Raw genomic sequence first — 55,343 nt, 5'->3', positions numbered from 1 at the left:
CCTACAACGGATTTGCTTAGGCGGGGATTTCAGCGTCAGGCACAAAACCTGTGGGAGCCGGCTTGCTGGCGAATACGGTGTGTCGGGCGCCATCGTTGGCTCAGGCAGATCGCATTCGCGGGCAAGCGCGCTCCTACAGCGGATTTGCTTAGGCGGGGATCTCAGCGTCAGGCACAAAACCTGTGGGAGCCGGCTTGCTGGCGAATGCGGTGTGTCAGGCGCCATTGTTGGCTCAGGCATACCCCATTCGCGGGCAAGCGCGCTCCTACACTGTAAGTGGCGTTCACGCGGTCAGCTTGTCATCTCGAAAATCCCGCAGGGCTTGTTCGATCTCTTCACGGCTGTTCATCACGAACGGGCCGTACTGCACGATCGGTTCGCCCAAGGGTTTGCCAGCGATCAGCAGCACGCGGGCGCCTGCCTGGGTGCTCAGCTTAATCTCACCGCTTTCCGACAACCGCGCGAGACGGCTCGTACCCAGTTTCTGTGGCTGTCCTGCCATCTCGACTTCACCTTCATACACGTACAGCAGCACGCGATGGCCCTCGGCGACGCGCGGGTTGATGTGGCTGCCGGCGGGCATGTGGAAATCGAAATACTGCGGCTCGGTGTCCGGGCGCTGCACGGCGCCTGCCTGGGACGTTTGGCCGTCGTCGAACTGTCCGGCGATTACCACAACCTCGACGCCGTTTTGCGTAGTGATGCGCGGAATGCGTTCGGGCTGAATATCGTCGTAACCGGCGTCGCCCATCTTTGATTTGGCCGGCAGGTTGAGCCACAGCTGGAAGCCGCGCATGGCGCCTTCTTCCTGCTCGGGCATTTCGCTGTGAATGACCCCGCGCGCAGCGGTCATCCATTGCACGCCGCCGCCTTGCAGCAAGCCGACGTTGCCCATGTGGTCTTCATGGCGCATGCGGCCTTCGAGCATGTAGGTCACGGTCTCGAACCCGCGATGGGGGTGGGGCGGAAAGCCGGCGATGTACTCGTCGGGGTTCTCCGAGCCGAACTCATCAAGCATCAGGAACGGGTCGAAGGATTCAATGCCTGGCCCGCCGAACACACGGGTCAGCTTGACGCCAGCGCCGTCCGACGTCGGTTGCCCGGCCTGGATCGACAGCACTTTACGAAATTGGGTCATGGGGCTCACTCCGGCAGAAGGGGAATGGCGCCTATGGTAGGCCTGTTGAGGCGATGGATGGGTGACGTTTTTGCGGGGGAATGATCGGGTTTGGCGATGGGTTGCGGGCTTTATTCCCAAGACTCCAGGAGACCCCCATCATCCGGAAGATGTGAGGTCGCGCAGCAGACACTGTGTGTGTGGAAGCGAGCTTGCTCGCGAAGAGGTAACGGCCGCCGCTAGATCTCTAGCAGCGATATACCGTTTTCGCGAGCAAGCTCACTCCTACAATGAGGCGATTACTCGGACACCTGCAGCTTGCGGGCTTCGGTGTACACGTAACGCACTTTCTCGTACTCGAACGGCGAGTCCATCTGACCATAGCGGAAGCTGGTCGTGTAGCGACGGTCGATGGCGCGCAGCAGGTATAGCTCGGGATGGTCTTCGCTGACCTGGGCGACGTTGAGGAAGTTGATCTGCGATTCAGCCGTGAAGTCGAAGACCAGACCGCCAGTGTCACGCAGGTTCGACGGGCCGAGGATCGGCAGCACCAGGTACGGGCCGGCCGGTACGCCATAGAAGCCCAGGGTCTGACCGAAGTCTTCGCTCTGTTTCTTCAGGCCCATCATGGTCGCCGGGTCCCACAGCCCGGCAATGCCGAGTGTGGTGTTGACGATCAGGCGGCCGGTGGTTTCCATCGAACGCTTGCCCTTGAACTGCAGCAGACTGTTCAGCAGGTTCGGCACATCGCCCAGGTTGCTGAAGAAGTTGCTGACGCCCGTGCGCACGAAGCTCGGCGTGACGTATTTGTAGCCGTTGACCACCGGCAGGAATACCCACTCATCGAAGCGATAGTTGAAGTGGTAAACCCGACGGTTCCAGGACTCGAGCGGATCGTAGACGTTCAGCGCGTTGAGCGACGAACGCTCGAACTCCTGAGCGTCCAGACCCGGGTTGAATTTCAGCGACTTCAACGGCTCGGTGAACCCGTCCGGGTTGTCGATCCGCTGAACCGGGGCTGCCTGGGAAACGATCGGCGCGTCGGCCGCGTGGACGGCGCCAGCGCAGAGGAGGGCGGCGATAAGCAATAGACGTTTAGCCACGGAAAAACTCCAGCATGGCGTCGCTGTTGACGCGATAGTTCATGTTGCCGCAGTGACCGCCGTAAGGGTAAACGGTCAGGCGATCGCCAAAAGTCTTGCGCAGGAAACCGAGGTCGCCCGGGCCGAGGATCACGTCGTCGGCGTTGTGCATCACAGCGATCTTCTTGCTGCTCGCCAGGTAATCCTTCAGCGCGTACAGGCTGACCTGATCAACCAGCTGCAGCAGGCTGCCGCCGTCGGTGCGGGCACGCCACATCGGGATGACTTGCTCGGTTACGTAGCAATCGAAATCGCACTGCAGCGCGCGCTTGAGGAACGGCGTCAGGCTGGTGCCTTCGCTGATCGGGGTCTTCGGCGGGGTAATCAGGCCGCGACGGTTGATCAGGTCGGAGGTGAACGCGATGTCGGCAGCAGAGAAACGGAACGAGGTGCCGATCAGCATGGCCATCTGTTCATTGGACAGGTGCTGCTTGGACTGCTGGAAGTCATACAGCAGGGCATCGTTCAGGTCGATGTAACCCTTTTCGCGGAAGTAGCGGGTCAGCTTCTGCAGCACCAGTTCATAGAAGGTGGTGCTGTTGGTGATGCCTTTGACGTCGGTTTGCACCATCTTGTCGAGGTTGGTGATCGACGTGTACAGGTTCACCGGCGGGTTGATCAGCAGCACTTTCTTGAAGTTGAAGCTGCGGCGGGTTTCGTCGAGTTTGCTGACGAACGCCGCATCCAGCGCGCCGAGGCTGTAACCGGTCAGGTAATACTCGGTGACCTGCAGCTTGGACTGCTGGGCGCGAACGGCCTGCATGACGCGGTATAAATCTTCGGCGTCTTCCTTGGTCACGCCTGGGGTGGCGAAACGTGAGGCGGCGCTCATGAAGTCGTAGCTGGTAGGCGACGAAAGCTGTACGACGTTGTAACCCGCGCCGTAGTAAAGCTTCTTCAGGTATTCGTTCAACGTGCTGTTATAAGGCGCGCCGGTGCCGGCAATCAGAAAGATCAGCGGTGCAGGGTGGTCTTGTTTGGCAAGGCGGTAACGCAGTTTCTTCACTGCCCAGAAGTTGTCCGGCAGTGTGAACTCACGCTCCGGACGCATGGTGAGGCTGTAATCGTCCTGATCGATGTCGGCGTCTTCAGGCACCTTGGCACGCAAATCCGGTGGAGTCGTGGCGATGGTCGCTTCGAACGGATTGGTCAAGGGGAAGCCATAGCTGGACGGATCGATATCGACCGCCATCACGGACGCACTCAAAAACAGGCCGCCTGATAAGGCGGCGAGGCGCAGAAAACGAAGCATGACTGAATCCCTTGGGAATGATGTGCTGTTGAAATACGCAGGCTATGACACGGGTGTAGTGCCAAAGTGCCGTGACGGCAAGTGACTCTCGCATGGCCCTCCGCGACGATACAGGTTATGGCACTTCTGGCCTGTCTGCTCGTGCTTTTTATCAGCCGTATGGTTTTGCCCGGGCGGCTGCGGCTATGCTGCGCGCCGTTGGTAATTTTCTGGAGTGTGTCGTGTCCCGTCGTCTGCCGTTGGTGGTGCTGTTTTTCATTCTGGCGCTGTGGCTCGCCGTCAGTTACGGCTTGCGTTACGGCCTGATGGAAGACGTGCAATGGGTAGGTATCTGCGCTGACGAGGCGTCGAAATGGCAGTGCCAGTTGCGCTCGAACCTGGGCCTGTGGATTCACTTCGGTGTGTTCGGATGGGGCGCGCTGATCACATCGCTGGTCGCGTTCTTTGTGCCACGTCAGGTCGGTCGAGCGCTCGCGGTCGTTGGCTTGCTGGTGGGGATACTCGCGCTGGTGCTGTACACGGCCAGTCTGGCGGTGTTCGCGGTGGTGATTGCCGGGTTGCGGCTGGTGCGTAGTCAACGTGCGTAATCAACAAGCCTGACGTCACAAAGAGCCTGACCGCAAACGCCAAACGCCAGACAGCATAAAGGGGAGCCGAAGCTCCCCTTTTAATCGTTGCACGTTCTCTTTCTTATTGTTGTAGGGCGGTCTGTTGTTGTTATTGGCAACCGGTCCCTCTACAGCGTCTTCGGTGATCCCCATACGGGATACAAGAGCAAACGTATTTTTTTGAGCGCTGACCTGCTTTGATTCCTCTTCTGCGAGAGGTGATCCAACCCGTTCTGGCCGCTACCTGGGGGTAGTTTTATTGTTCTCGGTCGGGCTGCGAGGCCGGGGCCTCGGTAAAGCATTTCTACTCCAAAAAAATCTGTTGGCTGCGTCTCTGTGCCGTTGTTCTTGTTATGTCAGAGCCGATTCATCTTATTTTTATTGGGTTTTCACATTTTGTTCTTGTTATGCAGCAGATATAGCAGGGTGCGTGCCAACTTTTGAAATCCCTTTTAAATCAAGGGATTGTGAAATCTGATCAGTTTGCACCCCTGCCGTGTAACGGAATTCTGTTTCCGTGTTACCCGCCTGCGAGCGTTTCAGGCTATCGGCGGTAACACAATGTATCCGTCGCCCTGCACACTCGGTTACATAGGATCAGCTACGCGGCATCAGCTACGCAGCATCGGTTACACAGCGTCCGCCATTGCCCTGACATCGCTCGGCGCCTTCATCCGAGCGCCGATACGCACGCTGCGCCACAGTGCCAGCGCCATCAACATGCTCACCACCGCCCACGCCCACGCCTGGGGATTGCTCAGGCCTTCGCGAAACAGCTGCGGCGCGATACCGGCGCCGACGATGAACATCAGCAGGCCGATCTCTCGGCGCGGTGCCGCCACCGGGCGGATCAGGTAGACCAGGGCGGGCACCCACAGCGTCGCGGTCGCGAAGCTGCGGTAGCGCGGATCAAACACCATCGCCAGCATCATCACCGCCGCCGCGAACCCGCTGGCGTACAACCACCATCCCGCCCGGGCGTCCAGCCAGGCGAACACGCGCTCGCGCCAGCCTGCGCGGGCGGACAACCCCAGTGCGGCGTGAGCAAGCACTACCAGATTCAGCGCCACCAGCGCCGCCGCCCACATGTATTCGCCGGCAAAGCGGCTGGTCACCCGGGCCAGTTCACCCCAGGTGCCGATGCAGCAACCGGCGAACGCCGCCATCAGCGGGAGCATCAGCGCGCCTGGGCGATTGACACGACCCGCCCACGCCAGCGTCAGCAGGGCGATCGCGCCACTGACCGTCAGCCAGAATGGCCACAACGGCAGGTTCGACACCGGTCCGGCCAGCACGCCTTTGTCCTGGCGGTCGGCATCGAACAGCCCCCAGTAACCGCCCACTGCGCCTTCGGACTGGCGCTTCCACGGCTGGTCGAAGGCCTCGATCAGGTTGTAGTGCCAGCCGTGCTGCTCGGCCATTGCGACAAAACTGCGAATGAATTTGGCCTCGTTGACCCGGCTGGGCAGCGCCGTTTCACGCTGGCGGCCTTCGCTGGGCCAGCCAGTCTCGCCGATGAGAATGTCCTTGGGCGCGAATTGCTTGCCGAACGTTTCACGGATCTGCGCGACATGGGCCAGGGCCTCGTCGATGCCGGTGGGGTCGTCTTCCCAATACGGCAGCAGGTGGATCGTCAGGAAATCCACAGCCGGCGCGACTTCCGGGTATTGCAGCCAGTATTCCCAGACGTCTGCATAAGTGACCGGCTGCTTGACCTGCGCTTTTACCTGACCAATCAGCGTCGCCAACTGAGCGCCGGTGACTTCCTTGCGCAACAGGCTTTCGTTACCGACGATCACCGCCGTCACCACATCCGGGTGCGTATTGGCTGCCGTGACCAGCGCCTTGATTTCCTTGGCCGTGTCCACCGGATTGCCGTTGACCCAGGCGCCGAGCATCAGCTTCAGGCCGTATTTGCGGGCGATGTCCGGAAGCGCTTCCATGCCGGTCATCGAGTAGGTGCGCACGCAGTCGAAGCGCGTGGCGAGGAGCGCCAGGTCAGCGTCCATCCGTGCGGGGCGCAGGGTGAACGGCTGATCGAACGGCGATTGATCTTTGTCGAACGGGGTGTAGGACGCACATTGCAGTTTGTGGGTCGGCGTGGCGGCGTCCGGCAGAATCACCGGCTTGCCCAGCCAGTACCAGTAGCCGCACAGGCCAAGCAGGGCAATCACACAGGAGAACAGGTAAAGGACGACAGGCGAGCGGGACGGTGCGGACATGATGGGGCCGAAGTGGGGCGAAGGGCGGCATATTAGCAAGATGATGCGGTTACATCTGTAGGAGCGTGGCTCGTCCCGCGATCGGCTGCGGAGCAGTCGTTAAACCTCGCGACGCCATTCTCGCTGACACACCGTATTCATTGCATTGCATTGCTGCCGCTGCGCGCCAGATCGCGGGACAAGCCACGCTCCTACACAACCCGTCCTCTCAGCGCTTTTGCAAACCATGCAATTTCCGGACGAATCGCTAGGCGCTTTACGACCTGTCTGTCGTTGATGGCGCGGTGATGTCGTTTACCGGGTGGCTGGGTGTCGCTGGCAGGAAAGGCACAAGGTGTGTGGGGGTTGATGATCAATCGTCCACGCAGCGATTGCGTCTGCGCAGGCACGTGGTGAAAGCGTGAAACGCGTTGCTTGCCCCGAACCAGGGCGCGAGTGCGACGTTATAAGAACGTTAACGACGCCCGACCGCTGTCGGGTTCTGGACTACCGGGGAAGTGAAAATGACGATGCGAAAAATCCTGGGTGTCGGTGCCGCGCTGGCACTGGCCATCAGTTCCACCCTGGCCCACGCCGACGCCAAACCCGAGCTGAGCATCGGTTACGTCGATGGCTGGTCCGACAGTGTTGCCACCACCAACGTCGCCGCCGAGGTGATCAAGCAGAAACTGGGTTACCCGGTGAAGCTGCAGGCCGTTGCGGCCGGGATCATGTGGCAGGGCGTCGCCACCGGCAAACTGGACATGATGCTGTCTGCCTGGCTGCCCGTGACCCACGGCGAGTACTGGACCAAGAACAAGGACAAGGTCACCGACTACGGCCCCAACTTCAAGGACGCGAAAATCGGCCTGATCGTGCCTGAGTACGTGAAAGCCAACTCGGTGGCGGACCTCAAGACCGACGAATCCTTCAAGAAGAAAATCGTCGGCATCGACGCCGGTTCAGGCGTGATGATCAAGACCGATCAGGCGATCAAGGATTACGGCCTGGACGGTTACAAGCTGCAGGCCAGTTCCGGCGCCGGCATGATCGCCGAGCTGACCCGCGCCGAAAACAAGAAGGAATCCATTGCTGTCACCGGCTGGGTGCCGCACTGGATGTTCGCGAAGTGGAAGCTGAAGTTCCTCGAAGACCCGAAGGGCGTTTACGGTGCGGCTGAAACCGTCGACAACATCGGCAGCCTGGACCTGGCGAAGAAGGCCCCGGACGTGGCGGATTTCCTGAAGAAATTCCAGTGGACCAACAAGGATGAAATCGGCGAAGTCATGCTCGCCATCCAGGACGGCGCCAAGCCTGAAGCGGCGGCCAAGGACTGGGTCGCCAAGCACCCGGATCGCGTCAAGGAGTGGACCGGCAAGTAATCGGTCACAAAGATTTAACATCGTACCTAACCGCCTGGCGAGCCATCGCCAGGCGGTTTTTTGTTGCCTTCACCCCACTGCGCAATCAACAGCGCGTAAAAGAGGCAATCCTTCGAACATCAACTAATGTCGTTCTAATACTAAGGTCGTCTGGAGTGCAACGCAGAGCGGACTAAAGTGCAAACCGTGACATCCATCTGTGCTGCGAGGACAAAAACAATGAACGACAGCATTTACCTCTCGATTCAGAACAGCCCGCGCTTCAAGGAGCTGGTCTCGAAAAGGGAACGATTCGCCTGGATTCTCTCGGCAATCATGCTTGGGCTTTACGCCGCATTCATCCTTTTGATTGCGTATGGGCCTCATATTCTCGGCGCTAAACTCAGCGCCACATCCACCATCACCTGGGGCATGCCGATCGGGGTCGGGCTGATTCTGTCCGCGTTTATTCTGACCGCCATCTATGTTCGCCGCGCAAACGGTGAATTCGATGACCTGAACAACGCGATCCTGAAGGAGGCACAGCAATGATCCGGCGCCTGCTTGCGGCCTTCGGCCTTGCGGCTTTCGCACCAACACTCTGGGCAGCCGAAGCGCTGACCGGTGCGGTGCAGAAGCAACCGTTGAACGTGTCGGCGATCATCATGTTTGTGGTCTTCGTCGGTTTCACCCTGTACATCACCTACTGGGCGTCGAAAAAGAACAAGACAGCGTCGGACTATTACTCGGCAGGCGGCAAGATCACCGGTTTCCAGAACGGTCTGGCCATCGCCGGTGACTACATGTCGGCGGCGTCCTTCCTGGGGATTTCCGCGCTGGTGTACACCTCCGGCTACGACGGTCTGATCTACTCCATCGGCTTCCTTGTGGGCTGGCCGATCATCCTGTTCCTGATCGCTGAGCGCCTGCGTAACCTGGGCAAGTACACCTTCGCTGACGTGGCGTCCTATCGCCTGAAGCAGAAGGAAATCCGTACCTTGTCCGCCTGCGGTTCGCTGGTGGTGGTGGCGTTCTACCTGATCGCGCAGATGGTCGGTGCCGGCAAGCTGATCCAGCTGCTGTTCGGTCTGGACTATGCGGTGGCGGTAGTACTCGTCGGTATCCTGATGTGCCTCTACGTGCTGTTCGGCGGCATGCTGGCGACCACGTGGGTACAAATCATCAAGGCGGTGATGCTGCTCTCCGGTGCGTCGTTCATGGCGTTGATGGTGATGAAGCACGTCAACTTCGACTTCAACGTGCTGTTCTCGGAAGCGGTGAAGGTTCACCCCAAAGGTGAGGCGATCATGAGCCCGGGCGGTCTGGTGAAAGACCCGATCTCGGCGTTCTCGCTGGGTCTGGCGCTGATGTTCGGCACCGCGGGCCTGCCACACATCCTGATGCGCTTCTTCACCGTGAGTGATGCGAAGGAAGCCCGTAAGTCGGTGCTCTACGCGACCGGGTTCATCGGCTACTTCTACATCCTGACCTTCATCATCGGTTTTGGCGCGATCCTGCTGGTCAGCACCAATCCGGCTTTCAAGGACGCGGCGGGCGCGTTGCTCGGCGGCAACAACATGGCAGCGGTTCACCTGGCCGATGCGGTCGGTGGCAGTCTGTTCCTGGGTTTTATCTCGGCGGTGGCATTCGCGACCATCCTTGCTGTGGTGGCGGGTCTGACGCTGGCCGGTGCATCGGCGGTGTCCCACGACTTGTATGCCAGTGTGATCAAGGCGGGCAAGGCCAACGAGAAAGACGAGATCCGTGTGTCGAAATACACCACGGTTGCGTTGGCGGTGGTGGCGATAGGGTTGGGTATCGCGTTCGAGAGTCAGAACATTGCGTTCATGGTGGGCCTGGCGTTCTCGATTGCGGCGAGCTGTAACTTCCCGGTGTTGTTGCTTTCGATGTACTGGAAGAACCTGACCACTCGCGGCGCGATGATCGGTGGCTGGATGGGGTTGATCAGTGCCGTGGTGCTGATGGTGCTCGGGCCGACCATCTGGGTGCAGATTCTGCATCATGAGAAGGCGATTTTCCCGTACGAGTATCCGGCGTTGTTTTCGATTGCGATTGCGTTTGTCGGGATCTGGTTTTTCTCGATTACGGATAAGTCGAAGGCGGCGGAAGGTGAGCGTGCGTTGTTCTTCCCGCAGTTTGTGCGTTCGCAGACGGGCCTGGGGGCCAGTGGTGCGGTGTCGCATTGATTTGAGGTAGTGCTTAGCGAAAACGCCCCGATTATTCGGGGCGTTTTTGTTTTAAAAGCGTTTAAGGTCAAGATCAAGAGCGTCTGCCTGGGGCAGACTGTTTCGCCTTCGGCGAGTTACTTGGAAAAGTCGAAAGTCGCACCATCCCCAAGTAACCAAGGGTGCTTGCTCCTGGCTAGGCCCGACTTCGTCGGGTTCCCTTACTTCGACGATGCTCCGTGGGCCCGCGCCGAACGGACATCCATGTCCTGACGGCGCTCTCGCCGCATCCCTGCGGCTCGACCCACTGCGCATCGTCTACGTTCGGCCTGCGCCCAAGTCGCGTTAGGCGGTGTCTGGGCTTTTTGTGTATGAAGATCAAAAGCGACGGCAATGGCAATGGCTGAAGCCGGTCCCAATGACTGCACGCGCACTCACTGTAGGAGCCGGCTTGCTGGCGAACCGGCGTTTCAGGCGAGGATGAATCTGAGGCAGATGTCATTTATGCGTTCGGGCCTTAAAAAGATTGAACCGCTTTTAAGCCGGTTCGCCTAATGATTAGCGTGTGGAGATTCCCACAGGCCTTGTGCTAATACCGGCACTCTTCGAGAGGTGGTTAACGTGGCTAAAGACGACAAGAAAACCAAAGGTGACGCTTCGAAAGCCAGCAAGGATTTGAAGGACAAAAAGTCCTCTCCAGAAAAGAAATCAGCGGCGGCCTCGACGCTTTCTAAGTCTTCTGAAAAGAAAGACGCCAAGAAAGACACCAAGAAAGCGGTTGAGCCCAAGAAAGCTGCAAAGAAAGCTGATAGCAAGCCAGAGAAGGCCAAGAAGTCAGACAAGGCAGAAAAAGCCGACAAGCCTGCAAAAAAGAAAAAGTGATAACTGCTATCTGCTAGGGCGTAACGCCCTAGCTTCCTCAGAACGTCCTGTTCGATTGCTGTAAGCCCTCACTCCCCTGAATTCCTTAATACCCAATGGTATCTTCGTGTCAGATACCCCTCGTTCGCCAGCAAGCCGGCTCCTACAGTCGAGGGGCGCGCAGTCAGTGGGACCGGCTTCAGCCGGGAAGCCGTTGCTTTTGTTGTTGCTTTTGATCTTCGTACGCGAAAAGTCCAAACACCGCCAATCGCGACTTGGGTGCAGGCCGAACGCAGACGACGCAGAGTGGGCCGAGCGGCATGGATGCCGCGAGAGCGCCGTGAGGACATGGATGTCCGTTCGGCGCGGGCCCACGGAGCGTCGTCGGAGTGAGGGAACCCGACGCAGTCGGGCCCAACCGAGAGCAGGGACTTTTGCTTACTTTTGGTGCTTTTCAAAAGTAAGTCGCCGAAGGCGAAACAATCTGCCCCCAGGCAGATCCACCCTTAAATAAACACAAAAAAAAACCGCGCCTAAGCACGGTTTTTTTTAATGCCTGCCTGGCAGTTAAATCCTGCCCAGCAACACCAATATCAGCAGGATCACCAGGATCGTACCGATGATGCCCGACGGACCGTAGCCCCAGCTGCGGGAGTGCGGAAATACCGGAAGTCCGCCGACCAACAGCAGGATAAGGATGATGATCAGAATTGTGCCGATGCCCATGACGAGTTCCTTCTAGTGTTCTTGGAAGATGGCTATGCAGTTCAAGAGGTTGCCTCTACGGCTAATCATTGTGCTGCTTGATGGATCCGACTGTCGGACTAATCAAAAGGTTCTGAACGGAAGAAATAAAAATTAACATCTCCAAGCAAAAACAAAAAAAACCATAGGCATACGCGTTTAGCAGAAAACTTGGGTGCTTCAAATTCTGATTAAAAAATGCGCAAAAAAGTACCCTGTCTGGTGTGGAACCAAGCTGTAACTAACGGGTCGCCAAGTTCGATATAACGCGCTGCCCATCAAACACCCAACTGGCTAAATACATCCAAAAGAGTGATAAGGCCTCCAAGGCATCGGTTTGCCTCCCATATTCAGCGACCTGATGAAGGGTTTGTCGGACAATCCTCCTGTTTACACTCTAGCGACTTATTCGTAACCGACAAGGCGTCTGCTATGCACAATCGCATCATGATCACCGGCGCAGGGTCCGGGCTGGGACGAGAGATCGCGCTGCGCTGGGCGCGCGAAGGTTGGCAGCTGGCGCTGTCGGATGTCAGTGACAGCGGCCTTCAGGAAACCCTGCGCCTGGTGCGCGAAGCAGGTGGGGACGGTTTCGTACAGCGCTGTGACGTTCGGGACTACAGCCAGCTCACCGCGTTCGCCCAGGCCTGCGAGCAGAAATTCGGCGGCATTGATGTGATCGTCAATAACGCCGGCGTCGCTTCTGGCGGGTTCTTTGGCGAATTGTCCCTTGAGGATTGGGACTGGCAAATCGCGATCAATTTGATGGGGGTCGTCAAAGGCTGCAAGGCGTTTTTGCCGCTGCTGGAGCAGAGCAAGGGCAAGATCATCAACATCGCCTCCATGGCGGCGTTGATGCAGGGGCCGGCGATGAGCAATTACAACGTCGCCAAGGCGGGCGTGGTCGCGCTGTCGGAGAGCCTGCTGATCGAGCTGCGCCAGCAGGAAATCGGCGTGCATGTGGTGTGTCCGTCGTTCTTCCAGACCAACTTGCTGGATTCCTTTCGCGGACCCACGCCGGCGATGAAAGCCCAGGTCGGCAAGCTGCTGGAAAGTTCGCCGATCAGCGCCACGGATATCGCCGATTACATCTACCAGCAGGTCGCCAGCGGCGAATTCATGATCCTGCCCCATGAGCAAGGGCGAATGGCCTGGCAACTCAAGCAGAAAAATCCCCAGTTGCTGTACGACGAGATGGCCAACATGGCGGAGAAAATGCGCGCCAAGGCGAAGTCCGGGAGCTGATCAAGGCGTTCGCCGCGGGATTTTCTGATAGGGTTGCCGGCACTTTCCGGCTCCCCTGGATGAGGCTCATCGTGCTCAATTACCTGTGGTTTTTCCTTGCTGCCTTGTTCGAGATCGCCGGGTGTTATGCCTTCTGGATGTGGCTGCGCCAAGGCAAGAGCGCGCTGTGGGTCATTCCCGCGCTGATCAGCCTGACACTGTTCGCCGTCCTGTTGACCAGGGTCGAAGCCACGTATGCCGGGCGCGCGTACGCGGCGTACGGTGGTATTTACGTCATTGCTTCCATTGCCTGGCTAGGCGTTATTGAACGTGTCCGCCCGCTGACATCGGACTGGATCGGCGTCGGCTTCTGCGTCATCGGTGCCACCATCATTCTGTTCGGCCCGCGTTGGTCTGCCGCCTGATCACACGTCGCTCTGGGCAAAACTGACGTCCAACACACCTTTCTCGGACGTCCAGGCCGGAAATGCCCGGGCGCGTAGGAAGCGTCTGTCAGCCATGTTCTTGAAGGGTTGAAGGGCGTTACTGATTTTGCGCTGGCGCATTGAAGCGCCGGGACCTGAGCGTCAACCTGCTTCCTCGGTTACAGCCAAGGAGCAGGACGTATGCTGGTATTGACGCGGGAAGTCGGCGAGACCTTCAATATTGCCGATGACATCACCCTGAGGGTGCTGGGCATCTCCGGCAATGAGGTGCGCCTGGGAATTGATGCGCCGCAAAGCGTCCGAATTCATCGGACAGAAGTTATTCGACGAATCGCCTCACGGCTGCAGAACCTGGCCAACCGGGGACCGGGCAGGTGAGTCAACTTCAGTCGCCATCCCGGCCTGGTTGTGGGCGCAGGGGGCCTATTCCTCGAAATATTCCTTGGGCACTTCGTGCTTGAGCATCAGTTGACATTGCTGACTGTCCATGTCGAAGAAAATCACCGCCTGCCCCTTGCTCAACGCATGGCGTACCCGCAACACGCGGGTTTCTAGCGGCGTGTCGTCGCCGTTGTCAGTGCCATCGCGGGTCACGAAGTCCTCGATCAGGCGCGTCAGGGTGTCGGCTTCGAGTTGGTCGTAGGGGATCAGCATAGGTTTCTCGGCCATCACAAAAAGTACACGGGGCGGCGATGCTATCGCGCCCCGCGCGGGCAGGCTACCGCTGCCCCACCAACGTATCCACCGGCGGCACCCGAGTGTCGCTTTCCATCTGCGCATCGTGCTCCAGCTGGTGGCTGAAATTTTCCAGCGACGCGTTGGACGGATGTGCGTCGCTGGCAAACACCGGCGGGCTCATGATGTAGGCGGTGAGCAGACGGCTCAGCGTGCTCAGGCTGTCGATGTGCGTTCGTTCATAACCATGGGTCGCGTCGCAGCCGAACGCCAGCAGGGCGGTGCGGGTGTCGTAACCGGCCGTGATCGCCGAATGCGCGTCGCTGTAGTAATAGCGGAACAGATCGCGGCGTACGGACAAATCGTTTTGCTCGCCCAGGCGCAGCAAATGGCGCGACAGGTGATAGTCGTAGGGGCCGCCGGAATCCTGCATCGCCACGCTGACCGCGTGTTCACTGGAGTGCTGACCGGGCGCAACGGGCGCGATGTCGATACCGACGAACTCGCTGACGTCCCACGGCAGGCTGCCCGCAGCGCCGCTGCCGGTTTCTTCGGTAATGGTGAACAGCGGGTGGCAGTCGATCAGGGGCTCGACGCCGCTGTCGACGATGGCTTTAAGGGCCGCGAGCAGGGCGGCGACGCCGGCCTTGTCGTCCAGATGGCGAGCGCTGATGTGCCCGCTGTCGGTGAACTCGGGCAACGGGTCAAACGCCACGAAGTCGCCGATGTTGATGCCCACCGATTCGCAATCCGCACGGGTCGCGCTGTACGCGTCCAGGCGCACTTCCACGTGATCCCAACTGATGGGCATGGTGTCGACGGCCGTATTGAACGCGTGCCCGGACGCCATCAACGGCAGCACGCTGCCACGAATCACGCCATTGTCGGTAAACACGCTGACGCGGCTGCCTTCGGCAAAGCGGCTGGACCAGCAACCGACCGGGGCCAGTCCCAGTCGGCCGTTGTCTTTGACTTCACGAACGCTGGCACCGATGGTGTCCAGGTGCGCGGAGACGGCGCGATCGGGGCTGTTCTGTTTGCCTTTCAACGTGGCGCGGATGGTGCCACGACGGGTCAGTTCGAACGGAATGCCCAGTTCTTCCAGGCGCTCGGCGACGTAGCGCACGATGGTGTCGGTAAAACCGGTAGGGCTCGGGATTGCGAGCATTTCCAGCAGGACTTTCTGCAGGTAATTCAGATCCGGTTCATGGATGTTTGCAGTCGTCATAGGAACCTCATTGTGTGACGCAAAGTGGACTGTCAGCGGGCTCGCGCGCGGCTTCGATCCGGTGGCAACGAATGCATCGTTCGGCCAGACCGGCCGCGAGCAAGCTCACGGCTACAGGGATTGCGCCTTAGCCATGGGCAGGCTGGCTGTGGGGAAACAACAGATCGACAAAACGCTCGGCCGTCGGTTGTGGCTCGTGGTTGGCCAGGCCGCAGCGCTCGTTCGCTTCGATAAACACATACTCCGGCTGATCGGCGGCGGGGACCATCAGGTCCAGACCGACCACCGGGATGTCGAGGGCGCGGGCGGCTCTCACGGCGGCGTCCTTCAACACCGGGTGAAGAATGGCGGTGACGTCTTCCAGGCAGCCGCCGGTGTGCAGGTTCGCGGTGCGCCTCACGGCTAGACGCTGATCGGCCGGTAACACGCTGTCGAAGCTGAAGCCGGCGTCTTCAACGGTGCGGCGGGTTTCATCGTCCACCGGGATCTTGCTCTCGCCACCCGTGGCCGCAGACCGACGCCGGCTTTGCGCCTCGATCAGTTGACCGACGGTGTGACGGCCATCGCCGATGATTTCGGCCGGACGACGAATCGCGGCAGCGACCACTTCAAAACCGATCACGACGATGCGCAGGTCGAGCCCTTCGTGGAAGCTCTCGAGCAGCACACGGCTGTCGAACTGGCGAGCACGTTCGACCGCCGCCTGGACATCTTCGATGGTGCGCAGATCGACCGCCACGCCCTGACCTTGTTCGCCATCGACCGGCTTGACCACGACGCTCTGGTGTTCTTCGAGAAACGCCAGGTTGTCGTCGCCATTGCCGGCCAGTTGCTGCACCGGCACTTCCAGACCTGCCGCCTTGAGCGTCTTCTGGGTCATGCGTTTGTCCTGGCACAGCGTCATGCTGACGGCGGTGGTCAGGTCGCTCAACGACTCGCGGCAACGCACGCGGCGACTGCCATGAATCAACGTGAACAGTCCCGCTTCGGCGTCATCCACCTGCACTTCAATGCCGCGCCGGTGGGCTTCGTCGACGATGATCCGGGCGTAGGGGTTGAAGTTCGCCTGCGGACCGGGGCCGAGAAACAGTTTCTCGTTGATGCCGTTTTTACGCTTGATGGCGAAGGTCGGCAGGTTGCGAAATCCCAGTTTGGCGTACAGGCTTTTCGCCTGATCATTGTCATGCAGCACCGACAGATCCAGATACGCCAGACCCCGGCTCTGGAAGTGCTCGACCAGATGACGCACCAGCACTTCGCCGACGCCAGGCCGTGTGCACTGCGGATCAACCGCCAAGCACCACAGGCTGCTGCCATTTTCGGGATCGTTAAACGCCTTCTGGTGATTCAAGCCCATCACGCTGCCGATCACGGCCTGTGTGGTCTCGTCTTCGGCGATCCAGTAAACCGGGCCGCCCTGATGGCGCGGGGTCAGCAGATGGGGATCAATCGGCAACATGCCACGGGCGATGTACAGATTGTTGATCGCCGTCCAGTCGGTCTCGCTTTGTGCCCGGCGAATCCTGAAACCACGGAACACGCGCTGGGCCGGGCGGTAATCGCTGAACCACAGCCGCAGTGTGTCCGACGGATCGAGGAACAACTGTTGTGGCGATTGCGCCAGCACCTGTTGCGGTGCGGCGACGTACAAGGCGATATCGCGCTCGCCTTGCTTTTCGTTGAGCAACTCCTGAGCGAGGGAGGCCGGGTCAGGATAGGTGTGGCCAATCAGCAGCCGTCCCCAGCCGCAATGCAGAGCCAGCGGTTCTGTCTCAGGCGTGCTGCCGTCTTCGGCAAGGCGAGCCTGCAAGCGCTCGTACGACGGCGTCTGGCCGCGCAACAAGCGCTGGTTGTGAATCGAAGCGTTGGCTTTCATGGGTCAGAGTCCTTGTTCGCTGAGCCACAGGTTCAGCGCCGCAAGCTGCCACAGCTTTGAGCCGCGCAGGGGCGTCAGTTGACCCTGTGGATCGGTGAGCAGTTTGTCGAGCATGACCGGGTTGAACAGGCCACGGTCCTGGCTCGGATCGAGCAGCAGATCGCGGACCCAGTTCAGCGTGTCGCCTTCCAGATGCTTGAGGCCCGGCACCGGGAAATAGCCTTTCTTGCGGTCGATGACTTCGGACGGGATCACCAGACGCGCCGCTTCCTTGAGCACTTGCTTGCCGCCGTCGGGCAACTTGAAGCGGCCCGGAACCCGTGCCGACAGCTCGACCAGTCGGTAGTCGAGGAATGGGGTGCGCGCTTCGAGGCCCCAGGCCATGGTCATGTTGTCCACGCGTTTGACCGGGTCATCCACCAGCATGACCGTGCTGTCCAGGCGCAGGGCCTTGTCGACTGCCGCATCAGCGCCCGGCATCGCGAAGTGCTCGCGCACGAAATCACCGGCTGCGTCATTCGCCGTCAGCCACTTCGGCGCAACGGTCGCGGCATATTCGTTGTAACTGCGATCGAAGAACGCATCGCGATAGGCGGCATAGGGGTCGCTGGCGCCGTCCACTTGCGGGTACCAGTGGTAACCGGCGAACAGCTCGTCCGCGCCCTGACCGCTCTGCACCACCTTGCAGTGCTTGGCCACTTCGCGGGACAGCAGATAAAACGCGATGCAGTCATGGCTGACCATCGGCTCGCTCATCGCACGGAAGGCGGCGGGCAATTGCTCGATGATTTCGCTTTCCTGGATACGCAGTTGATGATGATTCGTGCCGTAGTGTTTGGCGATCAGATCCGAATACTGGAATTCATCGCCGCGTTCGCCGCCCGCATCCTGGAAACCGATGGAGAAGGTCGACAGATCCTTCACGCCGACTTCACGCAGCAAGCCGACGAGCATGCTCGAGTCAACGCCGCCGGACAGCAGCACGCCAACGTCCACCGCAGCGCGTTGACGGATGGCAACGGCTTCGCGCGTGCTGTCGAGCACACGATCGCGCCAGTCTTCGAGGGTCAGATTCGCTTCGTCGGCGCGTGGGCCGTAGGGCAGCGTCCACCAGACTTTCTGCTCGACCTTGCCTTCGGCACTCACACGCATCCACGACGCCGGCGGCAGTTTTTCAACACCCGCCAGCAGGGTGCGGGGTGCAGGCACCACGGCGTGGAAGTTCAGATAATGATTGAGCGCGACCGGGTCGAGCATCGGGCTGATGTCGCCGCCTTTCAGCAGGGCGGGCAGCGCGGAAGCGAAACGCAGGCGCTTGTCGGTGCGCGACAGGTACAGCGGCTTTACACCAAGACGGTCGCGGGCAATGAACAGGCTTCTGTTGTCGCGCTCCCAAATGGCGAACGCGAACATGCCGTTGAGCTTGGGCAGCATGTCTGCGCCCCAGGCGTGGTAGCCCTTGAGCAGCACTTCGGTGTCGCCGCCGGAGTGAAACTGGTAGCCAAGGCTTTCGAGCTCGGCACGCAGTTCCGGGAAGTTGTAGATGGCGCCGTTGAAGGCCAGGGACAGGCCCAGATGGCTGTCGATCATCGGCTGCGCCGAGCCGTCCGACAGGTCCATGATTTTCAAACGACGGTGGCCGAGGGCGACCGGCCCCTGGCTGTGAAACCCCCACGCATCCGGGCCGCGAGCCGCGAGATGGTGGGTGATACGTTCTACTGCGGCGAGATCCGCAGGTTGATTGTCAAAGCGTAGTTCGCCAGCTAATCCGCACATTCGTCCTAAACCCTTTATGTTTTCGGCGTGTTTGGCGTTACTGGGATTGCGCGGCGATGAATGCCGGGTTCATTCCGGACATCAGGCACATGGTTGCGTACGTATGGCGCGTGTCGTACATCCTGCGCTGTCTGATCCCGAGCCTGCGCAATGCACTCAGCCAGTAACGTTCTGGCTCTGTCCCGGCGCGGATATACAGCCCTGACACGAGCCCGCTTCCTTTCGGCGAGAACACATGATCAGGGCGCGCTGCCGTCAGCGGCCTAGCTTTATCGAGTGCCAGTGGGACTGGATCGTTCAATAAAAACATTGCAAGCGAGGGAAGTGGGGCTGAGCTTTTTAAACCCCGACGGCGTTTCCGTGGGATGTCGACTTGCTCACAAGGTCAAGATGCGCTGCCTACGTAACGTTCGGGAAGCGCCTATCTCGCCGGCGTTAACGCGAGCGGTTGGCGATCCGTAAAGCCGCGGTTTTGATGTACCTCACCGAGTTGGCGAGGTTGCCGGCGTGACTTTCGAGAAGCATGAGGTCCTCTTGTCGGCACACAACCCTTTGAGCCTTCAGGTAGATGGCGTGACCTTCGAGAAATTGCGACAGAGAGTCAAAGTAAGCGGCAGAATCTTCGAGATCCAGCTGCATATCTTTCAAGCTTAGAGTAGACATCAAGGCTCCAGACGCTATTGAAGCAGGCGTCCTGGCCTGACGGGGTTGGTGATATCGGGTTCACTGTCCGATTCTTTGTTTATCGGCAGCCGTCAGGAAACTTTAGATGATTATTGGAGTCCGTCGCGGCGGCGTATCAGTAGCCGCAGAGCTGCGCAGGGGGAGCTGGCTGGGCGCCACCGAGCCGACCCTGAATCTTTCCGCCTTAGTACCCTGTCATCTCCAGATACCCCACGCCCTCATGGCTACCGCTCAGGGTGACCGGCCCCTCCCAATAAGGAATCTGCAAGTTCATCCACGCCTGTGGGTTAAGCGCTTCGACGGCAATGTCCACGGCTTTGGACGGTATTTTCACCGACCATCGTGTGGGCATGTCGCGGCCTTCAACGTCAGTGGTGTCTTCCGGTGTCAGTTCTATGTCCTTCGCCGCCAGTGGTTCAGTGCTGCCGTCGGCGTTGATCCAGGTCCCGGTCAGGTATGGCTCGCCGTCCTTTTGCCGCATGCGATACAGCATGACTTCGGCGCCATCCCCCAGATGCAGCGAGAACCAGTCCCAGCCCGTCTGGTTATCGGTGAGCGGCTGGCTGCTCCACTCACGGTCCAGCCATGCAGGCCCGGACACCTGATAGGTTTTGCCGTCGATCTCGATGCTGCCGTCCGCCTGAAAAAACGGCTGGCTGTAGTAGTACGACGCCTGGCCCTGCTCGGACTTCTGACTGAAACCTTGATTACCTTGCAGCACCGAGGGCTTCGTGGCTTTCAGGTGCAGGTGATAGTTGAACTGCGGACTGCTGGCCTGCAACTGCATGTCCGCCAGCGGGTCATCGGTGGCTGATTGGCTGGTGAAGGACCAGTCATCGATCCAGGCCGCGAAAGGCGCCAGCGTCACCCCAGCTTGCTGCACGCCGCCTCGGGCATAACGTTCCGCGGCGAAATGATCGTCCTGGGACGTCACGGCAGCGTGGCCCATCCACAGATTGCGGTTATTCCAGCCAGACCCATCGCCTTGCAGCCCTTTCGCGCGGGGGAGGGCATTGCGAAACAGGGTCCATTGCACGCCAAACGACTGGCCGTCGGCATCCTTGAGATTGGCGGTGACGTACCACCACTCGATACGGAAATCATCGTGGGGGCCGTGATCGTCGGGAAACACGAAACGCTTGTGCGGCGTTACCTGCGCGTAATTCGAGGCATCGTCGGCAAGGCCGGCGAAGCCTTTTTCTTCCTCCGGTTTGTTGTCGCAGCCGCTCAGCAGCGTGACGAGCAACAGGCCAACGAGCAGGATCAGGGCCTTAACCTTCATTGGCGAAAGTCCTCAGCAAGTCAGCGGGGCGAGTGCGGTACAAACGGTAAAGCGGCCATGCCGAGGCCAGAAGTGTGGCAAGCATCGCCAGCAGCGTCAGGCGCAACAGCTGCATCGGGAACACTTGCAGCGGCAGGCGCCAACCAAAGGCTTGCACGTTGATGACGGCGTCCAGACACCAGGCCAGCAACAGTCCCAGCGGAATCGCCAGCACCAGCGTTAGCACCGCCAACAGCCAGGTCTGCGCCAGATTGAGCAACATCAATTGCCGCCGCGTCACGCCCAGCGCCCACAGCGGTGCCAGTTGCGCGAGACGGCTCTGGCTCTGGGTCAGCAGGCTGATGAACAGCGCCACACCTGCCACCATCAACGTCAGGCTGTTCAACGCGGCCGTGGCGGCGAAGGTGCGTTCAAACACCTGTTGCGACCAGGCCTTGAGCTGAATCTGATCGACGATGCGGTTGTCGTCGATGGTGAATTTGTTGTGCAGCACGCGCAGCAGTTGCGGGATGGCTTTGGGATCGATGCGCAGATTAAAGCGGTTGGGGGTCAGCTGAGGCCAGTGCTTGAGCAGGTGGTCCGCATTCACCAGAACATGGCCCTTGGGATTGCCGTAATCGGCATAAATGCCAACGACGCGCAGCGGCCACGGCCCGTCCGGCGCGGGCAGTTTCACTTCATCGCCGACGCTGACGTCCAGGCGGCGGGCCAGTTGTTCACTGAGCATCAGGGTGTCTTCCTGCGCCAGTTGCTTCCAGGCATCGCCACTCGCCGATTCCAGTAGCGGCCAGTGCTGGCGGTAGTGCGGATGATCGATCACGCCATACAGCTCGGCCGGCCAGCCGTGCAGCTGCAGCGAGACTTGCCAGTTGGGCAGCACCGCCGATGTCAGCGGTTGCTGACTTAGCCACTGCTGCAGCGGCGCGGCTTGAGCCGGATTCTGCGGATTGATGTACAGCTCGGCGCTGAGGCGTTGCTCCAGCCAGTGGGTGAAGGTCTGGCGGAAACCCGACGTCATGCTGCCCGCGCCGATGTTTGCCGCCATCGCCAGTAGCAAGGCCATGAGCGCCAGGCTCAGGGCCGGTAATTGCTGGCGGCAGTCAGCGAGAAACCACTGACCGAGCACCGAACGGCTCCTGCCCAACAGTGCGTCGAGCAGCAGGTTAAGCAGCACCGGCAGGCCCAGCGCCGCGCTCAGCAATAGACTCGCCATCAACACGAAGCCCAGCGCCAGGCTGTCGCCAAACAGCCCGGCCAACACCGCGATCAGCGCTGAAATCCCGGCGACCCAGCCCTGGCGTCGTAGCCATCTGGCGTGGGTTTCATGCCATGCCTGTGCGTTGGCCAGCGCCAGCAAGGGCAGGCGCGCGGCGCGCAACAGGCTGCTGGCTCCCGCAAGAAACGCACCCAGCAAACTGACGCCCAATCCGCTCAGCCACCACCAGACACTCAGATTAAGGTGCCCGGCGACTTCAGCGCCGTACAGCCCGCGCAGACTCGCCGCGACATCGGGCAACAGTGCGCTCGCCAGCCAGTAACCACTGATGACGCCGGCGATGCCGCCGAGCAAGGCCAGCACGCCGAGCTCGACCACCAGACTCACCATCAACCCACGTGCGCTGACCCCGCAGGCGCGCAGGTTGCGCAGCAGCCCGCGACGCTGTTCCAGCGCGAGACCAATGGCGGCGTGGACGATGAACAGCCCGACCACAAACGACAGGAAACCCAGCGCGTCGAGGTTCAGGTGGAAGCTCTCGGTGAGCCTGCCCAAGTCGTTGTCTTCGCCGCTTTTGCGCAGCACCAGCTCGCCGTTCAGCTCGGCCGGCAGGGCGGGAGCGTTATCGGCAAAGTCCTTGGGCAACACCAGCCGCGAGATCTGACTCGGCTGGTTGAGCAGTTGCTGGGCGAAACCGATGTCCATGAGCAGCACGCCCGGCGCCATATCGGTTTTTGCACGCAACGGCGGCAGGACTTTGCCGGAGTCGATGACCGGCTGCTGGCCTTCATGCAGCCCGAGGGCGGCGAGTGTCTGCGGCGAGATCCAGGTGGTCCCGGGAGGGGTGAAGAAGTCGACGATCTGCGCGGTGTCCAGGGATTGCCCGGCCAGGGCGGTGTTCACCGGCAACGAGACCGGCTCGATGCCCAGCACGGTCAGACGCTGCTCCGGCGCCTCCTTGAGGGTGACGCGACCACGCAGAGCAGGAGAGACCGGCCATCCGGCCCGGCGCAGGGTCACGAACAGGTCCTGGGAAAAATTGGCGCCGTTGGGCGAGACCAGGATCTTCTGCGGCTCGCCGCCGATCATCTGGCTGGCCTTGGCGTAGCTTTCACGGGCCTCGCTGTTCAGCGCCTGCACGCCGGTCAGCAGGCTGGTTGCCAGCCACAGGCCGGTCAGCACGCTGAAAAACTGCACGGGATGGCGCCGCCAGTGGCTCAGCAGCGCTTTCAACGTCCAGTAGAAGACGGACATCTCAGCGTTCGCCTTCGCTGACCAGACGACCCAGGTGCAACACGGCCTGACGCTGCAATCGCGCGGCCACCCTCGGGCTGTGGGTCACCATCAAGAGGCTGGTGGTGCTGTCGGCCAGAAGGTCAAGCAACAGTTGCAGCACTTCATCGCTGGTGGCTTCGTCGAGGTTGCCCGTAGGTTCGTCGGCCAGCAGCAGCCCGGGGCGCGAGGCAAGGGCGCGGCCAATCGCAACGCGCTGCTGCTGGCCGCCCGACAGTTGTTCGGGGTAGCGCTTGAGCAGCGAGCCCAGGCCCAGCCGCTCAGTGAGTTCGGCCTGCCATTGAGGCTGGTAGCGCCCGGCCAGACGCGCCTGAAATGCCAAGTTGTCTTCGACCTTCAGGCTGCCGATAAGGTTGAACTGCTGGAACACCAGACCGATTTCCGTGCGCCGCCAGTTAGCCAGTTGCGCTTCGTTCATCTGATCGAGACGCTGCCCCGCAACCTCGATGCTGCCTTTGTCCACCTGGTCCAGCCCGGCCACCAGATGCAAAAGCGTGCTCTTGCCGCTGCCCGACTCACCCATCAACGCCAGACTGCCACCCTGATCCAGGTGCAGGTCCGCGCCACGCAAAACGGCCAATGGGCCCTGGGCCGTGGCATAGCTCTTGAACACACCCTGGACTTGCAGCATCGACACGCACCTGATTGAAGGGATGGTCTGGAGGATAACGGTTTGGCCGGAGCCGATGTAGCTGGCGAAACAGTGGATCTTCGGCAGGACGAAGAAGTTGCGTCGAATAGTGGCGACGGGCGCCTGGCCATCCGATGCCGCAGGTTTTTCTACTTCCCGCGAATCAACCTGCGCAGCGCGAACCGGTTGGGGTGACAGGCCTCGGCCACACTTCGCGGCAGCGGCAGTGGTTCCTCATCCAGCCAGGCGGCGATCAGTTCGCCGGACAGTGGCGCAGTGATCAGGCCGCGAGAGCCGTGACCGCTGTTCACATACAGGCCGTCGAGCCATGGGCATTCGGTATCCGGCGTCTGGCGCGCGTCCTTGCGCAGCACGGCGTACGTCTCAAGGAATGCCTCCCGGTCCGCCAGCGGTCCGACGATGGGCAGGTAATCAGGGCTGGTGCAGCGAAATGCGGCGCGCCCCTGCAGGTCTTCGGCGGGCAAATCGTTGGCGTTCAGCCGCTCGGTCAGGTCCTCGGAGATTTCCTGCAGCAGTTCGAGATTGCCGAGATGTTCAGCCGTACTCGGCGTCAGATCATCGCTGTTGAAGGCGAAGCTTGCGCCCAGCGTGTGTTCGCCGCCGCGCGCGGGCGCCACGTAACCCTCGGCGCAGACGACAGTCGTCAAGGCCTGGCTTTCGGGGGTCGCAACCAGTCGGGTGATTTGTCCTCGAATACGCTTGAGTGGCAGGTCCGCGGTGGCGGGAAAGCGTTTGATCTCGGCTGCGCCCGCCAGCACCACCACGGGAGCCGAGGCCAGCAGGCGCTCGCCATCCCAGGCCTGCCACAGCCCGCCTTCGCGCCGTAGCTCGACGACATCATTGTGGGGCAGCAGTTGAATGTGGCTCGCGCTTGCCTGATCGCGACACAGCGCTGGCGGATGCACCCAGCCGCCTTGAGGGTAAAACAGGCCGCCGCTTTTCAACACGACACCGGCCCGTGACTCGGCGTCAGCCCGGTCCAGCACATGCAGCAGATCGTCGGGGAACGCCGCAGCCAGTTGCGCCTGACGTGCTTGCTCTTTGTCGTCGAAGGCCAGCTGCAGCACGCCGCAGTCGTCCCAGTCGATGCCCCGTTGCAGGCGCTCCAGCAAGCGTCGGGTGTGACCGAATCCGCTCAGGATCAGTTGCGACAACGCAGTGCCATGGGCCGACAGCTTCAGGTAGAGCACGCCTTGCGGATTGCCCGATGCTTCTTGCGCCAGATCCCCATGGCGCTCCAGCAGACTGACGTGCCAACCGCGTGCTGCCAGGCTCGCCGCCGTGGCGCACCCGGCCAGCCCCGCACCAATCACCAATGCTGTGCGAGGGGTGTCAGGTGAGCGGGGCATTGATCGGGGCCGGGCAAACCAGGGCTTGATGGGCGGAGGCGTTGGCACGTCTTCAGGCCAGCCGATGAAGCGGCCTTTAAGCACTTCCCACTTGTGACCGATCCCCGGCACGCGCTTCATTTTGAAACCGGCTGCGTTCATCGACCGGCGCACCCAGCCCGTGCTGGTAAAGGTGCCGATGGTCGAGCCCGGTGCCGCCAGCCGCGCCAGCTCGGCGAACAGCTCGGGCGTCCACATTTCCGGGTTTTTCGCAGGCGCGAAACCGTCGAGAAACCAGGCGTCGATCTGCCCGTCCAGCTGCGGCAGCATGTCCAGCGCGTCGCCGATCAGCAGCGTCAGCGTGACGCGGCCGCCATCGAACACCAATCGCTGGAAGCCCTGATGCACCGCCACATATCGGCCCAGCAGCTGATCCGCCAGCGCCTTGAGCTCGGGCCACAAACCTAATGCGCGCTGAAGATCAGCACGGCTCAGCGGGTATTTCTCGACGCTGACGAAATGCAGGCGGGCGTCTGCCACTGCGTTGGCGTTGAACAGCTGCCAGGCACACAGGAAATTCAGCCCGGTACCAAAACCGGTTTCGCCGATCACCAGTCGACCGCCCGCCGGTAAAGCAGCAAAGCGCTCGGGCAGCTCGTTCTGGATCAGGAACACATGGCGGGTTTCGTCCAGACCCGATTCGGTCGAGAAATAAACGTCGGAGAACACCCGTGAATGCGGATTGCCGTGGTCGTCCCAGTCAATCTGGGCGTGGGCGATCTGGGCATCGGCGATCGGGGTGGGGGCAGTGATGGTCATGTTCGGCTCGGAGCAGGCAAGGTGGCGATGTTACTCCAGCGTCCGGTGGGCCGTGCACTACATATGTATGCCACTTTGCGGGCTCGTTCCTGTTTATCTGTGCGCCTTTGATCACACGCAAAAACAAGGACGTAAGATGAACACCGCCAGACAGGCTCTCACTTCCACATTCATTCAGAACACACTCCCACATTGGTTCATCCAAGCCACGCCGGCCATGCGCGATGCCCTGCGCCAGGACATGACCCTGGCCCAGGCCGCTCGAGAAGACCTCAATCAGGTGCTGCAGCCTATTCAGGACCTGCCGGCATTTGCCCGCCCGTTGCTGACCCAGGCCCTCGACGCCGAATTCGGGCCGGGTCTCGATGTTGATCGTGACCATTTCTTCCATGCTCGATTCCAGCGCGACGGGCTGACGGGGCGGGCTGCACCGCAGGGTTCCAGCACCCATTCGCTGCTGGCGGCCGCGTTGCAGAATTTTGAGGCGGCCGAGGTCGGGGAAACTGATCGCGAAAGCGCCTCTGCCATCGTTCGTGGCTCGCCTGATGCTTTGGCGGCGCACGCGAGCGTGCATCCTTTGAACGTACGTCCCGGTCGATTTATCGAGCTGTGCCGACGGCTGGACCTGGGCGGCCAATACCAGCGGCACTTGCGTCATGTGCTGCATCCCGTGGCGCGGCCCGGTATGGCCGGCAGTCTGGACAGCAAAGACGTCAAGGCGCGCATCATCGAACGCGCGCGTCTGGCCTTGCGGGTCGATTGTCACATCGCGCGCCTCAAGGGGACGATCGACGAGGCACAGTACCAGGCGCTGTTGCGGTTCGACTTCACCGCCCCGGCCGCTGAGGTCTGCACCATGCAGATGCTGGGCTGCAAATTGCGCGGTGCGTTGCTGTTCAAGCTCGGTGAGCAGACACGCTGCACGGTGTACCTGCCCGGAGAGCCGGATAACGCGGTTCAGTCCTATCCCTCGCTGGAAGACTTCACCCAGGCACTGAGGACCAGACTGCGTTCCGAGGAGTACCAGCGCTACTTCGACCGATTCATTCCCGAGCGCAGCAAGTCGACCTTCTTCAAGCGTCTTCACGAGCGACTGGCGCCCCATGTCCTGCACAGCGTCGCCCGTGGCAAAGGTTTTCACCGGCAGCTGATCAGCGTTTCCGAGGTGGATCAGAATGCGTTTCTCGATCTGGAAGCCATCGAGGTGGGCGGCGCGCTGGGTGATGTTGTCTATCTTCACCACATGCTGCAAGTGAAGGACGACGCTCGCGTACTGGCGGTCCCCACTGACGACGAGGACTGCAAGACCCGCGATCAACGTCTCGCTGAATGGCTGGACTACGGCATGGACGGGCTGAATATTGCGGCGCTGTTCGTGCCCGGCCTTGGCGAAACCATGATGTTGGTCGCAGGTGCGCAATTGCTGGACGAGACCTTCGAAGGCATTGAGGCGTGGCGCCATGGCGACATGGATGAGGCGTTGGACCATTTGGGCAGTGTGGCGCAAAACCTGGCATTGATGGGGGTGTTGGGTGCCGCCGGTGCGGCCGCCGGCGCAATGCCAGCAGAGGCGGCCGCATCGCAGCCGCCGTCCTTCATCACGCGCAGTGTGCCGGCCCGGGACGCTGCCGGTCGCGTGCGCCTGACCGATGTCGGCGTGGCCCTGCGCCGTCTGCATCCGGAGTTCGCGGACATCGACGACAAGGCGGTCAGCCGCATCATGGCGGTCAGCGGGGTGGACGAGGAACGCCTGGCGGCCTTGCACATCGGGCGTCTCCCCGCACCTGCGGAACTGGTCGACACGGCCAAGCGGTTCCGGTTGAGTCTGCAGGCGGCTGAGTCCAGTGAGTCATTCGAGGCGGCATACCGCGCCAGCGAACAGTCGAGCGATCCGCTGATTGTCCTGCTCAGGCGTGATTTTCCCTCCCTCACATTGTCTGCTGGCCAGTCGCTGGTTGCAGAAATGAGCGCCGAGCAGAGGCTCGCCCTGTCGGACACTCAACGCATCCCGCTGGACGTGGCCGGCAAGGTTCGCATTCACTTGCGTCGGAACCGCATGAGCCGCGCGCTGGAAGGCTTCTTCCTGACACCGAGCACGGTCAACCGCGATCTGCAACGCCTGACATTGCGCAGCCTTGCAACCTTTCCGGGATGGCCCGCCGATCTGGTTATCGAGATTCGCGAGGGCAGTGCGACGGGTCCATTGCTTGACAGTGTTGGCGCCGAAAACGCCGAGCGACGACGGGTTCTGGTCAGAGGCGACAAGGGGTTTCAGGGAAGTGGCGCCGACTCATCGGAAAAACCACGCAGCCTGTTTTCCGCTCTCCTGCAGATACTGCCCGAGGACAGCCGGCGGGTGATGGGGCTGAACGATGCCGACACTCAGGTACGCGCGTTGAAGCGCAGGGTCTTCGATTGGGTCCGCTCGCAACCGAAATGGACCGCTGAGCAACTGGGGGAGTGGACATTTCCAACACGTTTCAGCCCGCCGCAGCGCTTGCCCGACGGGCGCATTGGCTACCCTCTCAGCGGACGTGGTCCTGTGCCGACTGCTGGCAGCAGAACGACCGAACAGCAACTGCTCCAGGCGATGACCCATCTTTATCCGGAGAGCGTGGAATTGCCCGAGCAGGTACGCAGCATGGCGCGACGTGCTCGCCCACTGGAGCAATTGCTGGCCGCAACCCGTGCCCGTATTGCTGCTTACGATCAACTGCACGTCAGCCTGATCGCCTGGGCCGAGGCGGACGACATGAGCGTGCTGCTCAATGACGGGGAGCGCATGGCGCGGCGTCGTGTGGCCAACGCGTTGGGCCGGGCATGGCGCTACAGCCACGATACGGCGCCCCGGGGTCCTCGCTGGCTGACGCTGGAGCACGTCGCCATTCCGGAGCTGCCGCCATTGCCGGATTTCTACGCAGGCATCACCCAGATCGAGCTGAACAACGTCGTACTGGACAGCGCTGCTGCCGATGCTTTCCTGGCGAATTTCCCAAATGTGACCCGCCTGAACGTGCAGGGCAGTTTGCCTGAGCTGCCCGCCATTCTGCCGCAGCTTCAGTATCTGGAGCACCTGTCTCTGGAAAACATGCCATGGCCGATCGCCCAGCCAGTGATGGACAGGCTGATGGATATTCCGGCGCTCACCTCATTGAGCCTGGCGGGCACTTACCTGGGCGAACTGACCGACACCAGCCGGCTTCGTCTGTCAGCCTTGTGGATCAACAACACCGGCCTGACTCAATGGCCTGAATGGACCCAGTCTCTGGCCCTCAACGAACTGGACATCAGCGATAACCACATCACCGAGATCGCCGCCGAGGTCATCGAAAACCCGACCGATCACAACCGGCATACCGTGATTTACGCCTACAACAACCCTTTCACCCACGAGGCACTGGAAGCTTACTGGCGCAACGACACCGGCTACGGCCATCGTTATCAGCTGGATTACGACTTCCCGGAGGACATCCGCGAGATTCACGTGGAAGGCGCACGGATGGAAACCGACTCCGATTCCTCGGACGACGACGGCGAGCCCCACGGTCATCGCGCCGGGTCCAGCCGGCGTGTTCCCGAGGCGACGGCGCAGGACTGGTTACAGCCAGGTGAAGACGTGTTGAACGCGCGGCTGCTGGCGGCATGGGAGCGGGTGGAGCAGGCGGCGGACGCGCCTCATTTGTTGGTGCTGCTGCAGCGTTTGCGGGAGACCCCTGACTTCCGCCAGTTCCATGCCGAGCTTGCCAGCGACGTGCTGACCGTGCTGGAAACCGCCGCGCAGGATGCCCCATTGCGCAGCCAGCTTGAGGTCATGGCCAATGACCGCCTGTTCGGTGCCAGTCAAACCTGCCAGGACGGTGCGCGACTGATTTTCAGTGACATCCAGGTCGCGGTTTACAGTCATGGGTCGCTGCTCGGGGTGGCCGAGGGTCAGCGTGCGGAGGCGTTGCTGGGCGTCATTCGCCAGCTCTTTCGGCTCAACGAGGTGCAGGCGATCGCCGACGCCGAGATAGCCAGGCGTGAGAGCCTCGGCCGGCCCGTGGACCATGCCGAGGTAAGGCTCGCCTACCGGATTGGGTTGGCGGACGATCTCGGCCTGCCGGGGCAGCCTTACCGCATGGCCTGGGAACGGCTGGCGGCGGTTGATCGTGGCGCGTTGCTGGATGCCCGGCGTCACATACTGGAAGCCGAGCGCGGGCCGGGGTTTCTGCAGTTCGCTGTCGAGGATCGGCAGTGGAATGCGCGGCTGCGCTCGGAGCACCAGGGCGGTCTGGATCTGGCCACTGCTTCAGTGCGCGAGCGCATGAACGCGCTGGAAGACCACCCGCCTATCGATCCGGACGACTATCATCGACAAGGGATGGCGCTCATTGCCGAGCGCGAAGCCGCCGAAGCACTGATGCTCCGGCAACTCACCGATCTGTACCGCGCGGGCTGGTAACCTGCGGCAGGAGGTGGCTGCCCATGACAGCCACTTTCGGCTTTCACCGCGACCGAATGTCACTCCCGCATTGATCCATCGCTGCAGTTGGGGGTCATACCTGCATCGGCACTGTCGCCTGCCAGTCTTGAGCGATCCTGAAGGGAGCCCTGCATGTTCGAATCTGCTGAAATCGGCCACACCATTGACGACGAAACCTACGATGCTGAAGTCCCGGCCCTGCGCGAAGCGCTGCTGGAGGCTCAGTACGAACTGCATGAGCAGGGCAAGCGCCAGATCATCGTATTGATCAACGGCATCGAAGGCGCCGGCAAGGGCGAAACCGTCAAACTGCTCAACGACTGGATGGACCCGCGCTACATCGAAGTGCGCACCTTCGATCAGCAAACCGATGAAGAGCTGGCCCATCCGCCGGTCTGGCGTTACTGGCGGCAGCTGCCGCCGAAGGGGCGCATCGGTGTGTTCTTCGGGAACTGGTACAGCCAGATGATTCAGGGTCGGGTGCACAAGCAGTTCAAGGACCCGGTGCTGGATCAGGCCATCAACGGTGCCGAGCGACTGGAAAAGATGCTGGTTGACGAAGGCGCGGTGATCTTCAAGTTCTGGTTTCACCTGTCCAAGCGGCAGATGAAGCTGCGCCTCAAAACCCTCAAGGACGACCCACTGCACAGTTGGCGGATCAGCCCGCTGGACTGGCAGCAATCGAAGACCTACGACCGCTTCGTGCGCTTCGGTGAGCGCGTACTGCGCCGCACCAGTCGCGACTACGCGCCCTGGCACGTCATCGAAGGCGTCGACCCGAACTACCGCAGTCTGACCGTCGGCCGCTTGTTGCTCGAAGGTTTGCAAAACGCCCTGAAGACGCCTGAAGGGGCGACCCATCTTGTCGGACTCGGCCCATTGCCCAACAGCAGCAATGAGCTGAGCCTGCTCGACAACCTCGACATGACCCTGGCGCTGGAAAAAGACGACTACGACGAGCAGCTGATCACCGAGCAAGCGCGGCTTTCGGGGCTCATGCGCGACAAACGCATGCGCCGCCACTCATTGGTGGCGGTGTTCGAGGGCAACGATGCCGCGGGCAAGGGCGGTGCGATCAAACGGGTCGCCGGAGCCCTCGATCCGAGGCAATACCACATTGTGCCAATCGCCGCGCCCAGCCAGGACGAACTGGCTCAGCCTTATCTGTGGCGGTTCTGGCGGCAGATTCCGGCGCGGGGGAAATTCACCGTGTTTGATCGTTCATGGTATGGGCGTGTGCTGGTCGAGCGGGTCGAAGGCTTCTGCTCCGAGGCTGACTGGTTGAGGGCCTACAGCGAAATCAACGATTTCGAAGAGCAGCTCACGGACTTCGGCATCGTGGTGGTGAAGTTCTGGCTGGCGATCGACGACAAAACCCAGCTGGAGCGTTTCCAGGCGCGGGAGAAAGTGCCGTTCAAGCGCCACAAAATCACTGAGGATGACTGGCGCAACCGCAGCAAGTGGCCGCTGTATCGCGAGGCGGTGGGTGACATGGTGGATCGCACCAGCACCGAAATCGCGCCGTGGACACTGGTCGAGGCCAACGACAAACGCTGGGCGCGGGTCAAAGTACTGCGCACGGTCAACGAAGCGATCGAGGCGGCATTCAAAAAGAGTGACAAGAAACACAAGTAGCGGGGAAGGGGACGTACGAGCCGGAGTCGGCTCGTACGTGTCTCACTCGATCACGGCGAGGATGATCCTCGGCCTTAGTGATGGCGTGGCTTGAGGATCGCCGGCTTTTCATCCGGGGCTTGCAGCAGCAGATAAAGCGCGGTCAGCGCTTCCGGGATTTGCACGATCATGTCGTCCATCAGGTTGGCGTCGGCAGCGATGTCGGCGAACTCTGGCTGTTCATCGAACAGACCTGAACCGACCATGATCGGCAGCAGCATCTCGCTGACTTCCTCTTCGTCGTTTTCAAACCAGGCCGACTCGCGCAGGAACACGCCTTCCATGAATCCGATGCACCAGCCGCGCAACTCGGAGTCATCGGGGTCATCGCCCAGGTCCAGGTCGCACGGCAATTCGAACTCTTCGTCCGACGCCAGCTGACGAGCGATGTGCGCTTTGAGCTGGATCAGGGTGGCTTCGATTTCCTGGTGCTGCGCCTCGTCGGCGTAGTGCGGTGGCTCGGCGAACAGTGCGTCGATCCATTCGCGGTCCGGCACGGTTTCGGCGCAAATGGACAGCGCGGTGAGATAGCCGTGGGCGGCTACATAGTCCAGCGCTTCGTCATGCAGCTCATCGGCATCGAGGAAGGCTTGCAGGCGGTGTAATTGCTCAGCGAAGGACATTGACAGACTACCTTGGGAATAAACGATGCTGAATTCTAGGCCCTGAGGGCGCCCGGCGCCAGCGGCGAGGCCACTGGAATCGGTATTCCGGTTAATTTCGACCGCCGGTGTCACCGCTGTCCAATCTGTCGGAGCGCTCCGGTATACTGCCGCGCTTTGCGATTTCCACAGCGATTCTCGACCGCTGTTGCGGCACCATCCGGGGTATTTATGCTCGACCAGGCTCAACGCGTACTTAAAGACATCTTCGGCTACGACAGCTTCCGTGGTCGCCAGGGTGCCATTATCGAGCGCGTGGCCAGTGGCGGTGATGCATTGGTGCTGATGCCCACCGGCGGCGGCAAATCCCTGTGTTTCCAGGTGCCGGGCCTGTTGCGCGATGGCCTCGCGGTGGTGGTTTCGCCGCTCATTGCGTTGATGGACGATCAAGTGGCGACGCTGGAAGAGCTTGGGGTTTCAGCCGCCGCGCTGAACTCCACGCTCAGCGCCGAACAGCAGCGCGACCTCGCCAACCGCATTCGCCTGGGCGAAATCAAAATGCTGTACCTGGCGCCTGAGCGTCTGGTCCAGCCGCGCATGCTGTCGTTTTTGCAGAACCTCAAGATCGCGCTGTTCGCCATCGACGAGGCCCACTGCGTGTCGCAATGGGGTCACGATTTCCGTCCCGAGTACTTGCAACTGGGGCAACTGGCCGAGCTGTTTCCGGACGTTCCGCGGATTGCCCTGACCGCCACCGCCGACAAGCGCACCCGTGAAGAGATCGTCGAGCGTCTGCACCTGCAGAACGCCGAGCGCTTCCTGTCGAGCTTCGACCGCCCGAACATTTTTTACCGCATCGTGCCCAAGGAACAGCCGCGCAAGCAGTTGCTGGCGTTTCTGTCCGAGCGGCGCAGCGACGCCGGCATTGTCTACTGCCTGTCGCGCAAGAAGGTCGAAGAGACCGCGGCGTTCCTCAGTGACAACGGCTACCCGGCGCTGCCGTACCACGCCGGCTTGCCCATCGAGACACGCTCCAGCAATCAACGGCGCTTCCTTAATGAAGAAGGGCTGATCATGGTCGCCACGATTGCGTTCGGCATGGGCATCGATAAACCCAACGTGCGGTTCGTGGCGCACATGGATCTGCCCAAATCGCTGGAAGCCTATTACCAGGAGACTGGCCGGGCAGGGCGCGACGGTCTGCCGGCCGATGCATGGATGGCGTACGGTCTGCAAGACGTGCTGATGCTCAAGCAGATGCTGCAGAACTCCGAAGGCGACGAGCGCCACAAGCGCGTCGAGCAGCGCAAGCTCGACGCGATGCTGGCGCTGTGTGAAGAGACCCGTTGCCGACGTCAGTCGCTGCTCGCCTACTTCGACGAAATCATGCCCAACCCTTGTGGGCACTGCGACAACTGCGTCGACGGAGTGCAGACCTGGGACGCCACCGAGCCGGCGCGACAGGCGCTATCAGCGATCTACCGCACCGGCCAGCGCTACGGCGTGGGCCATCTGGTCGACGTCTTGCTGGGCAAGGAAAACGACAAGGTGCAGAGCTTCGGTCATCAGAAGCTGGCGGTGTTCGGTGTCGGCAAGAGCCGCAGCGAAGGCGAATGGCGTTCATTGTTTCGACAACTGGTGGCGCGTGGTCTGGCGGACATCGATCTGGAAGGCTACGGCGGCTTGCGCCTGAGCGACACCTGCCGGCCGCTATTACGTGGCGAAGTCACCTTGCAGCTGCGCCGTGACCTGAAGCCGCAGACCGCCGCGAAAGCTTCCGGCAGCCCGGCGAGCCAGCTGGTGCGCGGCGAGGAGCGCGAACAGTGGGAAGCACTGCGCGCCTTGCGCCGCAAGCTGGCGGAAGAACATGGCGTGCCGCCTTATGTCATCTTCCCGGATTCAACTCTGCTGGAAATGCTCCGCAGCCAGCCGGGGACCATGGCCGAAATGGGCCGGGTCAGCGGTGTGGGCGCGCGCAAGCTGGAGCGTTACGGCGAGGCATTCCTGGAAGTGCTCGGCGGTGCTGCGCCGGCGCCGCGTGTGGTCACCGATGTGCGGCACGAGCTCATCAGCCTTGCCCGCGCCGGCATGACGCCGATGCAGATCGCCGGGCAACTGCAGTGCTCGGAGAAGAACGTCTACACGATGCTTGCCGAAGCCATTGGCAAACAGCAGCTTTCATTGGATCAGGCGCTGGATCTGCCCGAGGACCTGATGACCGAGATTCAGGATGCATTCCTCGACGGCGAAGGTGAGCTGCCCCCTGTTGCCGCCATTGCCGAATTGTTTACCGGCCGTGTACCCGAAGGGGTGCTGTACTGCGTGCGCGCAGCATTGCAGTCGGAGTTTGAGGTTTAACCCGCCGCAATCGCGGCCGGCGGCATACGCTCACTCAAACAATCCGAAGGCATACCTGCCGCATCCCGGCACCTCCGGACCCCTGCGACGAATCACCACGTCCAGGCGCTTGCCTCGTACCGGCCTCCATGGTTAGCTGCCTATTAATTAGGAATCGCCTTTAACCATCGAGTTACCTATGCCGTTAACCGAAGAACACCGCTTTGGCATGCAGCTGGCCCATATGTCCCGGGGCTGGCGTGCGGAGCTGGATCGCCGCCTCGCTGATCTGGGATTGTCCCAGGCGCGCTGGCTGGTTTTGCTGCATCTGGCCCGCTTCAAAACACCGCCGACCCAGCGTGAACTGGCCCAGAGCGTGGGCGTTGAAGGCCCGACCCTGGCCCGACTGCTGGACAGTCTGGAAAATCAGGGGCTGGTGCTCAGGCAGGCGGTGCTCGAAGATCGTCGGGCGAAAAAGATCGTGCTCTGTGATACCGCGCGGCCGCTGATCGAAAAAATCGAAACCATCGCCACCGCCTTGCGCCACGAGTTGTTTGAAGGCATCGACGAAGAAGAGCTGCACCTGTGCATGCGCGTTCATTCGAAAATCCTCGCCAATCTCGAAAAATCCTGAAAACCGCGCGAACGCCCGCGACAAATACATTGATGCGGGCGAAACATCCTGTTCTATTTGCACCCATACTGATGCTGCCCGGGTGACGTGTCCGGGTGTACCGAATGTGCAGGGACGCCTGCCTCGTCTTCTAAAGGGTTCGCATGCTGAAGAGTTTTCAGGCCGGTAGTCGTCGTGAAGGGGGTGCGCCCCTTCGCGTTCAGTCAGGTCTTCGTTCGGGTTTTTTCGCCATCGGGCTTGCCTCGGCCGCGTTGCTGCACAGCTCCGTGGCAGCTGCGGTGGGTCTGGGGGAAATCAGCCTGCATTCTGCGCTCGGGCAGCCTTTTAACGCCGATATCGAGTTGATTGAAGCGGGCGGGCTGAGCCCCGAAGAAATCGTCGTCGGTCTCGCACCGCCCGAAGCGTTTGCCAAGGCTGGCGTGGATCGCGTGTTCTTCCTCAACGACCTGCGTTTCACGCCGGTGATCCGAGGCAACCGCAGTGTGATCCACATCGAATCGCACAAGGCGGTCACCGAGCCGTATCTCAATTTTCTCGTCAGGCTGATGCGGCCCAACGGCGACCAGTTGCATGAATACACCGTGCTGCTTGATCCGCCGACATCGGCGACAGGACTTGCCGCGACGCGCAGCCGTACTCAATCGCCAGCGGCCAGTGCGAAGAGTGATGAATCGCGTCTGCCGGTCGCGCCGCCTCAGGCTAAACAGGGCAAGCATTACACGGTGGTGTCCGGCGACACGCTGGCGGGTATTGCCCGTCAGGTACAGGCACCGGGCAGCAAGACTTCTTCAGCTGAGTTGATAAAAGGCGTGGTGGCGCTCAATCCGCAAGCGTTCCCCAATGGCGAGCGCAGCCAGTTGAAGGTGGGTCAGAGCCTGTTGTTGCCGGACAACGCCGTTGAACCGAAGACCGCCAGTGCGCCTGCCGTTGCAGGCAGCAGTACTGCGGCTGCGGCCTCCGCCCCGTCGTCTGCACCGGCGAACCAGAACGCCGTCGATCAGCTGTCGGCGACAGCGCTGGAAAACCAGCAGTTGAACAGGACGCTGGACGACCTCAAACAGCAAGTGCAGACGTCCACTGTCGAAGAGGCCGACAAGGACAAACAGATCATCGAACTGCAGACTCAGCTCGCCGAACTCAAGGCGCAATCGGCCAAGCCTGCGCCCGTTGCGCCTGTCCCTTCGGCGGCGACCCCAGCTCCGACCCCTGCGCCGACCGCCACGCCCGTACAAGCGCCGACGCCAGTGCCGGTTGCCGCCGAGGATGACTTCCCGTGGACGTCGATACTGGCAGCGCTGTTGGTGATATTGCTGCTCCTCGCGCTGGTCTGGTCGGTGCGCCGCAACCGGATCAAAAACCAGCTGGCCCTTGAGCCCGTGCCGGTGGAGCCGGTGGTCAGGTCTGCCGCCACGGTGACGCCCGTCTTCGAGGTGCCGGCCGTTACCGCCGCGCGTCCGGCCTCGTCAGCACCTGCCGGCCAACGCCTGGCCGGTGCTGCCACCGACGCGCTGGATGGCGCGAGCATTTACATCGCTTACGGTCGCTTCGCCGAAGCGCTGGCCATTCTGCGCGACGCGCTGGACAAACAACCCGAGCGCACGGATGTTCGCCTGCGCATCCTCGAACTGCTCGGCGAGCAGGGCGACGTGGAAGCGTATGACGAGGAAGAGAGAATCCTCCTGAGCCAGGGCGTCGACGCGCAGAAGCTGCAGGACATCCGCGATCGGTACCCGAAACTGAAGCCCGAGGCCGTTGCGGCCGAAGCGCCGCCCGCGCCAGTCGCGTCGCCTGCCATGACTTCGGCGGCAGCCCCTGCAGCGGCGCTGGGCGCAGCCGCGGTGCTGGCGGGGCAAACGGTCTCGGCCAGTCAAACAGCCTCGGCCAGCCAAGCATCGGAGGACCCTCCAGAGCTCAGCCTGACAGATCCTGCTCAGTTGGACGAAAATGCGGCCGCGTCGCTGAACCCGGTTGACCCTTCCGATGATTTCCAGCTCAACCTCGACGACCTCTCCATGGACGCCGACTGGGATCTGGTCGATCCGTTCGACAGCACGCCTGCTCCCCGCAAGCCCGCACCTGCACCGGAAGCCGAACCTGAACTCGACGCCTCGTTCTCGTCCGATCTCACGCAACTGCCCGAGGTCTTCGAAATGCCGGAAGAGCAGTTCCTCAGCGATTTCGCCGAAGAGGAAACACCGCCGGAAATGGACGTGCAGTTCGAGCCGGGTCCTGCGGCCATTGTGCAAAGCAACAACGATTTGCTGGACGACGCTTTTCTCGACAGCTTCATGATCGAGGAGGGCGGCTTCGATTTGCTGAGCTTGGACGAAGAGCCGCTAAGCAAGATCAATGAAGCGCAGGTGCTGATCGATGAAGGCAACGTCGACGAGGCCCGGCGGTTGTTGCAGGAAGTGATCGACGGCTCCGACGACGGCCCGCAGCAAACGGCCCGTGATCTGCTGGCAGGGTTGGGCTGACCGATGTCCATCAAGCCTGAAGTCACCATCACCTACTGCACGCAATGCCAATGGCTATTGCGTGCCGCCTGGTTGGCTCAGGAATTGTTGAGCACTTTCACCGATGACCTCGGCAAGGTGTCGCTGATTCCGGGCACCGGCGGCGTTTTCCGCATCACCTGCGATGACGTGCAGATCTGGGAGCGTAAGGCCGACGGCGGGTTTCCCGAGGCCAAGATTCTCAAGCAGCGGGTGCGCGACCGGATCGACCCGGCCCGGGACCTGGGGCATAACGATCGTCACGTTGGCCTGGACACCTGAACGCGCATCGGCTCTCGCAAAGTGTTAACCGATATGTCGTGTCATCAAAGCTAAACACAGCCGTCATGTTCATATCACCGGCCACGTCCACCCTTGGGAAAACCCAAGTGGAGGTGGTCCATGAGCATTGCCGAGAGCGTGAAACCCAGTCGTAAACAACGTGTCCGGACCTTGTGGATCTCCGATGTGCACCTGGGCACCCGCGACTGCCAGGCCGAACACCTCTCCGGATTTCTCAAGCAATACCACGCCGACAAGGTGTACCTGGTCGGCGACATCATCGACGGCTGGAAGATGCGCGGCGGCATGTACTGGCCGCAGGCTCACACCAACGTCATCCGCCGCCTGCTGACCATGAGCAAGCGCGGCACCGAAGTCATCTACGTCACCGGCAACCATGACGAATTTCTGCGTCGCTACTCAAAGCTCATTCTGGGTAATATCCAGCTGGTCGATGAAGCCGTGCATCTGACCGCCGATGGTCGTCGTCTGCTGGTGATCCACGGTGACCAGTTCGACGTCATCACCCGCTACCACCGCTGGCTCGCCTTCCTTGGCGATTCGGCCTACGAATTCACCCTGACCCTCAATCGCTGGCTCAATCACTGGCGCGCCAAATACGGCTACGGCTATTGGTCGCTGTCGGCGTACCTGAAGCACAAGGTCAAGACTGCGGTGAGTTTCATCAGCGACTTCGAGGAAGCCATCGCCCACGAGTGCGTGAAGCGCGGGTTGGACGGCGTGGTCTGCGGGCACATTCACCACGCCGAGATGCGTCAGGTGGGTGGCGTGGAGTACCTCAATTGCGGCGATTGGGTGGAGTCCTGCACCGCCTTGATCGAACACTGGGACGGCACGATCGAGCTGTTCCGGCTGGCGGATGCCCACGTCAAAGCCAAAAGCCCGCAAGCGCCGGAATCGGTGGGCGAAACGGTCTGAGCGCCAGCCGTTTTTTTGCTCAAACGGCGCGGCCGCAAGGCGTCACAAGTGATGCCGAGAAGTGCCGGTCAAAACGGCACTTTGCCCCTGAGCATGTCCTTGTACATGACGAAGTCCCCGAGCAGGCTGTAGAACGGATGCTTGAACGTGGCCGGACGGTTCTTCTCGAAAAAGAAGTGGCCGACCCAGGCGAAGGTGTAGCCCGCCAGCGGCAAGACCCACAACAATGTCCAATGAGCGCCGAGCACGGCGAATGCCAGAATCAGGATGACCAGACTCGTGCCGATGAAATGCAAACGGCGGCACGTGCTGTCTCGATGCTCATGCAGATAATAGGGATAGAAGTCTGCGAATCGGTCAAAACGCTTCACTGTTTCCACAGGACTGTACTCTGAGGCAGGGCATTGGCTGAGCTTAGCCGAGCACCCTTTCGCCCGCTGCGAAATTTCTCAAGACTTCGCGAACGACATTGCCCCGCCCGCAATGTCCTAGTGCCGCCAGAACGCCGGGATGCACAGCACCAGTACCGTGATGATTTCCAGGCGACCGAGCAGCATGCCCAGAGACAGAATCCACTTGGCGGCATCCGGCAGCGTCGAGAAATTACCCGCCGGCCCGATGGTTTCACCCAGCCCCGGCCCCACGCCTGACACCGTGCTGGCGGCGCCTGTCAGTGCGGTCATCCAGTCCAGCCCCAGCAGCGACAGCATCAGCGCGATCAGGCAGATGGTGAAGGTGAAGAAAAAAGAGAAGGTCAGAATCGAACGCACGATCTCGTCGTCGAGCCGGTGACCGTTGTACTTCTGCTTGATCACCGCGCGCGGGTGAATCAATTGGTGCAGGTTGGCACGCAGCAGTATGTACGCAACCTGAAAGCGGAAGACCTTCACACCGCCCGCCGTTGACCCCGAACACCCGCCGATGAACCCCAGATAGAAGAACAGCATCAGGGCGAAGTTGCCCCACAGGCTGTAGTCACCCAGCGCGAAGCCGGTGGTCGTCACCACCGAGGTCACGTTCAGTGCGACATGACGCAACGCGTCGTACCACGGCAGATCGGTCGTCGCCCAATACCAGGCCGTCATCACCAGCCACATCACCAGCAGCAGGACGAGGAAACCCTGCACCTGCTGATCCTTGAGCAGCGCCCCGCGATTGCCCCGCAGCGTCGCGACATACAGGGTGAACGGCAGGGCGCCAAGGATCATCACCACGATCGCCACCCAGTGCACGGCAGGTTGCGGCCATTTCGCCAGGGATTGATCCGATGTGGAGAAGCCGCCGGTCGAGATCGCCGACATGGCGTGGTTGATGGCGTCGAACAGGCTCATCCCCGCCCACCAGAACGCCAGCGTCCCCACCACGGTAATGCCGAGATAAACGAGGACGATGAACTTGGCGACCATGTGCGAACGCGGCATGACTTTTTCGGACCGGTCCGACGACTCGGTCTGGAACAGACGCATGCCGCCGATGCGCAATAACGGAAGAATCGCCACCGCCATGCCGATGAAGCCGATGCCGCCAAGCCAGTGCAGCAATGAACGCCAGATCAGGATGCCGGGGGACATGGTGTCCAGGCCGCTGAGGACGGTGGAGCCGGTTGCGGTGATGCCGGACATGCTTTCGAAGAAGGAGTCGGTGTAGCTGATGTGTTGCGTGAGCAGAAACGGCAGCGCCGCGAAGATGCAGACAATGACCCAACTGCTGACCGTCAGCAGGTACATGTCCCGCGGGCGCAGGTGCACATGTTCAGGGCGACCCTGACCCACCAGCGCCAGCCCGGACACGAAGGTGATCAGACTCGACCACAGGAACGACGGCATGTCGGCGGTGCGGTGGAAGATCATCAGGGTAATCATCGGCACCACCATGGCGATGGCCAGGGTAATCAGGAAGATGCCGATAATGAAACCGATGATGCGGAGGGTCGGCAACGCCATGCAGTCGCTCTGATCAGGAAGTGGGAGGGCGGCCATTCTACCCGCGGGCCCGTTTGTGTAAACCGAGGCATTTCCGAGAGTGTTGTAAGTAAATGCCCTGGTTAATCGTTATTGAAGTTCAAGACTGCACCGAGGGCACTACAATGGCCCGTCATTTTTCCTGGAGACGACTTAATGGAAGCGCTCGACGTATTGCTTAATCGCGTGTCCGTGCCCCGCTTGATCGAACCCGCCCCGGACGCCGAGCAACGCGAGATCCTCTTCGGCGCTGCCCTGCGCGCGCCGGACCATGGCGTCTTGCGGCCTTATCGCTTTCTGACCGTCGAAGGCGACGCACGTAACCGCATGGGTGATCTGCTGGCCCAGGCGTTGATCGACAAGGGCGGCGATGTCGAGGCCAAAGCGCTGGACAAGGCTCGGAACGGACCATTGCGTGCGCCGTTGGTGGTCGTGGTCATCGCCAGGTTGACCGACCATTTCAAGGTGCCGAAGAAGGAACAGCTGATCACCGCAGGGTGTGCCGCCCACGGCATCCTGCTGGCTGCCTACGCGATAGGCGTTGGTGCGGTCTGGCGCTCGGGGGACTTGTCCTACACACGCCACGTCGCTGAAGGGCTGGGGCTGACAGCCGACGAAGAAGTCGTCGGCTTTCTCTACCTTGGTACCCCGCAGAACCCGCCGCGTGAAGCCGCGAAGCCGGAGGTGGCCGGGTTTGTGAGTGCGTGGGAAGGGTGATGTAACCGTTATAGCCGGCCCCGATCTGTACGACCGGCTTTAGCCGGGAAGGCGTTCTGCGTCACACTGCAAAATGGAGGGCGCTTAAACCGGCCACTTCCCGGCTGAAGCCGGTCCCACTGAGAATCGCTGAAGCCGGTGGCGTCGAATCAGCCGTGCAAAGCGGTTAACTCGCGGGGCACCACGATGCTGGCCACGAATCCACCCTCCGGGTGATTGCCCAGCACCAGCGTTCCGCCGTGCTTTTCGGCGGCGCGTTTGGCGATCGCAAGCCCTAACCCATAACCGGGTGCGGTCTGGTTGGGCGCGCGATAGAAGGGCTCGCCCAGCTGCGCCAGATGCTCCGGGTTGGCGCCGGGGCCGTGGTCCCGCACGCTGAGCCGCAATTCATCGCCATCGACGCTTGCGCTCAACTCGATCGGCCGACCCGCCGGATTGAATCGCAGCGCGTTGCGCAGCAGATTATCCAGCGCCCGTTCCAGCACGCTCGGCCAGCCCTGTAAATGCACGCCTGGCTGCACTGACACCGAAACCGTCTTCTCGCCGCTGCCCATCTCCGTCTCGGCCTGCAAATGGTGCAACAGCCCTGACACATCCACCGGCGTGGCGCTGCCCATGTCAGCGTCCAGTCGTGCCAGCGCCAGAATCTCACTGATCAACTCTTCCAGCCGGTCGCACTCACGGGTCAGGCGCGGCCACAGCTTGTCGCGCTCCACCGGCTCGGCGCGTTCGGCCAGGGCCAGGGCAATCCGCAGTCGAGCCAGGGGAGAGCGCAGTTCATGGGAAACGTCGCGAAGCAGCTGGCGCTGGCTGCTGATCTGACTTTGCAGGCGGGCACCCATGCGGTTGAAGTCGTTCGCCAGCACGCCGAATTCATCGCGGCGGTTGGCCAGTTGCGCCAGGCTGTTCTGCTGATAGGTGGTCTGGCCGAGATCATGCACCGCGCCACGCAAACGGCTTAACGGGCGGGTGATCGACAGCGTCACCATCAGGCTGAACAGCGTCAGCACCACCAGCGCGATACCCAGCGCACTCAGCGGCCAGACCAGACTGTCGCGGTGCCAGGCGTCCAGCTCCGGATGAGGGATCCGGTAAATCAGCAGGTAGGTTTCCCCGGTTTTGTCACTGGTGTATTCGGTGGTCAGGCGCCGCCACGGGAGTGGGCGTGTGTCGTCATTCTGCCGCTCTTCAAAGGCCGCCGCGCGAGGCGGGAACGTGCCCGGAATCACTGCTTCGCCGCTGTCGTTCAGGACCTGAACGTCGATGTGGTATTTGCGCTTGAGGTCTTGCAGATAATCCTGGGCAGATTTCTCGCCCTGGCCTTCGTACAGCTCGACCCACTTCTGCGGCAAATTGTGCAGGCCGGGATGGCGGCTGAGAATCCAGGCATCCTGATTGAGCACATGGCCCATCAGAATCGACAGGCCCGCCACCAACGCGATGGCCAGCCAGAAGCTCGCCAGGATTCTCCAGAACAATGAACGCACGTGCTGCCCTCGACCCGGTTCGTCAAACAGAAAACCCGACACGCCGGGGAGCGTGTCGGGTTGGGGGAAGTGTAATGCCGCGCCAGCAGCCGGTTACTGGGTTTTTTGCGCTTTCTGCGCTTTCCAGGCTTCGAATTCGGCGCGGTCCGCACGGCGCTGGGCTTCATCCTTCTGCATCTGGTCGAATGTCTTCTGTTGTTCCGGCGTCAGCAAGGCGCGGATGTCGGACCGGGTTTTGTCGTGAGCAGCGGCCATTTCATCCTTCATCGCCTTCTGGTCGGCGGCCGACAGCTTGGCCAGGTACTTCTGGGTGATCTCGTTGCGGCCGTGCCATTGAGCGCCCATCAGCTTGTCGACCTGCTGATGTTGTTCCGGGGTCAGGTTCAGCTTGTCCATAGGACCTTTGCGGTGATGCATGCCGGGGCCATCAAAGCCCGGGCCGCCGGGGCCACCCATCGGGCCGCCTTCTGGAGGCATGGCCATTGCAACGGTCGGCAGGGCTGCGGCGAACATCAAAGCCATCAAAGTCTTGCGCATGGTGAATCTCCTTGTCTCGATTTCGGCTCTGTGCCGGTTGAGGCCAGTTTAGGGAGATCAAGGTCAAGCGAGGTCAGGCGTCGGTAAAGCTTGGGTAAAGAGGATCAGTCGGGCGGCTGACACAAAGAGCAGGCCGTTGATTGCTGTAGGAGCGTGGCTTGTCCCGCGATCTGCCGGGAACCGGCAGCCGAACCATGCGCTACGGTATGTCAGGCCACCCGCCTATATAGAAGTCGCTGCCGCTGCGCGCCAGATCGCGGGACAAGCCACGCTCCTACAAAGGAAGCCTCCGCACCGCGTGGTCATCGCCCAACCGCGAAGATCACACCGCGTAATAATACCCACGGCTGCGCAAAGCCACGATGCGCGGGCGGCCGTCGGCATGGGGGCCGATCTTCTTGCGCAAGTTGCTGACGTGCATATCAAGGCTGCGGTCGTACAGGGTCAGCTTGCGGCCCAGGGCCAGTTGCGCCAGCTCCTGCTTCTCCAGCGGTTCCCCGGGCTGGCCGAGCAGGGCCTCAAGCAGGCGCGCTTCGGAAACGGTCAGGGTGAATTCCTGCTCGTCAATCGTGACCACGCCCCGCGCCGGACTGAAGCACAGGTCACCCAGCTCGATCTGTGACGACACTGCCGTCGGATGGCTTCGGCGCAGCACGGCGCGCAGACGCGCCGTCAGTTCGCGGGGGTCGCAGGGCTTGGCCAGATAATCGTCGGCACCCAGCTCCAGACCGAGGATGCGGTCCAGCGGTTCGCCGCGGGCCGAGAGCATCAGCACGGGAAGGTCGGGGTGATCGGTGCGCAGTTGCTTGAGCAGTTCCAGACCGCTGCCGTCGGGCAGCATCACGTCCAGCACCACCGCAGCGGGTGCGGATTCGGCGAGCGCCTTGCGCGCACTCAGGCCATCGTGGCAGGCGCGCACGGCAAAGCCTTCCTGACTCAACCAACTGCTCAGGAGCTCACACAGCTCCTGGTCATCATCAATAAGTAACAGCTCGCTCATGACTCACTCAATTTAGCCATTGCCGACGTCTACGCCAGCCGCTGGCGAAGATACCGCACTGGAGGGCCACCCTTGCTGCGCGGCCCCTCGCGACAAACCATTGTTGTTCGATCAACACCCGTAAAGGCATGACCGCCCGTGCCTCTTTGAGCCGCAGTCAAGCCCTTGGTTCTAGCAACTTATCGGCAGGCCCGTGGGAAGGGTGAGCAATGGAAAGCGGATGAAGGCGGCCCGGCCCGGTGTACGGACGCGGGCGCTCGACACACGATCAGGGCAGGACTTGCTTGAACGGTTTGACGATTACGCCGGCGTAGACACCCGCTGCAACGTAAGGATCGGCATCAGCCCAGGCCTGGGCGTCCTTGAGGGACTCGAATTCAGCGACGATCAGGCTGCCGGTAAACCCTGCAGTGCCCGGGTCGATGCTGTCCACTGCAGGCATCGGACCGGCGAGAACGATGCGGCCTTCCGCCTTCATTGCGTTCAGGCGCTCCAGGTGCGCAGGGCGCGCGGCCAGGCGTTTTTCCAGCGAGTTGGCGACGTCGGTTGCCACGATTGCGTAGAGCATGTCAGTCCTCTCTTTTCTTGTTTGAAGGCTGGGTAGACGGGTCGGCGTCATGGATGTGCCGGGCCAGGTAGATCCCCTGGCCGACCAGGAACAGCAGGGTCATGCCCAGGCTGCCGAACACTTTGAAGTCGACCCAGAATTCTTGATAGGTAAAGGCCACATAGAGATTGGCCGCGCCGCAGAACAGAAAGAACACGATCCAGGCGATGTTCAGCCTAGTCCAGACCGCCTGCGGAAGCGTGAGCGCGTGACCCATGATGCGTTGAATCAACAGACGGTCGCCAATGAAGTGACTGCCGGCGAAGATCAGCGCGAAGACCCAGTTCACGACCGGGGCTTTCCACTTGAGGAATGTTTCGCTGTGGAAGGCCAGGGTCAGGCTACCGAAGACCAGACAGGCGATCAGCGTCAGCCACTGGCTTTTTTCCAGTTTGCCCTGACGGACATAGAGGACGCCGTAAACCACGAGGGAACTGGCGATCAGCATCGCGGTGGCGCTGTAAATACCGCCTACCATGAAGCTGTGGCCAAGGACATCGACGGCTTGCGGGCTGATTTTGTAAACGATGAAGAACAGAATGAGCGGGATGAAGTCGATGAATTGTTTCACAGTAAGAGCCAGAAGCTGGATGTGACGGCATAATAACAAACATCAATGACTGCGAAAGCGCCCCTATGAACGTCGATCTGCACTGCCACAGCACCGCTTCCGATGGCGCCCTTGCGCCCGCGGTACTTGTCGCACGTGCCCATGAGCACGGCGTGAAAGTCCTCGCGCTGACCGATCACGACACCCTCGAAGGCCTGGCCGAAGCCCGTACTGCGGCGCTTGCGCTGGGTATGCAGCTGATCGATGGCATCGAATTGTCCTGCACCTGGGGCGGTGCCACCATTCATGTGCTGGGCTATGCATTCGATGTGGATGCCCCGCAATTGCGTGAGGCTATCGAGCAATTGCACACCGGCCGCTGGTTGCGGGCCGAAGAAATAAGCCGCAAGTTGGCGATGAAAGGTATGCCCGGCGCGCTCGAAGGCGCCCGCGCAGTTCAGCAGGCACTCGGCGACAGCGGCAATGCGCCGGCCCGACCGCACTTTGCCGACTTTCTGGTCAACCAGGGTTTCGTCAAGGACCGCGCCGAAGCGTTCCGCAAATGGCTCGGCGCGGGCAAGCTGGGCGACGTCAAGCAACACTGGCCAACCCTTGAGCAAACGGTGGCCACCCTGCGTGCCGCCGGAGCGTGGATCAGCCTCGCGCACCCTTCGCATTACGATTTCACTCGCAGCAAGCGTCGCAAGCTGGTCGCCGACTTCATCCAGGCCGGCGGCCATGCAATAGAAGTGGTCAACGGCCTGCAGCCTGCCGATCAGGTCGGCAGTCTGGCGATTCTGGCCCGTGAGTTCGGTCTGCTGGTCAGTGCCGGCAGTGATTTTCATGCCCCAGGCGCATGGTCTGAAATCGGCGTTTATCGCCCATTGCCCGAAGACCTGCCGCCCCTTTGGTGTCGGTTCAAACATGACCAGCCTACTGCCGTCTGAACAGGAAATTACCGTGAGTCAATTTTTCCAGGTCCACCCGGAGAACCCGCAAGCGCGCCTGATCAAACAGGCCGTGGAAATCATCCGGGCGGGCGGTCTGGTGGTTTATCCCACCGATTCGTCCTACGCATTGGGTTGCCAGATGGGCGACAAGACGGCCGTCGAGCGCATCCGTCGCCTGCGTCAACTCGATGACAAGCACAACTTCACGCTGATGTGCAGTGATCTGTCGCAGCTGGGGTTGTTCGCCAAGGTCGACACGGCGGCGTTTCGCGTGCTCAAGGCGCACACGCCGGGGCCGTATACCTTCATCCTCGGCGCCACCCGTGACGTGCCGCGCCTGGTGCTGCACCCCAAGCGGCGCACCATCGGTTTGCGCGTGCCGGGTCATCCCATTGCGCAGGCGCTTTTGCAGGAATTGGGCGAGCCGCTGATGAGCGTAAGCCTGATCATGCCCGGCGAGACCATTCCGATGAGCGACCCCTACGAGATGCGCGGGATTCTCGAGCATCAGGTGGACCTGATCATCGACGCAGGCGAGGGCGGCATTTCGGCCTCCACCGTGGTCAATCTGACCGATGGCGAGCCCCAGGTGGTCCGCGTGGGCTGCGGCGATCCGACGCCGTTCGGGGTCGAAGTCGAGTGACCCAGGCGCAAACCCTGGAGGCTCAGACCGACGCTCACATCGACCCGCAGGCCAACGCCCAGCAAGAGCTGCCGTTTGCCATGGTCTACGGTCAGGCCGTCACGCAGATGCCGGTCGACCTGTACATCCCGCCGGATGCGCTGGAAGTGTTCCTCGAAGCCTTCGAAGGCCCACTGGACCTGCTGCTTTACCTGATCCGCAAACAGAACATCAACATCCTCGACATCCCTGTGGCGGAAATCACCCGTCAGTACATGGGGTATGTCGAGCTGATGAAAACCGTGCGCCTGGAGCTCGCCGCCGAGTACCTGGTCATGGCGGCCATGCTTGCCGAGATCAAATCGCGCATGCTTTTACCTCGCTCGGAAATGGCCGAGGAAGAAGAGGGTGATCCACGCGCCGAACTGATCCGTCGCTTGCAGCAGTACGAGCGGTTCAAGGCGGCGGCAGAAGGTATCGATCAGCTGTCGCGCGTGGGCCGTGACGTGCTGGTGCCCAAGCTGGAAGCGCCTGAAGCGCGGGTGCGCAAGTTGTTGCCGGACGTCGCCCTCGAAGAGCTGCTCATGTCGATGGCCGACGTGCTGCGCCGTGGCGACATGTTCGAAAGCCACCAGGTCAGCCGCGAGGCGCTGTCCACCCGCGAGCGCATGAGCGACGTGCTGGAGCGTTTGAAAGGCGCGGGTTTCGTGCCCTTCGCCGAGCTGTTCACGGCAGAAGAGGGGCGGCTGGGCGTGGTGGTGACGTTCATGGCCGTGCTGGAGCTGGTCAAGGAGCAACTGGTGGAGCTCGTGCAAAACGAAGCCTTCGCCGTTATTCATGTGCGGGCGCGAGCCGAATAAAGAGCAAGAGCTGATCAATGAACCTGAATGAACCCCGCGATCTGGCGCCGTTGCTCGAAGCGTTTCTGCTCGCCTCCGGAAAACCACAGTCCCTGGAGCGCCTCTACGAGCTGTTCGAAGAGGGCGAGCGGCCCGAACCGCCGGTGTTCAAAAAGGCGCTGACGTTGCTGGGCAAGTCCTGCGACAACCGCGCCTTTGAACTGAAAGAAGTCGCCACCGGCTATCGCTTGCAGATCCGCGAAAAGTTCGCGCCCTGGGTCGGTCGCCTGTGGGAAGAACGGCCCCAGCGTTATTCGCGGGCCCTGCTGGAAACCATGGCGCTGATCGCCTATCGCCAGCCGATTACCCGGGGGGAGATCGAGGACGTGCGCGGCGTGGCGGTCAACAGCAACATCGTCAAGACCCTGATGGAGCGCGAGTGGATCAGGATCGTCGGCTACCGCGACGTGCCCGGCAAGCCGGCGATGTTCGCCACCACCAAGGCTTTTCTCGACCACTTCAACCTGAAGAACCTCGACGAACTACCGCCGCTGGCCGACCTGCGCGAGATGGAAACCGAGCCGGTGCTGGAATTCGACGACGCGCCGGTGCCCGCGCATTTGCAGGCGTTGGCCGACGCCAGCCTGCTGCTCGATGCTGACGCAGAGCCTGAAGCGCCCCGGGACGAGACCAGTTTCCGCAGCCTGCTGGCCGAGTTGGACACCATGGAACAGGGCCTGAAAATCGACTTCGACGATTTATTGCTCGATGAGCCCGATAAAGAGTCTGAATTGGAAGAACCGCCGCAGGACGATGAAGATCCGCGGTGATGATCGCTGTGGCAGGACGATGCGCAGCGCCCAATTCCTCACTCAGGCGAACCCATGAGCACCAAGAATCCCTGCATCAGCCTCTGCAAGTTTGACGAAGATATCTGCCTGGGGTGTGGTCGCAGCAAGCGCGAGATCAAATCCTGGAAGAAGATGGAGAAGGACGAAAAGCGCTCGGTGCTCGCCGAGTCGGCCCTGCGGTTGATCAAGCTCAAGGGCGCCAGTCGGCGGAAAAAGAAGTGAGCCTGAATTTTTCATCTAGTCTCTGATGCGCAACGCGCGTCAGGCGCGTATGATTCGCGACCTTTTGGCGATCCACACGCGCCAGGGATTTCAGTATTCCGCCCGTTCCGCTTCAGAGTTGTTCTGATCCGGAGCCGCTCTCGTCCGGAGAGCCGGGCCACAGGCCATGCCCACTCGCGCATGCCCTGATTCGACACACCGGGAGGTGCCCAGATGAGTGAACAAGACAAGCAAGACAAAGAGATCGGCCCAGCAGGCGAAAAACTGCAGAAGGTTCTGGCGCGCATTGGCGTCGGTTCCCGTCGCGACGTTGAAGCCTGGATCGGCGAAGGCCGCATCAAGGTCAACGGCGTTCAGGCCACTCTCGGTCAGCGCGTCGATCTGCATGACGCCATTACGGTCGACGGTCGCGTGATCCGTCGCGAAGAAGCCGCCGAAACCGTTCGCCGCGTCGTCATGTACAACAAGCCGGACGGTGAGATCTGCACCCGTGACGACCCTGAAGGCCGTCCGACCGTATTTGATCGCCTGCCGCGCCCGAAAGAAGGCCGCTGGATCAACATCGGTCGTCTGGACATCAACACCACCGGCCTGCTGATGTTCACCACCGACGGCGAACTGGCCAACCGCCTGATGCACCCCTCGTTCGAAATGGACCGCGAGTACGCCGTGCGCGTCCGTGGCGAAGTCGACGACGACATGCTGGCGCGCCTGAAGGCTGGCGTGGTGCTGGAAGACGGCCCTGCGCGTTTCACCGACATTCAGCAGGCGCCGGGTGGCGAAGGCTTCAACCACTGGTACCACTGCGTGGTCATGGAAGGCCGCAACCGTGAAGTTCGCCGGTTGTGGGAATCCCAGGGGTTGGTGGTCAGCCGCCTGAAGCGCGTGCGTTTCGGTCCGGTGTTCCTCAATTCCGATCTGCCGATGGGTCGCTGGCGCGAAATGAGTCAGCAGGAAGTCGACATCCTCAGCGCCGAGGTCGGCCTGACGCCGGTCGCGATGCCGCAGATGACCGCCAAAACCAAGGACAAGCTGGAGCGTTTGCAGCGCCAGTCGTCCCGTCCGCTGGGCAAAGGCGAGCGTGTGCGTCAGGTTCGTCCGGCCAAGGATGCAGTGTCTCCGGATCGTCCGGCCCGCGAGCCGCGTCTGGCGGACGGCGAGCGCCCGGCGCGCAAGCCTGCGGAAAGCGGTCGTCCGGCGCGCAGTCCGCGTCCGGCCATCGGTGGTCGTGGCGACACTGCCCGTGGCGGCAATCCACGTGGCGACGGCGCGCGCAGCGACAACGGTCGCGGCACGCCGGTAGCAGAACGCCCAAGCGACATGAACAAGCGTCCTGCCAAGCCGAAGCCTTCGCGTCCCGGCATCGGTCTGGTGGACGACAAGACTCCGTCCGGCAAACGCCGCGGCCCGCCAAGCGCCTCCGGTCAGCGTCCGGGGTTCGGTCGTCGCAAGCCTGAGTAACGACGTTGTGAAGCACTGACAGCGGTCTGCACTACGAAAAACGCCAGTCGAGAGACTGGCGTTTTTTTTGTGTGCACTTACGAGTCAGACGACGTAGGCAGTGCCGTCGAACACCACACGCTTGTCCACCGCCAGTGATCCGCTGTTGAAAATCAGGTCCATGTGATGGCTGCCCTTGGCACCGCCGCCCAGTCCCAGATGCAGCCCGCAGTGGCGCTCTTCGAAACCTGCGTTGCGCGCGTACAGCTGACTGACGCCTTCGTTGGTGCCGATCCCCAGTTCTTCGATGCGCCGGTTCGAAGGATTGGCGTCCAGGTATTTATTGAAGTCGTGCTCCAGCCCCGGTACGTCAGTGGCGATGCGGGTCACAACGGAGTTCTCGATCCACAGTTCCAGTGGTGATTCGATGACCCCGTACTTGCGTGCGAAAGGAATGGTGCTGAGAAACGTGCCGAGAAACCTCACATGACCGTTGATGGATTCGCTGTGGGTGGCGATCTCACCGGGTGCCAGGTCGTAGTTGCCGACCCCGTTGATGTTGGTCCACTTCTTCAGTTCCCGCAGCGGGGCCTCGAAGTACGAGCCATGATCGTCGCTGAAGCTGAGGGTCTCGCCCTGGTTCATGGTGTCGATGAGTGCAGCATTCAGCTGCGCGATACGCTCGGGCTCAACGCTGAAGGTGTCGTAAAAGTAGTCGCCGTAATCTTTGAACAGCAGAGACTTCTTCCACTGCGCCGACATCACTTCCTGCAACTGACGAATGAACGGCGGCCCTTCCGCGCGAGGATTGGGCAGCGTGGAGGCGTCGTAGAACAGGACGAAAAGATCCGAATCGGTAATGGCTTCTGCCAGCTCGTCAATAGGCGAAGTGTCCAGCGGCAGCGTGCTGAATCGAAAGAAATCCCGCGCCGTCGAGCTTTCGACAATGCCGTCGACAATGTTGCGGTATTCCGGGGTATGGGCCAGTAGGACTTGGGGGGTGGTCATGCCGGTGACGGCGGGATGGTGTTGCAAGTAATACAGGAAGTGTTCGATGGCGCTGCTGTTGTCCATGGGTGCGCTCCGCTCCAGATGCTCAAAACAAGAGGACGAACGCGTTAGCCACGTTCGCCCTTCAGCTGCTTTAGAACGGCCACATCGCGGTGCCAAACGCCACCACGGCGTCGGCTTGCATCATCTCCACAGCGGCATCATGAGTCGGTGCTTCAAACCAATCGTCCAATTGCAGTTCTTCTTCCAGAGCCAGTTCAACTGTTTGCATAGGTGAATCTCCTGAGAATGACGTACTTGCCGAATGCAGCGAGGACAAAGGGCTGAGCCCTGGGGCCTCGTCATGGAAGCACACTGACCTTCGTGGCCAGCAAGCACTGAAAAAACTAGTGCAATAGTCAGACGGTTGCAAAGTAAAAATCGGCCGAAAAATACTGGCATTTCGCCGGACTTGTCGAAACTTGCTGCGAAAACAACGTTAGGGAGCTTTTTATTTCGGTGAATTATTTTTGCGACAGAATTGTGTCGGCAGTGTGAGTGAAGCAGGGTCAATAACAGCTTCCCGGCTGAAGCCGGTCCTACAAAAGCGTCATGCACATCCTGTGGGACCGGCTTCAGCCGGGAATTCTTTCGCCGCCAAACGGCATGTGAGCGGTGTACAATGCGCGCCCGTTTTTTCTGTGATCCACCGGCGTATGGACGCCAACCCCTCGGGGTTACCCACTCCGTTTCCCTCCGCCGCGTCATGAGCGCGTCGGGTTCGATTCCGTCACAGACAAGCGCGCCAAGGTGGTTTGCCAATGAGTGAAAACATGTCCCATTCGGGTGACTTGAAGCGTGGTCTGAAGAACCGTCACATCCAGTTGATCGCCCTCGGTGGCGCAATCGGCACGGGCCTGTTCCTGGGCTCGGCAGGGGTGCTGAAGTCCGCTGGCCCGTCGATGATCCTTGGCTACGCCGTCTGCGGCTTCATCGCCTTCATGATCATGCGCCAGCTGGGCGAAATGATCGTCGAAGAGCCGGTGGCCGGATCGTTCAGCCATTTCGCCCACAACTACTGGGGCGGTTTTGCCGGCTTTCTTTCGGGCTGGAACTGCTGGGTCCTGTACATTCTGGTGGGCATGTCCGAGCTGACCGCCGTCGGCAAATACATCCAGTACTGGTGGCCGGAAGTCCCGGCATGGGCATCGGCGGCGGTGTTCTTCGTGATGATCAACGTCATCAACCTGGCCAACGTGAAGGTCTTTGGCGAGGCCGAATTCTGGTTTGCGATCATCAAGGTCGTGGCGATTCTGGGGATGATCGCCCTGGGCAGTTATCTGCTGGTCAGCGGCGAGGGTGGCCCGCAAGCGTCGGTGAGCAACCTGTGGGATCGGGGCGGGTTTTTCCCCCATGGCGTGAGCGGGCTGGTCATGGCGCTGGCGTTCATCATGTTCTCCTTCGGCGGCCTTGAGATGCTCGGTTTCACCGCCGCTGAAGCGGATCAGCCGCGCACCATCATCCCCAAGGCGATCAACCAGGTCATCTACCGGATTCTGATTTTCTACATCGGCTCGCTGGTGGTGTTGCTGTCACTGACGCCGTGGGACGCCTTGCTGATTGACCTCAATGCGTCCGGCGATGCCTACAGCGGCAGCCCGTTCGTGCATGTGTTCTCGATGCTGGGCAGCACGACGGCGGCGCACATTCTCAACTTCGTCGTGCTGACGGCAGCACTGTCGGTCTACAACAGCGGCACCTATTGCAACGCGCGCATGCTGTTCGGCATGGCCGAGCAGGGCGATGCGCCGCAGTCACTCGCGCGGGTCGACAGCCGTGGCGTCCCGGTGCGGGCGATTCTGGTGTCGGCGGCGGTGACGCTGATTGCCGTGCTGCTCAACTACCTGATGCCGCAAAACGCCCTTGAGCTGCTGATGTCGCTGGTGGTCGCCACCCTGGTAATCAACTGGGCGATGATCAGCTACTCGCACCTCAAGTTCCGTGAACACCTGAACCGGATCGGCCAGCAGCCGCTGTTCAAGGCGCTGTGGTACCCGTACGGCAACTACGTCTGTCTGGCGTTTGTGGTGCTGATTCTGGGAATCATGCTGATGATTCCCGGCATCCGGATTTCGGTGTACGCGATCCCGGTCTGGCTGACGTCGATGTGGGTGTTTTATGTGATCAAGAACAAGCGCCGGGCCAACAGCGAGTCGATGGCCCAGCGGACGTCGATCATCAAATAAGGCGAGAGCCGCCGGCGACGTCGCGGCGGCTTCGAACCAGGACACAGATTGCCATGCTGATCATCTCCAACAACATCCACCTGCCGGACAGCGACGTCGAGCTGACCGCCATCCGTGCCCAGGGTGCCGGTGGTCAGAACGTCAACAAGGTGTCCAGCGCCATGCACCTGCGCTTCGACATCAACGCCTCGTCGCTGCCGCCGTTCTACAAAGAGCGCCTGCTGGCCTTGCGTGACAGCCGCATCACCAGCGACGGCGTGCTGGTCATCAAGGCGCAGCAATACCGGACACAGGAGCAGAACCGTGCGGATGCGCTGGAACGCTTGAGCGAGCTGATCATCAGTGCGGGGAAGGTCGAGAAGAAGCGCCGGCCGACCAAGCCGACCCTCGGCTCGAAGACCCGCCGGCTGGAATCGAAAACCAAGCGCGGGTCAATCAAGGCAGGGCGGGGCAAGGTCGATTTTTGATCATTGTGCAGGGGGCATTAGCCGTTGCAGACCCACCGCGTTCGCCAGCAAGCCGGCTCCTACGGATTTGCATTAATCCCGGACTCGGGGGTTGACGCCGACCCCCTGTAGGAGCGCGCTTACCCGCGAATGCGGCGGTTCAAACAACACTGCCGTTGCAGACCCACCGCGTTCGCCAGCAAGCCGGCTCCTACGGATTGGCATCCACCCCGGCCCCGGGGTTTGACGCTGACTCACTGTAGGAGCCGGCTTGCTGGCGAACGCGTCAAATCAGGCAACGCAAATATTGCTGACCCAATTCATTCGCCAGCAAGCCGGCGCCTACGGATTTGCATCCACCCCGGACTTGGGGTTTGACGCCAACCCACTGTAGGAGCCGGCTTGCTGGCGAACGCGTCAAATCAGGCAACGCAAATATTGCTGACCCAATTCATTCGCCAGCAAGCCGGCGCCTACGGATT

Annotated in this window: 49 protein-coding genes and 1 pseudogene; 24 read left to right on the top strand and 26 right to left on the bottom strand. The window is 61.2% G+C overall.

Annotated elements, in window-relative coordinates:
- Positions 1-283: 283 nt before the first annotated feature.
- The 3 genes from ACQKEN_RS04135 to ACQKEN_RS04125 all read right to left on the bottom strand — a co-directional run bounded on the left by ACQKEN_RS04135 (position 284) and on the right by ACQKEN_RS04125 (position 3,511).
- Positions 284-1,138: a pirin family protein gene (locus tag ACQKEN_RS04135; protein WP_427683884.1), complete on the bottom strand. Its 855-nt coding sequence runs from the start codon at positions 1,136-1,138 to the stop codon at positions 284-286.
- A gap of 278 nt (positions 1,139-1,416) precedes the next feature.
- The gene (locus ACQKEN_RS04130; RefSeq protein WP_065986871.1) at positions 1,417-2,220 is read right to left on the bottom strand and encodes an MlaA family lipoprotein; all 804 of its coding nucleotides are present in this window, start codon (positions 2,218-2,220) and stop codon (positions 1,417-1,419) included.
- Complete coding sequence (locus tag ACQKEN_RS04125; RefSeq protein ID WP_065986875.1) at positions 2,213-3,511, bottom strand: serine/threonine protein kinase; 1,299 nt, start codon at positions 3,509-3,511, stop codon at positions 2,213-2,215. The genes ACQKEN_RS04130 and ACQKEN_RS04125 overlap by 8 nt, the downstream gene beginning before the upstream one ends.
- 221 nt (positions 3,512-3,732) lie before the next feature.
- Between ACQKEN_RS04125 and ACQKEN_RS04120 the strand changes: the two genes are divergently transcribed.
- Entirely contained in the window at positions 3,733-4,098 is a 366-nt protein-coding gene (locus ACQKEN_RS04120) for a hypothetical protein (RefSeq protein WP_427683882.1), read from the top strand.
- 650 nt (positions 4,099-4,748) lie between these two features.
- Here ACQKEN_RS04120 and ACQKEN_RS04115 read toward each other — a convergent pair.
- Positions 4,749-6,341, bottom strand: a complete 1,593-nt coding sequence (locus ACQKEN_RS04115) for a glycosyl hydrolase family 17 protein (protein WP_427683880.1) — start codon at positions 6,339-6,341, stop codon at positions 4,749-4,751.
- A 503-nt stretch (positions 6,342-6,844) separates the two neighbouring features.
- Between ACQKEN_RS04115 and ACQKEN_RS04110 the strand changes: the two genes are divergently transcribed.
- The 4 genes from ACQKEN_RS04110 to ACQKEN_RS04095 all read left to right on the top strand — a co-directional run bounded on the left by ACQKEN_RS04110 (position 6,845) and on the right by ACQKEN_RS04095 (position 10,749).
- A complete protein-coding gene (locus ACQKEN_RS04110; protein WP_427683878.1) occupies positions 6,845-7,702 on the top strand; it encodes a glycine betaine ABC transporter substrate-binding protein in 858 nt (285 codons plus the stop codon).
- A 219-nt stretch (positions 7,703-7,921) separates the two neighbouring features.
- On the top strand, positions 7,922-8,233 hold the full coding sequence (locus ACQKEN_RS04105; RefSeq protein ID WP_427683876.1) for a DUF485 domain-containing protein: 312 nt from the start codon (positions 7,922-7,924) through the stop codon (positions 8,231-8,233).
- Entirely contained in the window at positions 8,230-9,888 is a 1,659-nt protein-coding gene (locus tag ACQKEN_RS04100) for a cation acetate symporter (protein WP_427683875.1), read from the top strand. The genes ACQKEN_RS04105 and ACQKEN_RS04100 overlap by 4 nt, the downstream gene beginning before the upstream one ends.
- 591 nt (positions 9,889-10,479) lie before the next feature.
- Positions 10,480-10,749, top strand: coding sequence for a hypothetical protein (locus tag ACQKEN_RS04095; RefSeq protein ID WP_427683873.1), 270 nt, complete (start codon positions 10,480-10,482; stop codon positions 10,747-10,749).
- A gap of 546 nt (positions 10,750-11,295) precedes the next feature.
- Here ACQKEN_RS04095 and ACQKEN_RS04090 read toward each other — a convergent pair.
- Complete coding sequence (locus ACQKEN_RS04090; protein ID WP_020290439.1) at positions 11,296-11,454, bottom strand: DUF3309 family protein; 159 nt, start codon at positions 11,452-11,454, stop codon at positions 11,296-11,298.
- Positions 11,455-11,904: 450 nt separating this feature from the next.
- On the opposite strand from ACQKEN_RS04090, the gene ACQKEN_RS04085 reads away from it, so the two are divergent.
- Positions 11,905-12,717 (top strand): SDR family oxidoreductase, encoded by an 813-nt coding sequence (locus tag ACQKEN_RS04085; protein ID WP_427683871.1) that lies wholly within the window; start codon positions 11,905-11,907, stop codon positions 12,715-12,717.
- Between the two features lie 71 nt (positions 12,718-12,788).
- Positions 12,789-13,121, top strand: coding sequence for a YnfA family protein (locus tag ACQKEN_RS04080; protein ID WP_427683869.1), 333 nt, complete (start codon positions 12,789-12,791; stop codon positions 13,119-13,121).
- Here ACQKEN_RS04080 and ACQKEN_RS04075 read toward each other — a convergent pair whose 3' ends face one another.
- Positions 13,122-13,262 (bottom strand): hypothetical protein, encoded by a 141-nt coding sequence (locus ACQKEN_RS04075; protein WP_427683867.1) that lies wholly within the window; start codon positions 13,260-13,262, stop codon positions 13,122-13,124.
- 60 nt (positions 13,263-13,322) lie between these two features.
- Here ACQKEN_RS04075 and csrA point away from each other — a divergent pair, with 60 nt between their 5' ends.
- Positions 13,323-13,520, top strand: a complete 198-nt coding sequence (csrA, locus tag ACQKEN_RS04070; protein WP_427683865.1) for a carbon storage regulator CsrA — start codon at positions 13,323-13,325, stop codon at positions 13,518-13,520.
- Between the two features lie 45 nt (positions 13,521-13,565).
- Here csrA and ACQKEN_RS04065 read toward each other — a convergent pair whose 3' ends face one another.
- The 9 genes from ACQKEN_RS04065 to mnmC form a co-directional block, all read right to left on the bottom strand.
- Positions 13,566-13,796, bottom strand: a complete 231-nt coding sequence (locus tag ACQKEN_RS04065; RefSeq protein ID WP_065986890.1) for a YheU family protein — start codon at positions 13,794-13,796, stop codon at positions 13,566-13,568.
- Positions 13,797-13,860: 64 nt separating this feature from the next.
- Positions 13,861-15,045, bottom strand: coding sequence for an osmoprotectant NAGGN system M42 family peptidase (locus ACQKEN_RS04060; protein ID WP_133773168.1), 1,185 nt, complete (start codon positions 15,043-15,045; stop codon positions 13,861-13,863).
- A 127-nt stretch (positions 15,046-15,172) separates the two neighbouring features.
- Positions 15,173-16,921: an N-acetylglutaminylglutamine synthetase gene (ngg, locus tag ACQKEN_RS04055; RefSeq protein WP_427683864.1), complete on the bottom strand. Its 1,749-nt coding sequence runs from the start codon at positions 16,919-16,921 to the stop codon at positions 15,173-15,175.
- A gap of 3 nt (positions 16,922-16,924) precedes the next feature.
- A complete protein-coding gene (locus tag ACQKEN_RS04050) occupies positions 16,925-18,697 on the bottom strand; it encodes an N-acetylglutaminylglutamine amidotransferase (RefSeq protein WP_427683862.1) in 1,773 nt (590 codons plus the stop codon).
- 435 nt (positions 18,698-19,132) lie between these two features.
- A complete protein-coding gene (locus tag ACQKEN_RS04045; RefSeq protein ID WP_122537513.1) occupies positions 19,133-19,360 on the bottom strand; it encodes a hypothetical protein in 228 nt (75 codons plus the stop codon).
- 205 nt (positions 19,361-19,565) lie between these two features.
- On the bottom strand, positions 19,566-20,663 hold the full coding sequence (locus ACQKEN_RS04040; protein ID WP_427683860.1) for a lipocalin-like domain-containing protein: 1,098 nt from the start codon (positions 20,661-20,663) through the stop codon (positions 19,566-19,568).
- On the bottom strand, positions 20,653-23,133 hold the full coding sequence (locus ACQKEN_RS04035; RefSeq protein WP_427683858.1) for an ABC transporter permease: 2,481 nt from the start codon (positions 23,131-23,133) through the stop codon (positions 20,653-20,655). Before ACQKEN_RS04035 ends, ACQKEN_RS04040 begins: the two co-directional genes overlap by 11 nt.
- Before the next feature lies 1 nt (position 23,134).
- Positions 23,135-23,803, bottom strand: a complete 669-nt coding sequence (locus tag ACQKEN_RS04030; RefSeq protein ID WP_427683856.1) for an ABC transporter ATP-binding protein — start codon at positions 23,801-23,803, stop codon at positions 23,135-23,137.
- A 149-nt stretch (positions 23,804-23,952) separates the two neighbouring features.
- Positions 23,953-25,971 (bottom strand): bifunctional tRNA (5-methylaminomethyl-2-thiouridine)(34)-methyltransferase MnmD/FAD-dependent 5-carboxymethylaminomethyl-2-thiouridine(34) oxidoreductase MnmC, encoded by a 2,019-nt coding sequence (gene mnmC, locus ACQKEN_RS04025; RefSeq protein WP_427683854.1) that lies wholly within the window; start codon positions 25,969-25,971, stop codon positions 23,953-23,955.
- Between the two features lie 136 nt (positions 25,972-26,107).
- On the opposite strand from mnmC, the gene ACQKEN_RS04020 reads away from it, so the two are divergent.
- Together ACQKEN_RS04020 and pap are read left to right on the top strand one after the other, a co-directional pair.
- Positions 26,108-30,412 (top strand): NEL-type E3 ubiquitin ligase domain-containing protein, encoded by a 4,305-nt coding sequence (locus ACQKEN_RS04020; RefSeq protein WP_427683852.1) that lies wholly within the window; start codon positions 26,108-26,110, stop codon positions 30,410-30,412.
- 153 nt (positions 30,413-30,565) lie between these two features.
- Positions 30,566-32,068 carry a polyphosphate:AMP phosphotransferase gene (pap, locus tag ACQKEN_RS04015; protein ID WP_427683850.1) on the top strand — a complete coding sequence of 501 codons (1,503 nt, stop codon included), beginning with the start codon at positions 30,566-30,568 and terminating at the stop codon, positions 32,066-32,068.
- A 74-nt stretch (positions 32,069-32,142) separates the two neighbouring features.
- Here the strand turns inward: pap and ACQKEN_RS04010 are convergent, their stop codons facing one another.
- The gene (locus ACQKEN_RS04010) at positions 32,143-32,730 is read right to left on the bottom strand and encodes a YecA family protein (RefSeq protein WP_037017255.1); all 588 of its coding nucleotides are present in this window, start codon (positions 32,728-32,730) and stop codon (positions 32,143-32,145) included.
- Between the two features lie 210 nt (positions 32,731-32,940).
- On the opposite strand from ACQKEN_RS04010, the gene recQ reads away from it, so the two are divergent.
- From recQ to ACQKEN_RS03985, 5 genes are all read left to right on the top strand, one after another.
- A complete protein-coding gene (gene recQ / locus ACQKEN_RS04005; RefSeq protein ID WP_427683848.1) occupies positions 32,941-35,067 on the top strand; it encodes a DNA helicase RecQ in 2,127 nt (708 codons plus the stop codon).
- A gap of 178 nt (positions 35,068-35,245) precedes the next feature.
- Positions 35,246-35,680, top strand: coding sequence for a MarR family transcriptional regulator (locus tag ACQKEN_RS04000; protein ID WP_427683846.1), 435 nt, complete (start codon positions 35,246-35,248; stop codon positions 35,678-35,680).
- A 143-nt stretch (positions 35,681-35,823) separates the two neighbouring features.
- Positions 35,824-38,157 (top strand): FimV/HubP family polar landmark protein, encoded by a 2,334-nt coding sequence (locus ACQKEN_RS03995; protein ID WP_427683844.1) that lies wholly within the window; start codon positions 35,824-35,826, stop codon positions 38,155-38,157.
- 3 nt (positions 38,158-38,160) lie between these two features.
- Positions 38,161-38,457 (top strand): SelT/SelW/SelH family protein, encoded by a 297-nt coding sequence (locus tag ACQKEN_RS03990; RefSeq protein ID WP_427683842.1) that lies wholly within the window; start codon positions 38,161-38,163, stop codon positions 38,455-38,457.
- Positions 38,458-38,577: 120 nt separating this feature from the next.
- On the top strand, positions 38,578-39,396 hold the full coding sequence (locus ACQKEN_RS03985) for a UDP-2,3-diacylglucosamine diphosphatase (RefSeq protein WP_427683840.1): 819 nt from the start codon (positions 38,578-38,580) through the stop codon (positions 39,394-39,396).
- Positions 39,397-39,464: 68 nt separating this feature from the next.
- Here ACQKEN_RS03985 and ACQKEN_RS03980 read toward each other — a convergent pair whose 3' ends face one another.
- Positions 39,465-39,776, bottom strand: coding sequence for a DUF962 domain-containing protein (locus ACQKEN_RS03980; protein ID WP_133773294.1), 312 nt, complete (start codon positions 39,774-39,776; stop codon positions 39,465-39,467).
- A gap of 108 nt (positions 39,777-39,884) precedes the next feature.
- Positions 39,885-41,339, bottom strand: a complete 1,455-nt coding sequence (locus tag ACQKEN_RS03975; RefSeq protein ID WP_427683837.1) for a TrkH family potassium uptake protein — start codon at positions 41,337-41,339, stop codon at positions 39,885-39,887.
- Positions 41,340-41,513: 174 nt separating this feature from the next.
- On the opposite strand from ACQKEN_RS03975, the gene ACQKEN_RS03970 reads away from it, so the two are divergent.
- Positions 41,514-42,074 (top strand): nitroreductase family protein, encoded by a 561-nt coding sequence (locus ACQKEN_RS03970; protein ID WP_427683835.1) that lies wholly within the window; start codon positions 41,514-41,516, stop codon positions 42,072-42,074.
- Positions 42,075-42,223: 149 nt separating this feature from the next.
- Here the strand turns inward: ACQKEN_RS03970 and ACQKEN_RS03965 are convergent, their stop codons facing one another.
- The 6 genes and pseudogenes from ACQKEN_RS03965 to ACQKEN_RS03940 form a co-directional block, all read right to left on the bottom strand.
- Positions 42,224-43,561: a sensor histidine kinase gene (locus tag ACQKEN_RS03965; protein ID WP_427683833.1), complete on the bottom strand. Its 1,338-nt coding sequence runs from the start codon at positions 43,559-43,561 to the stop codon at positions 42,224-42,226.
- Between the two features lie 93 nt (positions 43,562-43,654).
- Positions 43,655-44,098: a Spy/CpxP family protein refolding chaperone gene (locus tag ACQKEN_RS03960; RefSeq protein ID WP_427683831.1), complete on the bottom strand. Its 444-nt coding sequence runs from the start codon at positions 44,096-44,098 to the stop codon at positions 43,655-43,657.
- A gap of 322 nt (positions 44,099-44,420) precedes the next feature.
- Positions 44,421-45,098 carry a response regulator transcription factor gene (locus ACQKEN_RS03955; RefSeq protein ID WP_133773304.1) on the bottom strand — a complete coding sequence of 226 codons (678 nt, stop codon included), beginning with the start codon at positions 45,096-45,098 and terminating at the stop codon, positions 44,421-44,423.
- Positions 45,099-45,105: 7 nt separating this feature from the next.
- A pseudogene (locus ACQKEN_RS03950) lies at positions 45,106-45,255 on the bottom strand (translation initiation factor 2); the annotation flags it as partial.
- A 111-nt stretch (positions 45,256-45,366) separates the two neighbouring features.
- Positions 45,367-45,666 (bottom strand): YciI family protein, encoded by a 300-nt coding sequence (locus ACQKEN_RS03945; protein ID WP_427683829.1) that lies wholly within the window; start codon positions 45,664-45,666, stop codon positions 45,367-45,369.
- 1 nt (position 45,667) lies between these two features.
- Positions 45,668-46,276 carry a septation protein A gene (locus tag ACQKEN_RS03940; RefSeq protein WP_427683827.1) on the bottom strand — a complete coding sequence of 203 codons (609 nt, stop codon included), beginning with the start codon at positions 46,274-46,276 and terminating at the stop codon, positions 45,668-45,670.
- Between the two features lie 65 nt (positions 46,277-46,341).
- Here ACQKEN_RS03940 and ACQKEN_RS03935 point away from each other — a divergent pair, with 65 nt between their 5' ends.
- From ACQKEN_RS03935 to rluB, 6 genes are all read left to right on the top strand, one after another.
- The gene (locus ACQKEN_RS03935; protein ID WP_427683825.1) at positions 46,342-47,202 is read left to right on the top strand and encodes a PHP domain-containing protein; all 861 of its coding nucleotides are present in this window, start codon (positions 46,342-46,344) and stop codon (positions 47,200-47,202) included.
- 13 nt (positions 47,203-47,215) lie between these two features.
- Positions 47,216-47,848: an L-threonylcarbamoyladenylate synthase gene (locus tag ACQKEN_RS03930; RefSeq protein ID WP_108121457.1), complete on the top strand. Its 633-nt coding sequence runs from the start codon at positions 47,216-47,218 to the stop codon at positions 47,846-47,848.
- 140 nt (positions 47,849-47,988) lie between these two features.
- A complete protein-coding gene (locus ACQKEN_RS03925) occupies positions 47,989-48,687 on the top strand; it encodes a segregation and condensation protein A (protein ID WP_427684242.1) in 699 nt (232 codons plus the stop codon).
- 17 nt (positions 48,688-48,704) lie between these two features.
- Positions 48,705-49,496, top strand: a complete 792-nt coding sequence (scpB, locus tag ACQKEN_RS03920) for an SMC-Scp complex subunit ScpB (RefSeq protein ID WP_427683823.1) — start codon at positions 48,705-48,707, stop codon at positions 49,494-49,496.
- 54 nt (positions 49,497-49,550) lie between these two features.
- On the top strand, positions 49,551-49,739 hold the full coding sequence (locus tag ACQKEN_RS03915; protein WP_369304641.1) for a DUF1289 domain-containing protein: 189 nt from the start codon (positions 49,551-49,553) through the stop codon (positions 49,737-49,739).
- Positions 49,740-49,952: 213 nt separating this feature from the next.
- Positions 49,953-51,200 (top strand): 23S rRNA pseudouridine(2605) synthase RluB, encoded by a 1,248-nt coding sequence (gene rluB, locus ACQKEN_RS03910; protein ID WP_427683821.1) that lies wholly within the window; start codon positions 49,953-49,955, stop codon positions 51,198-51,200.
- An 84-nt stretch (positions 51,201-51,284) separates the two neighbouring features.
- Here rluB and ACQKEN_RS03905 read toward each other — a convergent pair whose 3' ends face one another.
- Together ACQKEN_RS03905 and ACQKEN_RS03900 are read right to left on the bottom strand one after the other, a co-directional pair.
- A complete protein-coding gene (locus ACQKEN_RS03905; protein WP_427683820.1) occupies positions 51,285-52,253 on the bottom strand; it encodes a leucyl aminopeptidase in 969 nt (322 codons plus the stop codon).
- Positions 52,254-52,323: 70 nt separating this feature from the next.
- Positions 52,324-52,461 (bottom strand): hypothetical protein, encoded by a 138-nt coding sequence (locus ACQKEN_RS03900; protein WP_037013761.1) that lies wholly within the window; start codon positions 52,459-52,461, stop codon positions 52,324-52,326.
- A 529-nt stretch (positions 52,462-52,990) separates the two neighbouring features.
- On the opposite strand from ACQKEN_RS03900, the gene ACQKEN_RS03895 reads away from it, so the two are divergent.
- Positions 52,991-54,415 (top strand): amino acid permease, encoded by a 1,425-nt coding sequence (locus ACQKEN_RS03895; protein WP_427683818.1) that lies wholly within the window; start codon positions 52,991-52,993, stop codon positions 54,413-54,415.
- 53 nt (positions 54,416-54,468) lie between these two features.
- A complete protein-coding gene (gene arfB, locus ACQKEN_RS03890; RefSeq protein WP_065986956.1) occupies positions 54,469-54,882 on the top strand; it encodes an alternative ribosome rescue aminoacyl-tRNA hydrolase ArfB in 414 nt (137 codons plus the stop codon).
- Positions 54,883-55,343 lie beyond the last annotated feature (461 nt).

Origin of the sequence: Pseudomonas sp. NPDC078416, from assembly GCF_050268485.1 — a bacterium.
Classification (GTDB): Bacteria; Pseudomonadota; Gammaproteobacteria; order Pseudomonadales; family Pseudomonadaceae; genus Aquipseudomonas.
The sequence above is the reverse complement of the archived record's forward strand: the minus strand, read 5'-3'. Positions and strand labels throughout refer to the sequence as shown.

What these genes read in the sequence shown, in the direction of transcription:
- ACQKEN_RS04135 (WP_427683884.1), bottom strand. Translation starts at nt 1,138, where the DNA reads ATGACCCAATTTCGTAAAGTGCTGTCGATCCAGGCCGGGCAACCGACG.
- ACQKEN_RS04125 (WP_065986875.1), bottom strand. Translation starts at nt 3,511, where the DNA reads ATGCTTCGTTTTCTGCGCCTCGCCGCCTTATCAGGCGGCCTGTTTTTG.
- ACQKEN_RS04115 (WP_427683880.1), bottom strand. Translation starts at nt 6,341, where the DNA reads ATGTCCGCACCGTCCCGCTCGCCTGTCGTCCTTTACCTGTTCTCCTGT.
- ACQKEN_RS04110 (WP_427683878.1), top strand. Translation starts at nt 6,845, where the DNA reads ATGACGATGCGAAAAATCCTGGGTGTCGGTGCCGCGCTGGCACTGGCC.
- ACQKEN_RS04105 (WP_427683876.1), top strand. Translation starts at nt 7,922, where the DNA reads ATGAACGACAGCATTTACCTCTCGATTCAGAACAGCCCGCGCTTCAAG.
- ACQKEN_RS04100 (WP_427683875.1), top strand. Translation starts at nt 8,230, where the DNA reads ATGATCCGGCGCCTGCTTGCGGCCTTCGGCCTTGCGGCTTTCGCACCA.
- ACQKEN_RS04090 (WP_020290439.1), bottom strand. Translation starts at nt 11,454, where the DNA reads ATGGGCATCGGCACAATTCTGATCATCATCCTTATCCTGCTGTTGGTC.
- ACQKEN_RS04085 (WP_427683871.1), top strand. Translation starts at nt 11,905, where the DNA reads ATGCACAATCGCATCATGATCACCGGCGCAGGGTCCGGGCTGGGACGA.
- ACQKEN_RS04075 (WP_427683867.1), bottom strand. Translation starts at nt 13,262, where the DNA reads ATGCGCCAGCGCAAAATCAGTAACGCCCTTCAACCCTTCAAGAACATG.
- csrA (WP_427683865.1), top strand. Translation starts at nt 13,323, where the DNA reads ATGCTGGTATTGACGCGGGAAGTCGGCGAGACCTTCAATATTGCCGAT.
- ACQKEN_RS04065 (WP_065986890.1), bottom strand. Translation starts at nt 13,796, where the DNA reads ATGCTGATCCCCTACGACCAACTCGAAGCCGACACCCTGACGCGCCTG.
- ACQKEN_RS04060 (WP_133773168.1), bottom strand. Translation starts at nt 15,045, where the DNA reads ATGACGACTGCAAACATCCATGAACCGGATCTGAATTACCTGCAGAAA.
- ngg (WP_427683864.1), bottom strand. Translation starts at nt 16,921, where the DNA reads ATGAAAGCCAACGCTTCGATTCACAACCAGCGCTTGTTGCGCGGCCAG.
- ACQKEN_RS04050 (WP_427683862.1), bottom strand. Translation starts at nt 18,697, where the DNA reads ATGTGCGGATTAGCTGGCGAACTACGCTTTGACAATCAACCTGCGGAT.
- ACQKEN_RS04045 (WP_122537513.1), bottom strand. Translation starts at nt 19,360, where the DNA reads ATGTCTACTCTAAGCTTGAAAGATATGCAGCTGGATCTCGAAGATTCT.
- ACQKEN_RS04040 (WP_427683860.1), bottom strand. Translation starts at nt 20,663, where the DNA reads ATGAAGGTTAAGGCCCTGATCCTGCTCGTTGGCCTGTTGCTCGTCACG.
- ACQKEN_RS04035 (WP_427683858.1), bottom strand. Translation starts at nt 23,133, where the DNA reads ATGTCCGTCTTCTACTGGACGTTGAAAGCGCTGCTGAGCCACTGGCGG.
- ACQKEN_RS04030 (WP_427683856.1), bottom strand. Translation starts at nt 23,803, where the DNA reads ATGCTGCAAGTCCAGGGTGTGTTCAAGAGCTATGCCACGGCCCAGGGC.
- mnmC (WP_427683854.1), bottom strand. Translation starts at nt 25,971, where the DNA reads ATGACCATCACTGCCCCCACCCCGATCGCCGATGCCCAGATCGCCCAC.
- ACQKEN_RS04020 (WP_427683852.1), top strand. Translation starts at nt 26,108, where the DNA reads ATGAACACCGCCAGACAGGCTCTCACTTCCACATTCATTCAGAACACA.
- pap (WP_427683850.1), top strand. Translation starts at nt 30,566, where the DNA reads ATGTTCGAATCTGCTGAAATCGGCCACACCATTGACGACGAAACCTAC.
- ACQKEN_RS04010 (WP_037017255.1), bottom strand. Translation starts at nt 32,730, where the DNA reads ATGTCCTTCGCTGAGCAATTACACCGCCTGCAAGCCTTCCTCGATGCC.
- recQ (WP_427683848.1), top strand. Translation starts at nt 32,941, where the DNA reads ATGCTCGACCAGGCTCAACGCGTACTTAAAGACATCTTCGGCTACGAC.
- ACQKEN_RS04000 (WP_427683846.1), top strand. Translation starts at nt 35,246, where the DNA reads ATGCCGTTAACCGAAGAACACCGCTTTGGCATGCAGCTGGCCCATATG.
- ACQKEN_RS03995 (WP_427683844.1), top strand. Translation starts at nt 35,824, where the DNA reads ATGCTGAAGAGTTTTCAGGCCGGTAGTCGTCGTGAAGGGGGTGCGCCC.
- ACQKEN_RS03990 (WP_427683842.1), top strand. Translation starts at nt 38,161, where the DNA reads ATGTCCATCAAGCCTGAAGTCACCATCACCTACTGCACGCAATGCCAA.
- ACQKEN_RS03985 (WP_427683840.1), top strand. Translation starts at nt 38,578, where the DNA reads ATGAGCATTGCCGAGAGCGTGAAACCCAGTCGTAAACAACGTGTCCGG.
- ACQKEN_RS03975 (WP_427683837.1), bottom strand. Translation starts at nt 41,339, where the DNA reads ATGGCGTTGCCGACCCTCCGCATCATCGGTTTCATTATCGGCATCTTC.
- ACQKEN_RS03970 (WP_427683835.1), top strand. Translation starts at nt 41,514, where the DNA reads ATGGAAGCGCTCGACGTATTGCTTAATCGCGTGTCCGTGCCCCGCTTG.
- ACQKEN_RS03960 (WP_427683831.1), bottom strand. Translation starts at nt 44,098, where the DNA reads ATGCGCAAGACTTTGATGGCTTTGATGTTCGCCGCAGCCCTGCCGACC.
- ACQKEN_RS03955 (WP_133773304.1), bottom strand. Translation starts at nt 45,098, where the DNA reads ATGAGCGAGCTGTTACTTATTGATGATGACCAGGAGCTGTGTGAGCTC.
- ACQKEN_RS03945 (WP_427683829.1), bottom strand. Translation starts at nt 45,666, where the DNA reads ATGCTCTACGCAATCGTGGCAACCGACGTCGCCAACTCGCTGGAAAAA.
- ACQKEN_RS03935 (WP_427683825.1), top strand. Translation starts at nt 46,342, where the DNA reads ATGAACGTCGATCTGCACTGCCACAGCACCGCTTCCGATGGCGCCCTT.
- scpB (WP_427683823.1), top strand. Translation starts at nt 48,705, where the DNA reads ATGAACCTGAATGAACCCCGCGATCTGGCGCCGTTGCTCGAAGCGTTT.
- ACQKEN_RS03915 (WP_369304641.1), top strand. Translation starts at nt 49,551, where the DNA reads ATGAGCACCAAGAATCCCTGCATCAGCCTCTGCAAGTTTGACGAAGAT.
- rluB (WP_427683821.1), top strand. Translation starts at nt 49,953, where the DNA reads ATGAGTGAACAAGACAAGCAAGACAAAGAGATCGGCCCAGCAGGCGAA.
- ACQKEN_RS03905 (WP_427683820.1), bottom strand. Translation starts at nt 52,253, where the DNA reads ATGGACAACAGCAGCGCCATCGAACACTTCCTGTATTACTTGCAACAC.
- ACQKEN_RS03900 (WP_037013761.1), bottom strand. Translation starts at nt 52,461, where the DNA reads ATGCAAACAGTTGAACTGGCTCTGGAAGAAGAACTGCAATTGGACGAT.
- ACQKEN_RS03895 (WP_427683818.1), top strand. Translation starts at nt 52,991, where the DNA reads ATGAGTGAAAACATGTCCCATTCGGGTGACTTGAAGCGTGGTCTGAAG.
- arfB (WP_065986956.1), top strand. Translation starts at nt 54,469, where the DNA reads ATGCTGATCATCTCCAACAACATCCACCTGCCGGACAGCGACGTCGAG.